Origin of the sequence: Rahnella sp. Larv3_ips, from assembly GCF_003697865.1 — a bacterium.
GTDB lineage: Bacteria > Pseudomonadota > Gammaproteobacteria > Enterobacterales > Enterobacteriaceae > Rahnella > Rahnella rivi.
Genome location: NZ_MJIB01000003.1, coordinates 217,025 through 272,393, shown reverse-complemented (window position 1 = coordinate 272,393; position 55,369 = coordinate 217,025). Strand labels below are relative to the sequence as shown.

Below are 55,369 nucleotides of genomic sequence, written 5' to 3'. Positions count from 1 at the left end.
CGTGACCGGCGGCGCAGCGGGTGCGGCGACCGGCGAACTGGCGGCACAGCTGATTGCGAAAGAGCTGTATCCGGGGGTAAAACCGGAAAACCTGACAAATGAGCAAAAGGCGAATGTGAGCGCCTTGAGCACGCTGGCCGCCGGGTTGGCAGGCGGCGTAGCCGGGGATTCGTCGTTTGCCGCAGGGACAGGTGCGGTTGCCGGGAAGACGGCGGTGGAGAATAACTTCCTCAGCGTGGAAGAAAAGACGAAGCTGGAGCTGGCGAAGCAAAAACTCCAGAACATTAAAGATCCGGTGGAGCGTGAGCAGGCACAGCAACAGATAAACGACCTGCGTGAGAAAGATATCGCCAGCGACAAAAAGGTTATTGATGCGTGCAGTAATGGCAAGGCCGGAAGTGCGGGGTGTGCCAGTGCAAGACTTGAAGTTATAGCGGCTAAGGGCGAGTACGAAACCGGCCAATATAACAATAAAATCAGTGATATGTACGCGGACTCGTACGGGAAAATAGTTAATCTATTGAATATCACGAGCGTTGATGCGCAGAATCAGCAACAGGTAAAGGATGCGCTGACGCAATATGCAATGGATGTTCTGGGGGTAGACCGTAAAACTGCGGAAGGTTACGCCGAAACGAAGCAGGGAATGGATATCATTATTGCTTCGGTAACGCCGATAATGGGTGGCGCGGCAGCAAGTAAACTAGGAAATATAAGTACAGAAGCCAATGTAAAAGCGTCGTTGCTGAAGGAAATGTCTTCTCAGGGGATAAAATACACACCTGAAAATATTGTACAAGTTGCAAAAAATTCTGATGGGAAAATCATTTTCCTCGAATCCGGTAATGGCAAAGCCGGTTTGCAGCACATCATCGACGAACATGCAAAAGACTTTGCGAATATCGGTGTATCTGAAGCACAAATTCCTAACGTTGTGATGAAAGCTGTCTCAGAAGGGAATATTGTTGGGTATCAAGGGAAAGGTACAGGGCGTCCTATATATGAAACTGTCATAAATGGTGAAGTTCACCGCCTCGCAATTACTGTGTCTAGCAATGGTTTTATGGTAGGTGCTAATCCTACCGGGAGAGTAAAATGAAAATAATAAAGTTAATGGCAGATTATTACTCCTTTCCGCTGTGGAATAACTCTCCAGGAGAGGTTGGTAATATTGATCCGGAAAGTTTACCTCTTTCAGATGAATTAAAGGAGAGGCTTAATAACTGGTCGGAAAAATATGACTCAATATTAAATGATGAAGATCCAGCGTCGTCAGATTTTGCGACAAAGGAAGATCAACTAACTTTTATCCATGAAGGTGGTGAACTCGCTAAATGTCTTCAGGTCGAATTAGGGGATGCCTACCAGATTACATATTACTCTGATTATTAATCGATTAATCCCGGCCCCTGAGCTGGGATTTTTGTATCCGTCAGTCAGCCGTGTCGGACGGCACTATCGTTGTGCGTGACACCGCGGCTCAGCAGCAAAATATCAAAGACCTCAGCCGCGACACGGAACATGCCAACGACAGCATCAGCCCGATATTTGATAAGGAAAAAGAGCAGAACCGTTTAAAACAGGCTCAGCTCATCGGGGAAATTGGCGGACAGGTGATGGATATTGCGCGAACGCAGGGCGATATCAACGGGCTGGAAAAGGCTCATGCCGACAACCCTGGGATCAAAAAACCGGGGCCGGAAGCTACGGAGAAAGAGCGTGATGCTTATGTTACTGCACTGAAAAATACCGACAGCTACAAAACTGAAATGGCGAAATACGGTACGGGCAGTGCTATTCAGCAGGGATTACAGGCTGCCACGGCGGTAATGCAGGGGCTGGCCGGTGGGGATTTAGCCAAGGCTATTGCAGGCGGGAGTGCACCGTATCTGGCGGAAGTTATCAAGGAGATTGCACCGGATGAAGCCAGTCGGGTAATGGCCCATGCTGTCGTAGCTGGCGCACTGGCCTCAATACAAGGTAACTCTGCCGCTGCGGGGGCAGTGGGTGCTGCGACTATGGCATTAATGGGCGAAGCGATAAAAACTGCGTTGTATGGTGATACTCCAGTAAGCCAATTAAGTGAAAGCCAGAAACAAACGTTGGTTGCGCTGGGAACCGCAGCGGCAGGGTTGGCTGGCGGGTTGGCAGGCGACAACTCGGCTAATGCGATGGTGGGGGCGCAGGCTGGCCAGAATGAAATCAGTAATAACATGGTCGGTATCGGGTTAGTTCAGCAGATGCTAGCGTATGAAACCCTGAGCTCTGCGGCGATAGCCGAAAGCGGTAAAGGTAATGCGAATGATCAGGCTGCGCTAACGAAAGCCGTGAAACAGGGGCTGGGTGCGAACTGTCTGGCGAATGATGTCTGTGTAATAATGGCGATAGTTGCGGCGCAGAACCAGCAACACACAGACGGTGCAGGAAGCAAAACTCAAACCGTGCCGGTGAATGATGATCTGACGGGAGGGAACCTGTTTAATCCGGTTCCGGACGAGAACAAAGGGACTTCACTGATTACGCCGGATCTGTCTGGTGATAATAAAGGCATGATTACTATTTCACCGGAAAGCCAGCCCGGTAAGAACGATGGTATTTATATTAATCCTAGACCTGCGCTAGCAGATAAGAATGACTCGAACTATATATCAGAGTCACAGGATGGGATTAATGCGGGTAATTTTTTAGATGGTACAACATATACCGATAAAGTACGCCAACAAGCATCTTCGGGAGATTATCATTCTTTCCCTGAATCAGTCGAGGGATATGCTGGACAAGGTACGGTATCCGAGATCACTGGTGGTGATGGTGTCAAGCGTTGGAAGCTCGAAATACCTGGTACTTACAGAGGAAGTGAAGGTGTTTTCGAATATATACGAAATCCAGATGGGACGATTAATCATCGACTTTTTGTTCAGGATAAAAAATAAAGAGGGCTATAAGTTATGATTGGAAAAATTTTAGAGTTATATGCCCGTTGCGGACATAGCTTACTTGAAAATGGTTTAAATGAGGCAGTGTTGCCTATATCTTCATCAAATGATGCTCTTGATATTTTTAAAGAAAATGGCTGGTTAGTTTTAGGTGGTGATGTTTATCAGCGTGGAAGTGATGGGGGTATGAATAACTTTTATGCAGATTGGTTCAGCTCCTCATCTGATCCAATTGAAGCTACTGAATATGCAAAAGAGCATATTAATGGCTTGAAAGGCGATAATTTATTTATCTCTTTTACTATAAAATCATAATACTAAACTCCGGACAATCTGGTCGAGGTAGTGACCGGGTAGCTGCGATATCAACCTTGTCAGCGGGTCTTGCTGGCGTGATTACCGGTGACAGCAGTGCCAATGCGCTAGAAGGTGCACAGGCTGGTAAGAATGCGCTTGAGAATAATGCGCTGAGTCTGCCGGACAACAAAGCGCGTGCTCATGAGATAACTCAGTGCCAGAGCGATTCTGCCTGTGAAGATGCTGGAGAACTCGCCGGGAAACGTTGCTGCTGAGCAGAAATACGGCATCGGCAGCCCGTTCTGGACGGCGGGCACGGCGATATCAGGCGCGCTGGCAGGCTTAACCGGTGGTGACATGAGTCAGGCACTGGCGGGCGGGCTGGCACCTTATTTGTCCCTGGCGGTGAAGGCGGCGACCACAGACGCCAAAGGCAACGTTAATCAGGCTGAGAATATTACGGGGCACGCCCTTGCCGGCGCGGTAGTTGCCTATCTGCAGGGCGGCTCCGTGACCGGCGGCGCAGCGGGTGCGGCGACCGGCGAACTGGCGGCGCAGCTGATTGCGAAAGAGCTGTATCCGGGGGTAAAACCGGAAAACCTGACGAATGAGCAAAAGGCGAATGTGAGTGCCTTAAGCACGCTGGCCGCAGGACTGGCGGGCGGCGTGGCGGGGAATTCATCTGTTGCAGCAGGGACTGGGGGGATTGCAGGGAAGACGGCGGTGGAGAATAACTATTTAAGTGCAAATCAGGCGCTCACTTTCGATAAAGAAATGCAGAGTTGCAAAGCTTCCGGTGGTGACTGTACGGCAGTGATTGATAAGTGGAAGAAAGTCAGTGATGAGCAAAGCAATAATCTCGATGATACATTAGCTAACAATCCTGCAGGGGCAGTCGCGTGGGATAAGGAAGTTGCCGAAGGTGGTACAGAAATGGCGAAGCGCCCGGGCTGGTTGAGCAGCGCTGGTGTTGATGTGATGACCAATGAAGAAGCCAAAGCCTATGTTCAGCAGTGGAATGGACAGGATCTTGCAAAAATCGATGCTAATACGCCAGGCTGGATACAATTTTCTGCATTTGTGTCTGATCCGGAAAATCAGGCTATGCTTGCTTCCGGTGGGCTGTTGGTCAAAGATTTAACCAAAGTTGCAATTTCATTTATGAGCCGTAATACGGCGACGGCGACGGTTAAAGCTTCCGAAATAGGCATGCAATGGGGAGAGGGTAATATAAAACAAGGTATGCCGTGGGAGGATTATGTGGGAACTACGCTGTCTGGTACGGCGGATCGTTTGCCTGTAGGATTTAAAACATTCGATTATTATGATGCTTCTTCCAAAGCAGCTTACAGTGTAAAATCATTGGACACGCAGACCATGTCCCGGCTTAATCGACCAAACCAGCTCTACAGCTCGGTTAAGAAAAATATTGATGATGCTGCTGGATTTAAAGAAGCATCTCGTTCTGGAGTGGAATTAAATAATTCTATGATCTCAACTAGAGAAATCAAACTAGCTATTCCAGATAAGACGAGTTCTGACCAATGGACACAAATAAACCGTGCTATTGTATATGGAGAAAGTCTAGGCATTAAAGTGACTGTGACACAGGTGAAATAATGAAATTTAATCTAAATCAGGACTATTGGGCTAATGTATTTATTACAAATGCCTTTTTGTGTATCGACACCTATTCCGGACTAGGCATGATCGGAAGAGATCCTTTGTATCCATCCCATCTACTCTCTCCCGATGCTGAAGAGGGACTTATTGGTGAGACAATATTACAGGCATTATCAGATAGTAGAAGTTTGACTGATCGCGAAGAGCGTGCAGCATTTTTTGACCCAGAGAAGGGTAAAGAAAAATATAGAATATGGATAGCAATGCTGATGGATAAATATGACTATAAAACTAAAAGTGCATTATTCAAAAACATGCGGAAATGTGGTGTCCATTTGGTCAATAATACAATAACTATTCGCCCTTCATTCCATGAAAAATTGGAAGCTTGGAGTGGTGATAGGTTCAATGAAACCGATTATGTTGTGCTTTGTGCCGATAGCACTACGTTTGAAATAGGCGCAGGTCTGCGGTTAGCCCTCAGTCGCTGCAAAGGTTAATCTAATAAAAAGCCCCCGCCCTTTTGGGCGGGGTTTTATGTTATACGTCAGCTAATTACTCTTCAGTCGCCAGCTGGATGATCAGCTGTCCCGGCTGCGTGATAACCTCTAGCTTCAGCCCGGTGGTAATTGCAATCCTATGCAGATAAGCTTGGTGGTTTAGGAGTAAAAACTGCGTGCGGTAATACCTTAGGTCGTTGTGCCGAATTTAGGGCTGCTAATGAATTACTTCTGAGCAATCCCAACTTAAAAATTAAAGATATTCAGTTCACTCCGGCTCTTCGCCCGAGAACAGGTGAGGTTGTTCCTCGTTGTGAAAACTGTACCAATATGTTTGGAGCAGAATAATGGAAATGGATGAAGAGTTTCTTGAGTCCAATGATTTAGATTGGTTTTCCGCTTATCAGGATGGTTATATTGCTCATTTTGCAACTGGTGGGAAAGGTATAGTTCCTGAATCGGTGAAGAGTTCGACAGAAAATTATGAAGCAATTTATGATTACTTTCATTCTTTTGATAAAGTATCAGAGATTGAGATTGTTGGAGGCAACTTACCCAGTTTTTCCAATGAGGATCAACGCAATAGGTATTTAAAATCGTTTATTGATATGGCTGAGCGAGGGCTTTTTAGTCATGATGCTAAAGATGATGGTAATTATAAGTTGATCGCAAAGCCGAAGATAGGAATCAGCTATAAGGGTATACCTGAAAAAATAAAAGTTATCCTTCATACATTACCAGCCAGCGTTTTATCCTTAGATACACAAATAACTGTGGTTGAATAGTAAATAACCCGGCCATTCGTGAGCCGGGGTATTTTACCTGTTATTTAGCAGCCACAGGCTGGATCACCAGAAGCCCTGGTTCCACGGTCACGGTAATGTAACCACGGCTGAGGGGTTTGAAGGCCAATGCAGATGGCGAACTGGCTGTTGGTGAACTTGGTGAGGCGATGGGCTGGGGACCGAATAGCCCCGAAAAAGCCGCGATCCACGGTGTGATAGGTGCAATCCAGGCGAGTTTCGGCGGCGGCAATGCGCTGGCTGGCGGGTTGGCCGGGATGAGCAGCGAAGCGTTTAGTCAGATGGTCGATACTTATCTGAGTAACAACACACAACTGGACCGCAATGAAAGAGGGGCTATCACCCAGTGGGCCGCCACGTTAAGTGGTAGTGCAATTGGCGGAATTATTGGCGGAACGACCGGTGCACAGTCCGGCGCAGCCGTCTCACTGGCTGCTGAACGCTATAACCGCCAGTTACACCCGGATGAAGTAGCCCGCATCCAGCAACTGTCCGGGGGGGATAAAGATAAAGAAGCGCGTCTGAAAGCGGCGGCCTGTGCGCTGGTGAAATGTTCCGCTGAGTTTGCGGAAGGTTCTGCGGATTATGTGAAAGCGCAGGCGCTGGAGCAGTTAGGTAACAGTGATGCTTATGCCAGTGAGCGTACGCTACTCGCATCACAGAGCGGCAACCAACTGATCTATGCAATGGGTAGCTATGCCAGCGCCAGTTTGCCGATGTTCGGGTATTCGGTTAGTGATCAAACCGGGGATGCGCTATCCCACTACGGTGTGGGGACGCGTTTAGGTGGTTTGGCGCAAACCACCGGAGGAGAGCTGCAGGCGCTGGGCGGCATAGCAATGTGCACGACCGGCGTGGCTTGTCTGGCTGGCAGCTATCTGGCAGCATCAGGTATAGATACGGCTAATGCGGGTGCTAACAGTTTCCTGTCAGGCATCAGTCAGAAAACCAGTGGCGCGTATTTGCTTGAAGGGTTGGGCGTTTCTCCGGAGTACTCGGAAGGGATTTACGGCCTGACTCAAATTGGTGCATCGGGGTTAGACGCTCGAACCGGTGTACTATCGGGCACGACAAAAGTAGATGCTGGAAATTTAATTGATGGGGCTGGAACAGGAGATGTATACCAAGCTAAAATTAAGATAGGATATAATCCTGAGGGATCATATATTAATCAAACATCTCATTTTTCTGGGGGGAGTAATTTATGTGGTCCAACGAGCTGTGCTATGATTATCAGTGATAATAATGGAAATGTGGTCGATTTAGATTCGGTTGTTAAACAGTTCAATAATATCAGACCTACAGGAGTTAATGCTAACGAAATAGGTGCTGTATTATCTAAAAATGGAATTGAAAACACAGCAACAACAAGTTTAACTCCTAATCAATTGAAAGAGTTAGGTTCAAATAATATACCATCGATAGTGGCAATAACTGCTGGCGGTCAAGGGCATTTCATTGTAGTTGATTCTTACAAGCAGATTGACGGAGTTGGGTACTATATGATAAGAGATCCTTATAATGGTTCTGCTGGTATTAGAGCCGATTTTTTATATAGTAAGATGACTGGTAATGGGGTGACACTAAAATGATGAGTATAAATCAGCTAATAAAATCATCCATACAGAATGAGCTGATATCTTTATCTGCTTGGTTAGTAAGTATAGGTGAGGATTTTTATTTAATTGATTATGATGAAAATAGTGAGTACTTAAAGTCTCCTAGGTTGTTAATTGAAAATAAAGGTCTATTAGATATTTTTAAAAGTGATGGGAGGATATTATTTAATGGCGGGGGGCCTCTGCTATTTCATCCGGTAAAAGTTAAGGGGTATATATTGACTGAGCCATTAAGTAAGGATAACGTGCTGTATTTAAAGGAGATCTTTATTAAGAGTGAAAATAACTGGGTGCAAGTTCATCTCGATATGTCAAATAGGAATCTTTTAGATTGGAATGATGTTTTTTAAAAACGATTCTTTGTTATAGACTGTCATTCAGAAATCATTGGTGCGTGGTGACTTGAAGATTTAGGTGTTTCACCTGCTTACTCAGCGGGAATTTATGGTCTAGCGCAGGTGGGAGTTGCGGGGATTGGCGGAGTAGGAAAAGCGACGTCAGTTACTGCCGATGTGGGTGCAAAAGGCGCTGGCAGTGTCACATTCCATGCGGCTGATGATATTCGGTTCTCGCAAAATAGCTTTTCATTCAATAAAAATGACGGAGAAACGGGTGAAAATTACACATACGGCGATTTGCTACTAAATAATGAAGCCTTTTTTGTACGACCTTCCAATTTTACCCAATAGTTTTGAATTCCCTGTTGGTTATTTAGATGTGGTTTTAGCTGATGAGTTTTTAGATATAAAGCCTTGGCGGCTTCTATCGAAAGATATGGCGACCTCTCTTTTTTATTACAGCTCGATGCTTTTGAAGTTTTCAGGGGCTGCCGTGGTTCCCTTTGCAATTATTCAAGATGAGTCAGGGCTGTATAATGATGGCTGGGTTGTTCTTGCTTGTTTTGATGGGGGAGGCAAGGAAGGCACTACGGGTGTCCGGATTTATGATTATTCAAAACCGAAGTTAAGTCCTTGGGATAATTTGTCTTATTCTGGTTTCTCTGAATGGTTCAGTGCTGCCAAAGAAGAGTCTTCCCGCTATAAAGCCGAGCAAGTCGAAGACAAAGACAAAGGCTATTCCTGATATATGAAAAAATTGGGGACATGGTTCGTTAACCATACGCCATTCTCAGCCTGAAAAAAGTTGAATCCCTGTTGGTGCATCCGCAGGGCTTCAACTTTTAGCACCGCAGGCTTTCCATATCGCTGTCCGACAGCTACGGCTGTGGTTATGTCTTGCGATAAATGCACATGATGACGTGAACCTGCAATCAATCCTTGCTGAAGAATAGATTCAAGAAAGCGTGTTGCAGTGCCATGATAGAGGAGTTCTGGCGGTTTTTTCTCTATATGTTGAAGGTTCACGTCTGGTGTTGAATGTCCCTGAACTGCACGAATACACTGGCCGTCTTCGGAGAGAGTAAAACGTTGCTTATCACTGCTATTTACTACTGTCTGAATTATTGTCTGATCAAGTACGCGGCCTTCTTTCGCCGCGCCGATAATCAAAGAATTGATGTCTGCCCAGCCTTCTATATCAAGTTGCAATCCGATGGTGTCAGGTTTATGACGTAAAATATAACTTAGAAATTTACTTGTTTCGTTGAGTGTCTTGCTGTCCATGATTGCCCTAATTATGTTTGCCATGGGTGCGATGCCTGAGATATTAGCACACCCAAAACACATCTCTGCCACGTTTGTAATGCGCACTAAATAGACGTCCGGAGATGGTTATCGAATCAATTTCGACGGTTGATTCAGCGAAAGTGAAAACCATTACTACGGTGATAGTGAAATGAGTTCTGTTACGAAAGCCTTTGTTTCCGAAGGCGCTTTATCGGAAATAGTAGTAAAAGTCCTAGATGATAGTGTGATTGAACTTCTTGAAGAGTTAGGATTCGTCGCTGTGTCCGGCAAGGAACAAAAAACACTATCATTAATGGCTCCCGATCAAGTCATTAAGGCAAAGCTATTCGAAAAATTACGAGATGCAGGGATTTTTTTTCGGCTGGACCAGATTGGTGTCCCGCCGACGTGTTTGAGTTATTAAGGGATCAAAAAATGCTGGCTGGGGTTTATCGAAAAATAATTTGGTGTGGACCTGAAAAGCCAAAAATAATCGAAAACTGTTAGCAATAGAATATTTAAAAATTCAGTTTGTGCAAGGCGCAGTTCTGAACCGGAAACCAACATCCCAATTTCTGTGAGTGATAGCAGGTCTACCGATATCGAATAGAAGATGATCCATTTGTTATTTCCGATGGCCGTTCGAACCCTCTGTCAAATTGTAAAATAGAGTTTTCTTGATCATTACTAATCCTCAACACCGGCCTTGCGCCGGTACTGTTTTATCTGCGGTAGCCTTTCTTATTTGCTGTTAGCTTGGTTGTTACTGCTGGTTCCCATAATTCTGCGATGCCTGACAATCTGTCGTTAAGCAGCGGGCGTGACACCGTACTCTCCAGAGCGCAGGCGCTGGGCGATAAAATCACGGCAAATATCGGGCGTGATTTGACACTCATCAGTCAGCAGGATACCGACGACTACCAGAGTAAACAGCAGAGCATCAGCGGTGGATTCAGCTTCACCTTTGGGTCGATGACCGGCTCCGCTTCCCTGAGTATGAGCAAGTCTAAAACCCAAAGTGAATACGCCAGCGTGGGCGACCAGAGCGGGCTGTTTGCCGGTAATCAGGGCTATGACATCTACGTCGGTGACCATACGCAACTGAACGGTGCCGCGATTGCCTCGACCGCTGATGCGGCCAATAACAGCCTGAATACCGAGACGTTGGGCTGGGACGATATCCAGAACAAGGCGAGCTACAGTGCCAGCAGCGTTGGGGTCAGCGCCGGTTTCTCGAATGATAATGCTAAAGCGAAGAATGTCGGCGGCGTTCTGCCTGTGATGACCAACGCTAGCGGCAGCGCATCGGGTACTACCCGCTCTGCGGTTGCCGCTGGCAGTATTACGGTGCGTGATACCGGCCAGCAAACACAGGAAGTGAGTACGCTGAGCCGTGATACGGAGAACGCCAACGGGCATATCGACAAGATTTTTGACAAACAAAAAATAGAAGAAAATCAGGCAGTCGCTCAGGCCATCAGCGAGATTGGCGCGCAGACGATGCAGAACATGGTGCTGCAGGCGCAGGTCAACGCCAAAAGTGATGCGCTTGCACGTTTGTCGGGTACCGATGCGTATAGTCATGCTTCGGAGGCAGACCAGCAGAAGATGCTGGAGAACTCACCGGAATATATCGCTGCAGAGCAAAAATACGGTATTGGCAGCCCGTTCTGGACGGCGGGCACGGCTATCTCCGGCGCGCTGGCCGGCTCACGGCGGGCAGTGACCTGCAACTGGTGGCGCTGAACGACGTTAACATCACCGGCAATGCGCTCAGCACCAGCAAAACCACGGCGAAAAGCAGTACACAGACCACCGACAGCCAGGCCAGCACGGTCAGCGCGGGCGGTAATTTATCGGCCAGCGCGGGACACGACCTGACCGTGGCGGGCAGCTCCGTTGTCGCCTATGAAGTGGCTGTTATTGGCGGCAAGCCTACAGCTATTGAGGCCAAGTTTGTCGACGACTGGGCTAGCTCTATTCGGAATCCAGAAAGCATGTCTGGCTCGAAGCCATGGGCAGTAGCTGAACAGACGAAAATGGTAGATCAGGCGAAGAAATACTCTTCTGGTTTTGATGGTGGTGCCATTTATCATACGAACAGTCCGGAACTAGCTACTTACTATTCGAAGGTATTTACTAATGCGGGTGTCACAAACTTTAAGTTTGTAATCACTCCAGTAATAAAGTGAGGTGTAAAATGACTAGTGAACGAGAGGCTTTAGAAAAAATTCTGGGCGGAAAAATTGAGCAATCGGACTCTCGAAGTGTACCTGGTGTTACGGTTGTTGATGGGCAGCAAGTTGTTTATTTTTCGGATGATGGGAAAAACAAATTCCGAAAACAATTTAATAACGTAACGTGCTTTTCTGAACCTCCGAATGCCGTTCGAGGTGGGGTAAATGATCGAGGATGCAAAGTCACCCCGCCCTCGGGTCCTCTTTTTCACGCGATTTCCTATCATGGTGATCTTAACGGTTGGAAAAAAGATATTGAGATAGGTGCAAATGGCCTTGCTCTATTACTCGCTCAAATCGAAGGTGAACAATTTGTTATTTCTGATGGGCGCTCGTTCCCTCTATCAGATTGTAAAATAGAGTTTTCTTGATGGTTAGGCCCCTCAATCGATTTTTTGCCATGTCTCCTGACCAAGGTTTTTAGGGCTAATCAGCCTTATGTGAAGGGGAATGGTTTCGGAGGCGCTAAAAAATCAACCAATTGCCTATTTTCTGACTCGGAATCCGGATTTGAGGCGCACAGTTCCTGAGTTTGTCCCCGCAACCATTCTTTTGCATCACAGATGCAGCCTGTCTGACGGCAATTTTGTTGCCCACGTATCCCCGCTAGGGCGCCGAAAAACGTAGTCGTTCACCACAAAGAATGGCAGATACGGATTAAAGAATAGTATACAACTTAATGAATATTAACGAAAATACCCTTATTTATCATATTTATTAAGGTTCTACCTTAACCAAGATTTTGAGGTGCTGTTTGGTAATGCGAATGAAACATTGGCAGCTTATAAGGCTACTGAGACTGCGGAAGAGCGGCAGCCGATGAAAGCAGAGATAGATTATTTGCTGGCACTTTCTCTATCAGAAGATGAATTACAGGACATACTGCTTAACAAAATTGATTGTAACTATTATTACCCATAACGAATGGCGTTCTTCGGAAAAATGGCTGAAACACATATATAAACAAATGAACTGAAAAGATCCCGGCCAAGTTGCCGGGATCTTTTTATCAATTACTCAGCAGGCCTGATCACCAGTTGCACCTGCTCCATAGCGACGATAACACGCGTATCAGTCGCAAACCCTGCCTCTTTTAACCATTCACCCTTCAGATGCAGTCTGTCAGTGCGGCTGTAATGCGTGTTCATTTTAGTGACGCGTTGCTCATGAAGAACGCTGGCATAACGTACCCTTACGCAACTCAACGGCGCTGTGATTGCCTCGATCGAAACAGTCTCAATATCGGCACGCTGGGCTGGACGGATAACGCCACGCTTTATTTTCTTAAATTGCATAGATGCGCCTCTTGCCGCGCCCGGCGGTAGTCATTGGGCGGTTTTGACGGGATACTTACAGGTGCACCTCGTGCCCTGGATGACCCTGAGAATGCTGTTCAAGAAATAGTTCCGCCGGGGTTGGGCATTGGTGTTGGGATTGGAGTTGGAAGGGGTGCAAAAGGCATTGATAACATTTTTGAAGCCGGTCGCACGCCAAAAGCAAGTGAGTTAAAAGAGTACGCGGAGGCTCAAGGCTGGAAGCCCTCTCAGACAGATGGTGGCCCCCTCAAATACGTTGACGAGAATGGCATTCCTCGTGTGACAATCAAACAAGGGAGCTCGCGCGCGCCAGGCAGTTCTGATCCACATGTTGAGTTCAAGGATGCCACAGGCCAAAGAACCGATGCCTTTGGTAATCCGGTAACTAGGAAAAGCCCAGACAATCACACCTCAATTGACTTCGACCTGTGAGAACCGACATGAACTATTCTGAAATTTTATCGCTCTCAAATTTTTATCTCGAAGACAGCTACGTTTTGTCAATTGATGAGTTGGCAAGATCACTGATTTTTGAACTGGAGGCTGTTCTTACTAAGAATCACCCACAATATGAAGAACCAAAAAACGGAGAGCAGTATTGCTATCGCAAGGTTTTGTTGCGTTTTTTTAGCGCGGACTCTATCGAATGGCTTGATAGGAGCTTCATAGGGTTTATAGATAGTACAGGTGATTTGGACTATGGAAATATAGACAGTTTTGTTAGCGATGATGGTGCTTATATTCTATCTGGCGATTGGGGGCGAGTCATAATTCGGGGCGGAGAGGTAGAAGCGGTTATCACTGATTAGTTGGTACAAAAGCAACTGGCGGTGCGGTAGACCGTGCTACTACCGGGATTGAGTGGGGGCAACGGTATTCAAGGCCAAGGAATGCCTTGGGAGGATTATCTTAGGACTCAACTACCAGCAGGCTCTCGACTACCGCCGAACTTCAAGACATTTTATTTTTTTGACCAGACCACTGGTATAGCGACCAGCGCCAAAACACTTGATACGACGACTGCTGCCAAACTTGCTAAACCGAGCCAAGTATATTCGTCGCTCAAAGGAAATATTGATGCTGTGGCTAAAGATACCGAGTTGCTGAATCGAGGAATGGTCAATGGTGTAACATGGAACCTTTTCACGAGCCCTGTCACAGGTCTTGTTGGCCCGACTCCGGCTCTGCTCAAGGCACTTTCCGACGCGGGTATTAAAGTAGAGGTGCATTCGTAAGTAACCCAGCTTTAGTTCCACACACTTTTTGAGATTTCCGGTTTCTCAGCCATCAGCCGGTATTCTTCCGGTGTCAGGTTATTAAGGGATTCATGGGGCCGCTCACTGTTATATTCATTCAGCCAGCGCTCCGTTATTTCCCGTGCTTCATTCAGTGTTCTGAACAGATAAAAATCCAGTATTTCGGTCCGGTATGTTCGGTTAAACCGTTCTATAAACGCATTCTGTGTTGGCTTACCCGGCTTGATAAATTCCAGCATCACGCCATGCTCTTCGGCCCATTGCGCCAGAGCCAGTGATATCAGTTCCGGTCCGTTATCCATCCGCATCTTCAGCGGATATCCACGGTTTGCCACTATCCTCTCCAGCACCCGCACGACCCGCTGCGCCGGGATATTCAGGTCAATTTCTATCGCCAAAGCCTCACGGTTAACATCATCAACGACATTGAAAGTCCGAAAACGTCGGCCACATGTCAGCGCGTCGTGCATAAAATCAATCGACCAACTTTGGTTGAGTGCTTCCGGCGTTGCCAGCGGAGCCGGATTGCGCACCGGCAAGCGTTGCTTACCCTTACGACGAAAATTCAGTTTCAACAGACAGTAAATCCGGTGTATGCGCTTGTGGTTCCAGACGTGCCCCTGCCTGCGAAGCACCTGAAAAAGCTTCTTAAATCCGTAGCGGGGATAGCGTTCAGCCGCCTCGGTCAGCCTCTGGATCACCGCTTCATCACGTCGTGTATTCGGTTGATAACGAAACACCGTCCTGCTCAGCGATAACGTCCTGCATGCCTGGCGTATGCTCATCGTAAACTGCGTCGTTAGATAGCTAACGAGCTCACGCTTTATCGCTGGTTTTAAAGCTTTTTTCGATGATGTCTTTCAGCGCCCGACCTTCCAGACTCAGATCGGCAAACATCTGCTTCAGACGACGATTCTCGTCCTCAAGATCTTTGATTTTTCTGATATCAGCGGCTTCCATCCCGCCATATTTTGCTTTCCAGTTGTAGTAGCTGGCTTCGGAAATAGCGGCTTCGCGACAGACATTTTTAACGGTCCTGCCAGCCTCGACTGATTTCAGGACGGCGATGATCTGGTGCTCGGTGAATCGGATCTTACGCATAGCGATCTCCTCAGGGGACATAATCAGTATGTCGGAAGATCTCTAAAAGTGAATGGGCCGTTTTGGTGGGGTACTTACACTCCCTACGATACTTCAATACAGGTTCGAACATTTACCACGGCAAAAGATCTTGAATTCGTCAGGGTTTCGACTAAAGATAATCCAATTGGTAGTTGGCTAGTTCGCGCAGATGAAATTTCAGGAATTACACCAGAACAAATTCAGCAATACTTAGCATTGCCTAAAGTTCCAACACAGATGGCTGAAGTTATTGTGCCAGCAGGAACCAAAATGCAAGTTGGGAAAGTTGCACCTCAGCCGCAGTTTGGAGCATCAAGTTCTGGTGGGGTTCAGTATGAGCTTTTAGATCGTATATCAACGGCATCATTTGGTAAGCCAATACCTTTAAAATGAGATTATTGAAATGACTGACCATATTTTGAACGAGTTAAGTGTAAAAGATGGAAATAAAGTAGTGTTATATGATCGGCTCGATATGGAAAGCATCTATGGCAGAGAGCAATGCGCCAGAAATGTTTACTTGATTGATGCGAGTGCTCAAGTAATTTGGCAGGTTTATAGTGAGTATGATTCTGAGGGGAATCCTTTCACAAACATCAGTGTAGATGATCTAGGTAATATTACGGCCTATCGTTGGGATGGCGGACTATATTTTATAAACGAAAATACTGGTTTTGCAAAACCTCAAAAACTAATTAAGTAGGTATGTTTCAAGTTATTTTCAGTCTCTGAGAGTATAATGGCGATTTCACGAGCCCGAACATTAATTTATGTAATTGCCTGATTTTGATATGTTCAATTTAACATCAAAAGCAGGTTACTTTAAAAGCCAATAGGAGCATTCTTCTAAACGGTTACTGTCGCTATTTTCAAGGTCGTGTTCGAAAAACCGACCTTCCGCATGCGTGATTCGAAAATGCAGGGGGGTTAAGCAGCCCTCGCAGTAACAACGCAGCGATGCTGGGAGAGGATATAACTCTGCTTTGACCCACCTGCCATCATGGATAACGCCACGCTTTATTTTCTTAAATTGCATAGATAAGCCTCTTGCCGCGCCCTGCTGTAGTCATAGGGCGGTTTTTCCGATGAATAAGAAGATTGCAATACGATTGGAAGTGTTAGGGCTCAGCCTGTAAGTGTTCATCCACCGCCGTTTCGGCAGTTTTCAATTCATCTTTTTTATTCTGCCAGGTGGTTTTATTCGCCTGGCATACGGTAAATGCCTGCTGTAATGGTGTGTCACTCATGGATTCATCCCCGGCTGGCTGGTGGACTGGTGCAGCCAGTTATCCGAAGACTGGGCAATGCAATAAGGGCATCGTCATGATTGCAGGCTATTCAAAACTCAAGAGTAAGGGTCAATGGCTTACGTTGGTCTGCTTACAGCTTTCCAGCCAGCCTGCCGTATCAATCTTGCCGTTTTCCAAATATTTATGCTGATTCTGCCAGTGTGCGGCCAGGAAAGGCTTGAGGCCTGTGAGTCGTTTGTTAAGTGTCAGCATTTGCTCAAACACGGAGACTTCACGTTTAAGTCCATCTTGCCCATACAGCGTCGCCGAATCGACCAGGCTGCTCGCGTAGTAGCCCGTTAGTTGCTGGAGTCTGTCAGATTGCTCGCCCAGCTTGGCTTTCCGGCTGGCGCAATTGACATCACTTGCGTCTTTGTCCTTACACAGCAGTTCGTAGTTATGATTTAAGAAATCGAGGAAACGGCCGTCATCTTGTAACTTGGTGCACAGGAAGGAGCCTAAATTCAAGCTGGCACGGATTGACTGATCGCGCTCTTCCTGCTGCTTCTGGTTGCTGGCACGGAGTTGATTTTCCAAATCTTTTAATTTTTGTTTCAGGACAGCATCATCGATATTAGATGCGAGACTGCTTAGCGCTTTGGCTGTGTCTTTTGCTTCATCAGTTTTCTTTTCGTTAGTTTGGTTTTCCGCACCTAAGGTTTCCCAGCTTTTTTCAAGTTGTTTAACTTTATCGGTTGAGGTGATGGTCGGCGCAACCAGCACCAGGCGCATGCCCGTCGTTTTACTGGTGAAAGGGGTCGCTTGGTTGTAATAGTTCTCTTCTTTACGCGCTGCGCTGCGGATTTCTGCAGAGCCAGAAAGGATGTTACCGCCACGAACAACGAAGCCCCCGGCCTGACCATGCAAGCGGTTTAACTTATTGAGATAAAAAGGGGTGAATATCATCTCTGAAACATTACCCAGCATGTCGTACAGGCCAAGAGGGTTAGGGTTCAACAGTCCAATAAGTTGTACTTTTCCATTGGAAGACTGAGCACCTGAAAACCATTCATAGTTCTTAATATCATCCATGGGATAATGCAGATCCCGGAACTCGGCGCTGTTAACTTTCAGGCCGCCACGCGCGGCAAACTCCCACTCTACCTCGGTTGGCAGGCGCAAAAAGCCAGCATTACCATCTTCTTTTGGCAGCTTATCCATAGCATTGGTGCGCAGCCACTGGTTGTATTTATCGGCGGCAGTCACCGCATCAAACCAGCTCATCTCAGTTACGGGTAAACTGAGCTTACGCGAAGGCGTGGGGCAGGTGCCTTCCGTTAATGCCTGATATTGCAAGGTGGTAAGTTCATATTTAGCCATAAGGTAATAACGGCCCTTACCTTTTTTTGCCTCAGTGAAGCTTCCTGCGATAAAAGCGGGATAGCTATGTTCGATGACACCCCAGTCTCCTCCATCCTGGCCCAGCGTAATGGGCATATCATCGAGAGGACCCGCCATGGGGATCTCGACCCGACGGAACGCCATCGAGCCTTCGCAGGGCATAGGTAAGACGATATCTTCGTCATCCGGCTTAGGATTCCAGGTATTCGCAGCCCAGGGTTCCGCCAGCGCAGAGGATGCATTGGCGAGCAGGCCGAGAGCTAACCAGTAGGGCAGTGTGGAAGGTGTTAAGGTCACAAACAATCTCCGCTAATCATCAGTTGACTGAAAAATGAGGTGGGCAGGGTCACACCTCGCGCAGGCTCTGCGCAGGTTCAATATTAATAGCCCGATAAGCCCCAATACTGGCAACCAGTAGTGCTACCACCACCGTGATTGCCATTGCCAGAAGGCTATGCTCTAAGGTTATTTTGCAAAGCATCTGCCCGGTCGCCTGGCTAGCTGCCAACGCCCGGTTAAAAATCTGACTGGCGATAAGATAGATGCTGTAACCACCCCCATAAGCCAGCAGGCTGAGCAGGCAACCTTGCAACATCACATAGATCCCCACAGCCGGGCCGGTGAAGCCCAGAAGACGCAGTACGGCAATATGTTTACGTTTGCGATCGACGTTGGCGATAAATGAACCGATAAGAGAGGCTATACAGCCAATAAATGCGGTGGCGGCAATGGTATTAAAAATGACTCCCAGCACCCGGTTGATGCTTTTTACATTTTGAATATCCGCCAGCCGGCTGGTGGTTTCGATGCGTTGCGCCCTCAGGTCGCGCTCAAGGCTGGCAACGTGGTCGATGCTTTTGGCATACAATCTGGCGCGGGCATAAAGCGGTGGTTTGTCATTTATCGGCTGGCCGCTATTCACGCCAAGGGCTGAGATAGCGTAGCCGTCTCTGAAATGCTCAAGCATCAGCAGTAACGAGGGCTGGGTAAATAGGGCCGCCCGGTTGAAATACGTCGGCGGTAATATGCCTATGACTGTCAGAATTTTACGCCCCCATTCCCGGCGATCTTCAAGCTGACGACTCACGCGCAGGGTGAGGGTATCGCCGACGTTAACCGCAAGTCTTCGTGCGGCTTCCTGAGTTAAAACGACCTCATTCTCATGGTGGATCTCAAGTTTACCTAATAGCGGATCAGCGAGATCGGTTGGAATCACTTCTGCATTTTCGATGAAATGGCTGCTGTCCACCTGCAGGTCGGCGAGGGTATTGAGTGAACGTGTCTGCCCAATCGCAAAGCCCACGTCGGAACGTTGGCGCAACTGTTCTATCCAGCCTTGATCATAACTGCCACTGCTCAGCATCCTGATTTCCAGATTACGGGGATCATTGGCCAGGTCATCCTGCAACTGGCTGACAATGCCAAACCGTAAACCGAACAGCAGCAAGAGTGGGGCGATAACCGCGACCAAGGAGGACGCAATACAAAAAGAGATAATGCGATCATGCCACAGATCTTGCAGTGCCAGGCGACACAGCAGCAGGGTTCGGTTAAACGACAAAGTGGGTTCCCCTCTTGGCTTGTGCTCCAGGCTGGTCAGATGCATCTGAGTCAAGACGGGCAACTAAACATGGTAAATTGAAACGTTGCACCAGCGGCCAGTCGTGACTGACAACCAGCGCCATCATGCCTTCCTGAGCCACCAGTTCGATAAACAGGCTAAACAGTTGCTGCGCACTGTAGGGATCAAGTGCGGCGGTGGGTTCGTCGGCCAGTACCAACCCGGGGCGGTGCATAATGGCACGGGCAAACGCGGTTCTCTGTCTTTCACCAAATGACAGTTGCGCCGGGTGTTTGCTCAGCAGTGGGCCAAGCTTAAGGGCATCGATGATACGGCTCAGCATGGCTTTATCCGGCACCCTGCCTAGCAACTGGCATGGAAGCCTTATGTTGTCCTGCACGCTCAGAAAGGGGAGCAGCCCCCCATTTTGCAGTACAAATCCCAGACTCCTGGCGCGAATGTCGGCCAATTCCGCTTGCTGATTGCTATTGAGGAGTGCCGCAATATCCCATTTTTTATCATCATGCAACTCGAAACGCCCGACGCTGGCAGGGCGCAGCAATAAGCCGATCGCTTCGAGTAGCGTACTTTTTCCACAGCCGCTTTCACCGGTCACTGCCACTACCTGACCTGGTCGCAGCGTAAGCTGCGGCAGGTAGACATGATGAGCCTGAGCACCGTGCCCCCGTGCGACACACAAATCTTCTATGCATAGCATCAGGGCATCATTTCCAGCGGTACAGGGTATACACGATCGCGGGGATCGCTGCCTTTGGCGAGCTCAACCCAGCGATCAACATCGGCATTATATTTTTGGTAATGGCGCAGTTTGGCCGCAAGAGTGCGGATAAATTTCTCCTGCGACAAGCCATCCCAGCTTTTCCATGTCTCTTCATCAAGATTCAGGACGTCGCTACGATAAGGTAAATCAGCAAGATACTCGCCTAAAACACCGAGATCGTTGATTTTGGTGTTTTCCTGCTGCTTCAGCTGGTTAGGATCGGCACCCATGGTGGCGGCGACGGTACGTAAGCGCTCAAACATTTTATCCGGCGAGATCATGCCTTCATTAGCTGCTTGCAGGATTTGACTCACCACATCGCTCAGATCGCTCAATTGCCCTTTGGTAAGTAGTACGCGGACTTCAGTGGTCGGGATGTTTTGTTTTATAAGGTCGCGATCGCTGATCCAGGCCTTAAACACCAGCGGCGCCTGAGTGTCGTTCTTTTTACCCAGCCAGGCCAACTGCATGGCATGGCCAATCAAGGCGGTATCCCCCAGTAATTTCTCCTCTGAAGTCGCTTTTTTTCCCTCATCTTTAGAATAGATTGCACTGCCGATCGCCGGATCGCCCATATAGGCCGACTTGACCTGTTCCGTGATAGCGGTCGCCAGAGTATCAACCTGCTGACCAAAGGTTTTTAGGTCGCCGGCATCGACCGATTGGTAAAGGTTGGACTGCGTACTGTCAAAGTGGGAGAGATCCTGGTACTGGCCTTCCGCTTTTGCATGGTCGTCTTTGCCTGAAGGCGTTTTCAGGTGGAGGGTATAAATAGCAATACCTTTGTTACCTGCTTCCAGGCGCAGTTGTTTGGCATCAAGACCCGTGGCGGAAAGTTTATTACTGCCCTCAATGGCGCCAGCGTCGGTGATTAAGACGATGTAACGCGCACCGAAAGGACTCCAGTCAATGTTATCGATAGCAGAAAGTACACCTGCATAAGCATCCTCATCATACAAAGAGCTGGATACTTTGGCTTCTTTAAGGCCCGCGACTTTTTTCAGGAAATCCTCACCATCTTTCACCTGATTGGGGTCGGCGAAGATCTTCGAGGTATATTCCAGACCAGGCACGGCTTTGGTGTTCGAGCGGAATGAAACCAGACCAAATTTAACCTGTTCTTGCAGGTGTTCCTGTTTGATCTTGTCGTAAATTTTGTTGACCGCTTCCTTTGTTCGCTCAATGTATGGCCCCATCGAAAAGGTCGAGTCGATAACGAAAACCACCGTGGCATTAAAGCCTTTAAGCTGGTTGATATCATCGCCCTGTTTGGCGTTAGGATCCGCCTTACTGACGGAGGCAACGTTGAGTAAACGGGTGTAGAACCCGCTTTCCGTCATCACCTCTTCACCGCTGAGGATCGGTAAAAGGTAGAACTGCTTTTGCAGGTCAACAAAGTATTCCGGCTCCTGGGCGACGACGCCATCGGCACTCCCGTCGCGTTTCAGATGGGCACGCAAGGGTGCAACTACCGAGACGGGATCAGGAGCAGAGAGAATATCATCCAGGCTCTTTTTATCTTTGAAAAATACTAACCGGTCACGGTTGGCAGGGTTGGTAAAGGACAGGGTTAGTTGCATTTTCCAGTCAACGGTGCATGACTGCGGTAACCAGCCAATGGTCTTGCCATAACTGTCAGGCCCAACCTCGACCCAGCTTTGCCCTTTTACATCCGCTTTTTGATAAACATAAAAGCTGCTAAATGCAGGTTGTAACGTACCCTTATTTTCGCCTGCCGTGGTGCCCAGTTTGCAACCAGGCGTGGTCAGAACCCTTTGAAATAAGGTTTTCTTTCCTTCCTGCAGCAGAGGTTTATTACCCTCTGCTGCCAACGTCTGGCTTGCGAGAAGCAGGCCACATAAGGGCAGAGCCAGTCGAAGAAAATGCGGTTTCATCATTTTCTAAGCTCCCCAAGGCGTTGCTTCGCTTTTTGGTTGTCCGGCTCGTTTTGCAGCACGGTGTCATACCAGTAAGCAGCGGTATCCGAATCGGCGGTTTTGAAACACTCGCTTGGCTTATGATCTTGCGGATCGTATTCACCGGCATAAGCGAGAGCGACCTTTATATCGCCCCCCTGAGCACGGTTGGCGTACAGGCGCTGGGCCACACCGCATTTCTTGGCGTCTTTCGCTGCCTGAATAACGGTCAACAACTTGTCGCTGTCGAGCTTTTGTTGCACACAGTTTTGCACAAAATCGAGTTCACTCAGGCTTGCCAGGTTAGCTGGCGTACACGCACTGGCATCGGGTTTGACTTGCGCTGTTGCCGGGGCTGCGGCAGAGACTTCGGATTGTTTGTCCGCGGTGGCAGGTTGAGTAGGATCGCTGCCACGCCCCATAAACCACCATAGTGCCCCGGCGGCAATCAACAGTACCAGCAGGCCGGCAGCGATCATCGCAACCAGGGCGACATTGCGTTTGGGCTGGGATGGAGCAGGCGTCGGTTCTGCGGGTGTAGGCACGGGTTCTGCGACCGGAACAGGCTCTGGTGTTGGGGCCGCAACGGGGGGAGTCAACACGCTACTGCCGCTGTAGTTGCCTGTTTCTCCACGTGCATCAGATGAGAACAACTCATCGCGCACCAGCTGTAGTGTTGTATTACGGGTTTCACCCGACGGTCGCCTGACCTGAATTTGTACCTGACTTGCGCTCGCCAGCAATGGGTCAAGCAAGCTCGGGCCAATACTAAAACCACTACCCTTGTTAAATGGATAGCCACCCTCGATGGTAAACCAGTGCGGCGCCGGGCTCCAGTTGCTGTCGGGTTGCAGATAGTTTTGCTCATTGTTGCAAAGACTAAAGGTCAGATTTGACAGCACTTCCTCTTCGCCACGCAGGCGAATCATCATTTGCGCAGTACCCGGCTCTGCGGGTTGGCAGGGAAAGATTTTAGCTAGCATGGCAGGTTCTCTTGTTTCATTTGGCCAATGATCTGGCCAAGTTGCCGGTTATGTTCAACGGATATGTCACGGGTGGCGCTATGGTTCGCATTGTCCAGGATGATTTTCATTAATGCCGACAACCAGTCACCCATATAGGCGACACCCGGCTGCGGGGCGACAGAGGCCAGTTGAGGTAGCTCATCGCTGTCAAGTGGTACCTGACGGGCAAAGACTTTCTTCTTCTCACCCACATAGCTATGGGGAATTTGCTCTTCTGGCAAAGAGAGGTAGCCAAACCAGGCAATAAAGTCACGGATTGCCAGTTGGGCACGCAGCACCTGACGCGCCAGCAAATGCTCACGACGTGTACCCGCCTGCTCCTGGCCTGCCAGAGCGCGTTTTAACATGCCCTCCAGATCAAGACGCGTGGCCGCCGTAATCAGCTCTTCGCATAACAGACTGATCATCTCACTGTTCATCCCCAGTTGTTGCCAGTGAGTAATTTGCAGCGGCAGCTCTCTCAGGTGCGCTACCCAGGCTTTGAATGTCTGATGGGCAAACTCGTCATCCCGACCTACGCGTTCCGGCACAGGGCCGGATCCAACCACGTCGGGCTGCACATCAAAAGGCGCATTGCCGAACGGATTGTTGGCAAAGGGGTTATTGCCAAATGGATTAGCAGCAAAGGCATTCTGCGGACGCTGCTCAATGCCTGCTTGCGGCTCTTGATCCTGATTGCGAATACTAAGATAGATATTGTGGAGTTCATGAGAGGGCAAATCCAGGCTGCTGATCATCTCACCCAGACTGTGCGGACAGGCGGAAAAACCGTTCCATAATTCTTTAGCAATGGATTGTTTTTTAACGCTTTGTTCGTCACCATCCTGTTCGTACCAGCGGCCGAGGCGTTGATCTCCTATTTCATTGCGACATTGGAGTAACTGCTCACGCAGGCGCTTTAATTTGAATTCAAGATGGGCGACACCGCGCAAAGCTTCGGTCAGGCGGGAGATCCCCCCATCGTTGAGCTTAAGCATCGCCTGCCACGCCTCATTCGGCCCGGCAACGTGACGGCGTACGTTATTGCAGGTGATAAAAACTCGGCCCATGGTATCGAGCACATCGCGATAGCGTTCAGCGAGAGCCACTTCTTTAAGACTCTCCTGGCCGGGTTCATTTTCAAGTGTCAGGAAGGGGTTATCCATTCCAGGTTTACGTACCAGGAAGCAGTTATCAAACGGCTTGCCGGGTGACCATTCTTTTAACCAGTCGTAAGAGGCAAAACGTTCCAGCAGCGTCATATGCAGCATGCCTTCCCAGGCCTCTTTTAACTGACTTTCTGTTTTTTTCAGATTGTCACTGATGCGCATGTCGCACATGGTAATGGCCCAGAACAAACCGGCTTTACTGTTCCCGCGCTCTTCTGCGGTTTTACCTTGAGTCTTCTCTACCCAGCGTGTAAGTACCGGGCCAACGTCGGAAACGTCGCTTTGCTTAAATGAGCTGGCGCACACCACCAGGGCATTCATTTCCTGGTTATCTGTGTAGCGTTCAAAAAGGTAGGCAACCTTGCCGCGCAGCAACAGTTGCGATACCGGATTCAGGCCATCCTGAGCGGCATCTTTTAGGGCGAGGAGCTTGAGTCGCCCGCGATAGCCGGGGAAGTCGAGTAAATCGACCTGCTCCATCACACTATTATTGGTGACTTCCGCCAGCGGAAAAATGAGTTCAGAGGTCAACGCGGCCAGCTCAGATTGTGACAATACTGCGCTACCGGTTTGCTGATTCTCTTTCCAGAAGCGTATTTCGACGGTGAGATCCTGATGCGAGCCGAGACGATTCAGGCTGTCGACATTCATGATGCTGCCGCTGCTGTGATCGATTAACGTTTCTAAGGGAGCAAATACCATTTTTGCGTGGTTGAGTTTCGCCAGCACATTGGCCAGTGAACGATAGGTCTCGGTCAGTTCAGGCTGTTCACCCCACAGCAGAGAGAAGAGGTCCGCACGTTCGTGCGGGTTGAGCGCTGGTGCGATTTTAAGCACTAGTGGCCACCAGGCGTGCTCAAGCTTCTCCACTGACTTTTTGAATGACGCGTTGAGATAGTCCCAAAGCGCCACCACGTCCTCACTGCTGACACCATTATTGGCGACAGGCTGGCCTGCACGTTGCAGGAAAGGACGCAGGCGTTCTTCAATGCGATTCTCGTCAATTTTGTAATTCAGATGCTCGTGGTTGAAGTCGTTAAACCAGGTGTTGGCGAGGATTTTTGCCAGGTCAATTTCACTGAACAGACGCAAAGGGATCGGGTAACCCACTGGGGCATCGGGCGCGTGTCGGGTAAAACGGGTGACCAGGCCGGTCGCCTCTTTGCCGCCACCTACCGGGTTGACCTCTTTAATAAAGTCCACCACTTTGGTGCCATATCGTGCTTCCAGCTCGCCATTGCTGCCCGCTGCTAATGCCGAAATAAGATAGGACTTACCCGCTTGCGAAATACCGAAGAAACCTACGGTCATCGGGGTAGCTGAGACCTCAGTGAGGCTGTTCGCCAGATTGCGGGTGCGCAGTAAATTCAGGTTGAGCGGGTCTGCTTCGTTGTCCAGGCGGCGAGAGCTTGTTCGCGCGCTGTCAACCCAACTCAGTGCATCCTGACAACCCTGAGCGATAGCAGCCCAACCTTGTTGCAGAGTATTTTGATCGTTGTTCATTACTTTTTCACACTCCCGCTATCGAGCCAGTGTCGACTGTCAATCAGACCCGTATCGGGCATGGTATTGAGTTCCAGCTCTAAATCATTTTTGCTGAAAGTTTTGTCGGTATTGCTACTTACATCAGCGATGGTCAGGCGATCGCTGATAAGCCCCAATTTTCGAGCAGCCTTGCCTTTATCAATGGTCAGTCTGACTTTGAGGTACGGGGAACCGCTGTCCATGGATGTCGCTTTGGAGAATTTTTCACGTCCCGACTCGCTAAAACGCAGTGTGTATAAAGGTGCTGCAGACCAGCGTTCTGCGTCCAGTTGGCGATAACCTAAGCGCAGGTCGCCACGCATGACGATGCTTTGCGTCGTGGCCTCCCCCTCCTGACTCATAATCACCGGCAATTTAATCTGTCCGTTTTCTGATGCGATATGACGATAGACAACGTCGGCATCGTGGATCAGGTTATCCATATCGATGATGCCGATATGGCGAATGGTCGAATAGGGTTTCAGCGCCGAGATGCGGAAATGGAAGTTGGGAATGCTGTGGTTAGCACACAGCTGCGAGAGCATTGCGCCGACTGAGGCGGTGCTCTTCGGGTCGTCAATATGGCCGTTTTTATGGAACGGATACCAGGTACCTGTCCGATAGCTATGCAGCGCTAAAATGCGTCCCGGAGGTAATGGCAAATTGCGACGGACGATGGCCTGAATACCTGGCAGTTGTGACGGGCGACCGGTAAGCAGCAGCAGGTCGCAGTGGTAACAGGATAAAACCTCGCACAGCGTGGTAAGGACTTTATCGATGTTGAACTTACCTGAGCACAAATCATTGTGCATCTTCGCAAGCGTCAGATTGAGGCTGATGTCAGCCAGTTTGAAATCATTAGGACCACCCGCTTTTTGCACTTCTCTGCGTACAAAGGCCTCAACCTCTTCACTGATACTGCCAGCAGGCAGTAATTCACTGACACGTTGGTTGATGAGCAAATGTGTCTGTTCATTCTGCGGGTCATATTGCTCATAAAGGGTCAATATGTGCAGAGCCAGTGGCACAAACAACTGTAAGCTCAGTTGCTGACGCAGCACCGCTTCGGCGGCACTGATGTTTTGTGAACCGCAAAGCTGGGACATCAGAGTTTCGACTGTGCGTACGCCCACTTCACGCAGTGATAACTCGAAAGCGGGAAGTACGTAAGACTGAATCACATCTAACAGAATGTCATCGCCTGCGATTTTAAAGCTGTCACGAAAACGCTGGTGGGGGATGATATGCACGTTTGCGCCGCCACCGGAAACCCCATTACGATCCAGTCGATAGTCAGTGATGACCAGGTCCGTGGTGCCACCGCCGATATCAATTGACGCAATGGTAATGGTTTCCCGATCCTGACGATCCGGGCGACCCAGAGTATCGAAAAACACCTCAGGGTGACCGGCGAAGTTCTGGTTTATCTCAGTATAGAGATACACCAGCTGAGCACAGGAGGCCTCGTCCCATTCCACGCGGATTTTAGGCAGTGGGATCTTGATATTCCCCTTGCTGTGGTCTTCGAGTTCGTCGGCATAAGGATCATTCTCACCGGTATGCCACCGCAGAGATTTCCACACTAAACCCACAGCCTGACGCATTCTTTCATCAAAAATACAGCGTTCAGCCATCGGCAGACCAGGGGGAACAGTCAGAATAATATGGCGAAGTTGACGAGGCAGACCGGCGTGGCCTTCGCGAATACGCTGTTCCGGGCTATTGATTTGGCTGATTGCCTGGGTCAATACCTCCGATAACATAAAGGTCATCAGGGAACTGCGTGAGTAGCGTGGTGTGAAGACCGGAATGCGATCCATCTCGTCTTCAATGGTGTGCAGCGCCTCGCCTTTTTCATCAATTAAATTGGCAAAGGGGGCGGCAGTCGCCAGAGGGTTGGTATCCTGCACATAGCTGCCGTTAAAGCGCCAGCCCTGACTGTAAAATTTCTCATCCCACAAATAACGTTTGGGGCTGGATAACCCTGTCGAGCCTTCGCTCCCCCGACGGCGTGAGGCTAAACGGCTGGCTTCACCACCAATGCGGGCTATTGTCGGCCACTGGAATGCGTCGTGGCGGCCGCTGCGCACCGAGCAATGATCTTTGCCAAAAAATGCCTGTGAGAACTCGACCTTGCTTTCAAAGGGTTCGGTATAGACATGTTCGGGAGCGCTAAGATCGCGCAGTTTCAGCACATAATTATGCATTAACCCGGATCCTGACTGTCCGTGATCTTCAATTAAAATGCCGCAGGTACGAGAGTTACCCACATCAAGGATCAGATCGACCGGGATCGGTTTGATGGCGTTAACTTCCCGATTGGCGATCATCTTAAATTGTGGCAGTTCGACAGAGGACTCTGTCTGGGTTTGCAGCCCTTCTAGCGGAAGAGCCATTAACGCCAGCAGATTAAGATAGTGCGCCAGCGGATATTGCTGAGCTATCTCATCCTCGCGTTCGTCGATGTCCCGGCCTTTGCTGGCTTCTTTAAAGACTTCGATCAGCCAGTCTTTTACCCAGTCCTGAGTCAGATACCAGTTGAGCGCGTAGGTGGCGGTAGCCACTGCAAAGGTCGCACCGGCATTCACGTCCTCATTATTTGGACTGAGATCGGCTGCTGATTGCTGTTTTGCCATGATGCGGGTATCGATAGCCAGCGTCATACGGTGGCTATGACCATCCATATCAGGTTCAGGCAGTTTCACTATACGAAAGCGTGCCCAGTTCAATGGTCCTTCCTGGTAAATATTCGGCAGGCTAAAACGAAACAGAGGAAGAGGCAGCCAGACGCTATCAAGCAATTTAAGGCTCTGCTCGACAGGAACATCGTATTGGCTTTTAGCCTTCTCGATGTTGTCAGGTGTCGGCTGATAAAAATAGTAATCACGCTGCTCGTTGTAAATGAGACGAGTGAGTACGCCGTTTGCGAGTTTGACAAATTCACCCGCAGGCTGGCGTTTGAGGTTTAAGCCGAAATCCATAAACTGAATTCCGGAGTCACCGACCAGTGTGATCTGACGATCAAAAGAAACAATCTCAGGCAACATAATGTAATTCGTCCCTGTTTAAGTATTGGGTTGAAGCATACGAATGGGGAAAGTTTTGTCCCCATCATTGTTGCCGACACAATCGGCGTGACCAGAAGCTGGCGATTTGCACTCTATTTGGGGGCCAATAAAGTTTGATCCATCGCTGCATTTCATCTGCCCGGGATTGGTAATGTTGAGTGCACCTTGTTGCACACTCCCTCGGGCCGCGCCGATACAGGTGACGCCATTTGACTGACGTACGCTGACCGAGCCATTACCCTTGTCAAAGTTGTATTGCAATTGCAAAGGGCGCCCAGTGAGTTTGTCCTGAATACCGCCATTGACCCGCCATTGCCCGTTAAGAAACTGAGCCGGGCCATTAGGTAAGTTGGCGGGAAGCGTCAGTGGTTTACCCTGAACGGGTATCACTGGCGGCACGGTATTGGGAACCACAGCGGGCTTCTGAGACGCGTTATTTTGTGTCTCAGTAGGGGCTGGCGGAACCATATCAGGCGCAGGTTCAGTATCAGGGGCTTCGCTATTGCTCAACGGTTCATGCCCCTCGCTGGCAGTATCAGTTGCTTCCAGGGCAGGGGTGCCAGCTCCCGCAGCAGGAGCGTGAGCACCCTGCGGAGACTGATTTGCATTGGCTGAACCATCTACCGGTGCGCGCATGGCTGCGTTGGTTTCAACGGTTTTCACCGGGACATTCACGTTGGGGATTACAGGGATATTTCCCTCTAAGGTTTTGCTATTCCCGGCATCGCTGACTGGCTGATTGAGGTTTTTCTCACCGTTGAATCCTGTCAGACCTGGGAGTGAGAGGGATGGAACACACCCACGGAGTAATCCCAGCAACAGTGCAAGTAAAAGCAGGGCTACAAGTAACCAGAGCAACCAGCGCCAGTTCCAGCGTCGGGTGCGTTTCTCTGTCTCGGTAATGTGAATAGCGGGGGATGCTGGTTGCGACATCGGCGGAGCCAATGGGGGTACGGGTGTTTGCACTGGTACTGAGGAAGGTTGTAACCAGTGCATGGGATTATGCTGCTCGCCAGTGGGGTGAATAAAGCCCCAAAAAGTAATGACCAGCACCCCGTTAACCAGATACAGAAATTCATTATCGGGGAAGTGGACAACCGATTTTAATAATTGCGCAAACACTCGCCGATCGCCGCCTGCGCCACTTTTTTCTGCATTAAACATCTGCTCGCTTAATGCCTGTACTGCCATCTGGAAATCGTTGAATTGCTGACGTGCGGAGGCTCGCTCGCTTTCAGTTGCACCGCTCCACGGAATGACATCACCGGAAAAACTGCTGTACCAGTCGGTCCGATCACCGCCCTGATCATTTTGCGGGACGGCAAGATGTCTGGCCAGGTCGCGCCCGGCATCCAGACGGTAAATGGCTTCACGTAGCTGAAATGCCATCTTAAACACCGGATAGCCGGTTTCACCCAGAGCCTTAAACGAAGAGTTATTCCCGGTACGTAACAGGGGTCCCTGAATCGAATTTCGCATTGTCTAAACCTTTTAAGGCTGTTAATTCACGCAAGTCATATGAATGTGGTTAATTTTTGCTTGCACCAGGTGTCCATTCGAAGCCCCAGCCATAATGTTTATCCAGTGACTGCCGGTCGCGGAAGAAGCTGTTGAGGCGCTCAACTTTGATGTCGCCATCAACATTCTTTAATCGGGCGATTGCCGCGACATTATTGAGTTCACTTCCATTAACCAGCGTGGAAGTGATAGGTTGCTGATCCGGGACATAAATAGTGATAGTGGCACCAGTGCCCTGCCAGTTATCCGAACCGCCGTAGATGAAGCTGTAAATCAGCACTTCATCAATTTCCTGCCATTGACTGCCGTTGATAAAGAGCCATTCCCCATCCTGGTCGCCGCCGCCACGCAGATCTTTTTGCAACAACATATAGGGAGATTTGTCGTAATTGCCGAGGAATTTACTGAGCGCCTCAACCCCACCTTTCTTACCATTTTTAAAACGAACAAATGCCGCAATATCCAGATCCACCGGCTCCTTATGCTGGCCCTGTTGCCAGGTCAGATTAACCTTGATGCGCCCGAAGTCTTTTCTTTTTTCGAGATTGATGCTCGGGTTATTCTCCGTTAACTGGGTATTTTTCGGGGATGAGTCGGTTACCGCTGTCGGCGTTTCGACCGGCACGGGAACGGCGGCATCTGGACGCTTATGACAGATAAACCACCACCAGGCGAGTGCCAGCAAAAGCAAAAGCAATAGCAGCAGCAACAGCCAGGGCAGGAATCGTCGCCACCATGGCACCGGAGCCAGCGCAGCAGGTACAGGGGCTTCCTGTACCGGGATTGCCCAGTTGATTAATACGGGTTCGCCACCGACGCCATAACAGGTCAGTTCCTGTGAATGAGCGAGCAACGTTTGTAACGCCTGAGCCGGTTTGGCTTCCCCACGGGCTTTTAGCTGTTCAATCAAGCCAGCAATCGTATTCTGATACTGCTGGCGCTTGTCCTGGACCTTGAGTTGTTCGGCGTCGCTCAGTGCTGACTGCGGGGTTGCAAGCCCTTGCCGCTCTGTCCACCACTCCAGATTCCCTTCGGCACTTCGGCGTGCCGTCGCATAAAGTAGCGCAAGGGAAGGGGGAAGATAACGGTGTATAACAGCGACCGTTTCCTCATAGGTAGTGAGAGTAGAATCATCAATTGGCACTGATCTTATTAATCGTTGCATAGCCCGGATTCATTGTTGTTGTCATTGGCATCAGACACTGGCCAGCAATGTGACGGCCATAAAAGGGCGCCACGCTAACGGCGCTTTTACTGAAGCGTGTTGGCTTGCTCAAGCGCGGCAACTCTTTTTTTGGCGTCAGCAATTTTCTTTTCAATAGCCGTAATTTCACTGGCGCTACTGGCTTGTTGAGATTGGCGTTGCAGTTCTTGCAACTGCTTAATCTCTTGCTGGCGCTGCTTATTATTCACTTTGCCCGACTGGAGTTTTTTGAGCGTCTGCGCCAGATCGGATTGCGCCGCCTTTAACCTGGTTTGTTCATCGGTCAGTTTTTGGCTCGAGGTTTGTTCCCGTTTTTGGGTATCCGCAAGGTCTTGTCGCGCAATTTTATTGTCTCGCTGGCTTTGCAATATTTGGTGCTCTTGCTCGTCGACTTTTTGTCTATATCCACCGGAGGTCGCGCAGCTCAGTTTGGTAATAAAACTGGGATCCTGAGCATGTAAATCGCACTCCTGAGGAGATGTGGTACATCCGGCAAGTAACAGCGAAGCAAGTAATACGTATTTTCTCATGAAGTAACCCATGAATTGAGAATGCTGAATAAAATGCCGCATACGGCAATAGGCATAAATAAGGCCGATAATAATATCGGCCCGTCATTATCAACCCAGTGAAATAGCCTGGCGTTGGCTGTATAAACCATTCGCTTCTGATTCCAGAGCGGTAATCTGACCATTGAGTTGGCTATACTCGGTATTCAGAGTTTTCAACTTGCCTTTATCTGCTGCGTTGTCCGTTTTTTGATCCTGCAGCGCCACTTTATAGCCAGCGGTTTTTTCTTTCATGACCTTGATTTTGTCTTTCATGACTTTGATATTGGTATCAACCTGTGCCAGTTCTTTATTAGCACTGGCTTTATCAAAGCCAGCATTGTCTTTCTGAAGGCTAATTTTGGTCAGTGCGGCATGGTTATCACTGATAACCTCTTTCATGGCGGCGCTTGTTTTCGCTACGTCAGCGGTATCTTTGCTGATGTCTTTATCCATCGCCTGCAGGCGATCTGCGGTGGTGGCGTAATCTTTCTTCAAACTGTCCAGGTAGTAGTTTGTAGCGATACCTGCAGCACATCCGGCGGCGCCACCTGCTGCGGCACCGATCAAGACCTTCTTGCTATCGCCAGCCAATGCACCAGCCAGTGCACCAAGACCAGCACCCGTTAACGCGCCCACGCCACAGCCTTGGGCTGCTGAGCTACTAAATAACTTGGATTGTTCGCCACTGGTTAGTCGCGGATCGGGTTTGGTGCCAGATAAGAGAGAGCTACCTGTATTGGCACAGCCGCCAAGAAGAAGGGTCATAGAAACAAGAAGACAGGTTGCGCTACGCTTAAACTTATTCGCCATCGTTTTATCCTTAAATTATCGAATGGAGCAGCGTCAAGAAAGTGTGCTGTCCATAGACACTATTGCTGTAATAAATTTTTTAAAATTCTGAGTCGTTCATTATTCTTGCAGCATAAAGCTCAATTTATCATCGCTTCAGAGAATGACGATTTTCAGACCATCGTATTTGTTCTCGCCTCTTAAAATGGCTGAATAAAGGCATGATGGTCATGAGTTCTGAAAGCGCTAAACAAATATCGGCAAACAAACTCAAATCTTTAGTGCTGAAGAGGAAAATAGTCGCATTTTTTTAAGGGAGTGTGTTCAGCTTGCTGATGGAGTATTTGATGGGGGTTCTGCGGTTTCTGTATCGGTCATCAGTCCTTGCTGTTCAGACCTTGAAGGGGGCTTATGGTGGGCAGTCCGCAAACCGGGCAGTTGTTATGCGTAGGAACCGGTTGCGGCAGCGCGTTTTTTACAGTGGCTGCCGGGTCTTTGCAGTGCTCAGCGCGTCAGTTCATCGGATAAGCCGTAAGCTGGCGTGTTTTAGTCATATTGTTGTTGGCTTTTTCACACAACTCGAACAGCGCAGGGATAAGGTGGGCCGAGGCTTTCAGGTAACCACTGACCTGCGCAATCCCTTCAGGGGGGAGTGTCTCGCAATTCTCCAGACCTTCGCTCAGGCACAGTAAACCCTGGCACAACCCTTCGGCTGATTCGGACGCCAGCGCGCTGAGATCGTAGAGTTGTGCCTCGGCAAAGTGTCCTACGTCCAGCTCGGAAATCAGTGAACGAAATACGGTGATGGAATTAGCGGTGAATGCGGTGTTGTCGGTATCAGTCATGATGATCATTCCATTGTCAGTGAGTTGAAATCCCTTTTCCGGCCGGGAAGTTGCCGCTGCGAGGTCACTCTATCTTTGTTGAAGATTCAAAGAAATAGCCTGTATGTATTTACAGTGTTTTGTTGCGAGAGTTGGAAGGCAACTCGCAATTTTTGGCGCAGCGAAGAGAGCCTAATTCGTGGGATTTATACCGTAATAGGAATTTTTAGGCAGTTTTGGTTTTTGCGAGATGTTTTGGAAAAGGGGATGAATTTAAACGTGTAAACGGGGGGTTATCGCGCCTAACTTTGGTAAAAGTGGTCAAACTATTCAAAAAATAAATGCATGAGTTGTATGGAGTCAAGAACGCCTTATACTTCCAACCTATTGATTCAACTAACAGGTGTCGATAGATGGCGGATGAAGAGGTTTGCGTAGTTCTCTCTGAGAATGACGTATCAAAGTGGGATGATAAAACTGGTGAGCGATATCATTTTCCTAAGCAGTATCAAAAATCACTCCGCCCTGGCATGCGTTTTGTGTATTACAAGGGCAGATTAAAGCCCGAGAATAAACAGTATTCCTCACAGCGTTTATCAAGTGAACCACACTATTTTGGCATTGGCCGCATAAGTGAAATCAAACCCGATGAAGCAGGGCATCTTTATGCTGTTTTGACAGACTTTCAGCAGTTTGAGCAAGCTGTGCTGGCTAAAAATGCTGGCGCTTATTACGAAGAAATCCCTGAGCAGCAGAAATCCAATTACTGGCGTTTCAGTGTTCGTCCTATTTCAGCAGATGTCTTTGCTGACATCGCCGTAGCCGCCGCGCTAACTGAACCTCGCCACATCATCGGCGATATTAAAAATGAAGCGGTGCATGTTGAAAATGAAGCTGACGAAGAATCGCTGGTTTCTTACCAAGAAGGTAAAAAATCTTCCAAGTTTGTCACCATTTATGAAAGAGATCAGAGGCTAAAAAAACTCGCTAAAAGTTATCACGGCACTACTTGCTATGCCTGTGGCTTTAATTTCGAAAATTTCTACGGAGAATATGCAAAAGACTTTATCCATATTCATCACGTGGTGCCGGTTTCAGAGTTTGGCCAATCAAAAGCAGTGGATTATAAAACGGAACTCGTTCCCGTTTGTGCTAACTGCCATGGGATCATTCATCGCAAAAAAGACCGCACGCTTTCAATTGATGAATTAAAAAGCATGATCGCTGCAAGTCAAAAAACGCCCTAACAAGGGCGTTTTAACGTCTTGCTAATCCCCTCCTAAAAAATCCTCCCCATCTCCAGCTGCCCCATCAGTAACGCGTTATCACTGTAATCCACCGGCACGGCGACGACGGCGGGGCCTTGTACGTCCATGGCGGCGCGGAGTGTGCTTTCCAGCGTTTTGGCGGAGGTGACGGCAAAACCTTTGGCGCCGAAGGCGTCGGCGTAGGCTTTGAAATCTATCGGGCCGAACTGGATACCGGAGGTGCGGTGGTATTTTTTCTCTTCCTGGATGGCCACCATGTTGTACGCCTCATCAACCCAGATGATGTGCAGCAGGTTGACGCCCAGGCGGACGGCGGTTTCCAGTTCCATGCTTGATTGCATAAAGCCACCGTCGCCGGAAACGGACACCACTTTGCGGCCCGGATCGACCAGCGCGGCACCGATAGCCCACGGCAATGCGACGCCCATGGTTTGCTGGCCGTTGGAAATCAGCACCTGACGGGCGCGGAAACTGTAGAGGTAGCGGGCGATCCAGATATGGAAACTGCCCATGTCGACGCACAGTGTGACGTCGCTGTTGACGATGTCCTGCATCGCGCGCACCAGGCGCAGCGGGTGGATTGCAAACTGATTCAGGCTGCGGCCTTTCTGAGCCAGCAGCTCACGTTGCTGGCGGCGATCTTCGAGGATCTCGACAGATGACGCGCTCAGATCGATGCGCTGATGGATCTGTTCGGTCAGCAGATCCAGCGTGTCGGCGATGTCGCCCACCAGCTCGACGTCCGGCAGATAATCGCTGTCCGTTTCGGCGGGCATGACGTCGATATGCACCAGTTCGGCGTTGTCGTTACTCCACTGCGCCGGTTCGTACTCGACCGGGCTGTAACCGATGGTGATCACCAGATCGGCATTACGCAGCAGGCGGTCACCGGCCTGATTGTTGAACAAACCGACGCGCCCGGCGAAGCGGTGGAAGGAAGCCTGATCAATAACGCCCGCCGCCTGATAAGTGCTGGTCACCGGCAGATCGCTTTTATGCAGCAGACGGCGGATCGCTTCGGCGTTACGCGGCTGGCTGGCCATCAGGCCGAGCAGCAGCACCGGATTTTTGGCCTGTCGCAGCAGGCGCGCCACTTGCATGATCGCATCGTGCGGCGCGCTGCCGAGCACCGGTGCCTGCGAGGTCAGCAATTTGCCGCTGGCCGGTTCGTTGACGATATCCATCGGCAGGCTGATAAATGCCGCGCCGGGGCGGCCAAACTCGGCGGCGCGAAAGCCGTTCGCCAGCACTTCGGCCAGCGCGGAAGGGGAGGTGACTTCAGCGGAATACTTCGTCACCGGGCGAAACATTGCGACGGTGTCCATGGTCTGGTGCACCTGTTTGACGTGGTCGGCGCGTTTTACCGCACCGCCCAGCGCAACCAGCGGATCGCCTTCGGAGGTCGCGGTGGCGACGCCGGTGATAAGGTTCGAGCAGCCGGGACCGGAGGTGACCAGCGCGACGCCCGCTTTACCGGTCAGGCGGCCAACCGCGCCGGCCATAAAGGCGGCGTTGGCTTCGTGACGGACCGGGATCAGCGTAATGCTGGAATCGAGCAGAGAGTCAAAGACGCGATCGATTTTTGCGCCGGGAATGCCGAATACGTGTTTTACACCCTGGGCTTCAAGCTGCGCGACCACCAGATCCGCACCGCATTTCCACTCGGTTTTACTGTCTGAATTTTTCATGGTGTCACTCCTTCGATGTGGCGGTGATTAACTTTCAACGGACTGGATGGCGTCGTTCAAATCATCCGGGCATAAATTGGCGTGCAGGAAATCGCTGTCATGCGGGAAGTCGATCAGCAATTTTTCAACGGTGCCGAAGGTCAGCGTGCCGCTCTCCACCTGATAATCCAGCACGTGGCCGCCGCTGCTGCGTTCCTGATTAATAAAGTGTTCGTGGTATCCGGCGACGTTGATGCCCTGCATATAAGCAGGGGTCAGAAACCCAATCAGCACGCCCTGGCTGTGTTCGATATGGTATGTCGGCTGGGCTTCGATGGCTTCGAGCATCGGTTTATAAGGCCGGTGCTGTTCCGGCACGGTGCGCGTCTCGACCCGGCTGAATCTCCCGTCAATGCGCAGCGCGCAGAAGGTGTTCTGGCTGGCGACAACCTCGTCGATCACGTGATGGATCTGCTCGCGGCTGTGCGGACGTTCGATGTGGTATTCATGGGTGGGATTAAAGAATGTCATGACGGCGAACGGCGTTTTTTGTTCCGGGCTGGCACGTCGTGCGCTGCCGTCGCCGCGCAACTGGAAGATGTTGCTGTTAAAGGCGATCAGCTCACCGTCGAGATGGTTGAAGGTGCCGAGGCCAAAATCGCCATGCCGGAGCAGGTCGGCCATCGTCGTCTCGCCCTCATAAACGCCGCTGAGCAGGGCGCTCATCAGTGATGACTGATACAACACGCGGTCAGGATGTTGTTGCTTAAACGCCGTGGCCGTGCGGGCGATATCGGCGACGCAGGAACAGGAATCGGAATGGTTTTTCATGCAGAGCTCCGGATGGAATGATTAACTTAGCTAACTAAAGGTTGACGCCATTCCGCCCTGAGTTCCAATATGAGGAGGTGTTCACTTTGAGACGTTTTTGATATGGAACTGCGTCATCTGCGCTATTTTGTGGCGGTGGCAGAGACGGGGCACTTCACCCGTGCTGCTGAACAACTGGGCATCTCCCAGCCTCCTCTGAGCCAGCAAATCCAGCGGCTCGAACATGAAATCGGTACCCCTTTACTGAAACGCCTGACCCGTGGCGTTGAGCTGACTGAAGCCGGAAAAGTGCTGTACGACGAGGCGCTCAATATCATCAAACTGACCGATGCCGCCCTTGAGCGCACGCGCTCGGTGGCCCGTGGCATGAGCGGCACGCTGCGCATCGGTTTTGCGACTTCGACCGCGTTTAATCCGCAGGTTTTTTCGCTCTTACATCGCTTTCGGGATAAATATCCGGGCATGGTGATGGAGCCGCAGGAAAAAGACATGGCAGGGCTGATGACCGCGCTGGGCGAGGGCGCGCTCGATGTGGCTTTTATTCGTCTGCCCTGCGAACGCAGCAAAGCGTTCAGTTTTAAGGTTCTGGATATTGAAGAGATGATGGTGGCGCTGCCGAAAACGCATCCGCTCAGCCAGGGGAAGGACGTCCGGCTGGCGGCATTGCGTCACGACGCGCTGATCACTTTTCCACGGGATTTATCGCCGGGGTTGTACGATGCGGTGACGACGGCCTGCGAAGAAGCGGGTTTTTCGCCGCGCTATGGTCAGCAGTGTCCGCAAATCACGTCATCGCTGAGTATGGTGGCGACAGGATTTGGTTACGCGCTGGTGCCGGCGTCGCTCGGTAAAATTGATGAGAATAATGTGCGCTGTCTGCCCATTGCCGGGCAGACATTGACGACGCAGATAGCGCTGGCGTGGCGCAGAACGGATAACTGCAAGGCCGCGCTGCATCTGGTGGGGTTGTTATAGCTACACCACAATAATCACAGACACCCGACGGTTCTGCGCGCGTCCTTCCTGCGTTTTATTGCTGGCGACCGGCTGGCTCTGGCCTAATCCGCGCGTGTGAATATTGGCGCGTGGCATGCCGGCCTGAGCAAAGGCCGCGGCGACGGTGTTGGCGCGGCGCAGTGACAGATCGTTGTTGTAGCCGACATCACCGTAGTTGTCGGTGTGGCCGTCGAGATTCACTTTCATCAGGCCAACATGCAGCAAATCGCTGGCAAGTTTTTCGACCGTTTTTTCACTTTCCGGTGAAAGCGTCGCCTGATTGTTACCAAACAGCACTTTCGCATCCAGACCCAGTTCCCAGCCTGCGGCCGTCTGCGTGAAGCCATTTTTTTGCAAAACAGCGATCTGTTCCGCAGTGAGCCCAGCGGGTTTGGTCTGGCAGGCGGCCAGCAGCAAAATGCACAGTCCCATCGCGGCGAACTGATACCAGGTTTTCAATGTGTTATACGCGTGCATGGTGGTGTTAACTCCTTTTAGTCTTTCGTCACGACGGTCAGCGGCATGCCTGTTGAAACATGCCAGCAGCTGCCTGATATTTTTTTCGAGCGGTACATCGCTTCATCGGCTTTTTCCAGTAACTCTTTAGCGCTGTGTGCCTGTGAAGGTGACAGCGCGATACCAATACTCAGCGAAACATCCAGCGTCTTGTTGTTGAGCAATATCACCGGCGTTTTCATGGTATCGACAATGCGTTCGGCAAAGGCCACCGATTCGGCGGTAGAGTTCATCGGGTCAAGCAGAATGGCAAACTCATCGCCACCCAGGCGCGCCAGCACATCGCCTTCACGCAGGGTCTTCGACAGACGTTCGCCAATCACCATCAGCACCCGATCCCCTGCCGCATGGCCGAGTGAATCGTTGATCTCTTTGAAGTTATCGACATCAATAAACAGCAGTGCCAGAGACAGCGGCGGGCGCATCGGATTGAAGCACTGATTGAGGGTATCAATAAAGAACGCGCGATTATGCAGACCGGTCAGGCCGTCGTGCAACGCTTTTTTGGTCAGGGATACGTTCTCGTTTTTCATGTGATTTTCCCAGGCTTCCAGCTCCGTCAGCAGGCTGTTGAAGTCCTGACTCAGCGTATGCAGTTCGGCAACCGGCGCGGAAGGGACGCGCAGATTAAAGGAGCGGTTAGCGCTCACTTCGTGGGTAACCCGCGTGATATGGCCGAGTGCGTCCACGATGCCTTTTTGCATCCGCCGCGAGAAATAGAGCGCAACCAGCGCCGTCAGAACCAGGCAGCCAATCAGGCTGAGCACTGTCTCCAGAAGGAAGCCGAGCAGGCTGGTGCCGTTGCCGGTAAGCCAGACGGTGCCGATCACCGAACCGGAATGAATGACCGGCAGCGTCACCGGATCCGGGAAAGCAAGATGTCCGATGAACTGCCCCAGTTTGTCCCAGTTCCCTTCCGTCGGGCGTTGCCATTCGGCGAAGGTATTGCCCGCCGGGGTCAGGATTTTCGCCTGCGAGAAATCTCCCCGGTCGGCAATGAAAATCAGCGAATCATGGGCGGCAGAGGCATCGTTAAACACCAGCGCGGCTTCTGTGGTGTAGCTGATCGCACGCGCGGTCAGCTGCAGATTACTTTCCGCATGTGAGCGCAGGGCAATCAGCGCCAGTAAAGTCAGTAAAAAGCCCGCCAGGCCGATCGCCGTCAAAATCACAATAACGTGGATGCGGTTGAGCGCAGCGCCCAGGGTTTTACGCGGGCGCGGCTGTTCAACCTCAGGAACAGGAATAGTTTTATTCTTCATCGTTACTCCTTTTCCCTGGCAAGTTGTAATACGGCGGGATTTACCCGCACGCCGCTGCGTGACAGCGTATCCAGGTTCAATTTAAACCCGGTATGTTGAGGGGTGATCACCAGACAAAAGGCATTGAGTAATGCACAGCCGTCATCCTGCTCACTGATGGTCAGTACCGCGTGGCCTGTGAGTCGCTGGTTTAAATCTGCCTGCTGTTCCGGCGAGGTGTAGCCTGAGTAAATGGCGTCACACTGCGTCGCCAGCATCGGGCTGTCGAAAGGGTAAGTCATCACGTTGAGCGGTCTGCCGGAGAAAGCACTGCCATCGGGCGTTAACTGCGCCGCAAATTTTACCGGGGGAATGATGCAAAGCCGCAACGCAGTGGAAGAAGCCTCCCCCGCGGGCCAGCGCGAATAGCTGAGGATCCCGTTAACGGTCTGGGCGACGCTCGCCTCCTGCGCCACGTCATCACGTGTTTCTGCCACGCTTTGCGTCAGCGGGGCGATAGTGAGAAAAATGAGCATGGCAAAGCCGTACATCGCCTTTAATAACCGGCGGTTATGCGTCTTCACTGACAGGCAAAAAGAATGTCGGGCTTTGTCCATGGGCTCGCTCTGCGATTCATCCGGTTAAAATTGTTTCACCGGCGTAAGAATAACTTTATCGGCAATACTTCTGAAAGCGTCAGTAAAAAATTTATCTGCCCGTAAACCGGCACAATTGTGCTGATTTGTTGACATGGAGGCAGACACATCAGGGAATACTGAAGAAGTCTTAATGTAATTCGTTTTCGCATTGTTTATTTATTGAACATATATTTTGCCTGGCTGAGCCGTTAAATAATCCAACTTGTTTGTATTTCAACCGTTAATTAAATAATAGTCACGGCGATAACAAATAATTCGTTAAGAATAATGTTATCAGCCTCTCCTTTTGATGAAATTAAATTGGAGAAAATGTTAATGGTTTGGAATTTAAAGGAATATTAGGCGGCTATTTTAGGATATTCGTGACCATGATCTCAAAGCCACGCGGTTACCCAGATTTTTATGCTACGGATAGGTATCATGCCCGCATTAATGGTATGTTTTATCCGTCAGGATGGTTTTTTTGATGACGGGTGCAGTGAAAAAAACATCAACCATTCTGGGGAAAACGAATTACTTTATAAATAAGCATTGAGGGATTATGGATAACACAACTATTGGAACGCTGTCTAAAGAGTCAGTCAGTTCCTGGCGTAAAACCGATACCATGTGGATGTTGGGTCTGTACGGAACAGCAATTGGGGCAGGTGTTCTTTTCTTACCGATTAATGCCGGTATTGGCGGATTAATACCGTTAATTATTATGGCTATCCTGGCATTTCCAATGACGTTTTTCGCTCACCGCGGATTAACCCGATTTGTTTTATCAGGGAAGAATGCCGGTGAAGATATTACCGAAGTGGTAGAAGAGCATTTTGGTATTTCCGCCGGTAAGTTAATTACGCTGCTTTATTTCTTCGCGATTTACCCGATCCTTTTGGTTTATAGCGTTGCTATCACCAATACCGTTGAGAGCTTTATTACTCATCAGATGCATCTGACAGCACCTCCGCGCGCATTATTGTCGCTGGTATTGTTGTTAGGCTTAATGACGCTGGTGCATTTCGGTCAGGATCTGATCGTCAAAGCGATGAGCATTTTAGTCTTCCCGTTCGTGGCGGTATTAATGGCGCTGGCGCTGTACCTCATCCCAAACTGGAACACCACAGTCTTTGAGAATGTCTCCCTGTCCGGTAACGGCGTAGGGCACGGCATGCTGATGACCCTGTGGCTGGTTATTCCGGTGATGGTGTTCTCCTTCAACCACTCGCCAATTATCTCTTCTTTTGCGGTCGCAAAACGTAAAGAGTACGGCGACGACGCTGAGAAAAAATGCTCACGCATTCTGGCATTTAGCCACATCATGATGGTGCTGACGGTGATGTTCTTCGTCTTCAGCTGCGTCCTGAGCCTCTCTCCGGCAGACCTGATGGAAGCCAAAGCGCAGAACGTTTCTATTCTGTCGTATTTAGCCAACCATTTCTCTAACCCGGTGATTGAATATATCGCTCCATTTATTGCCTTTATTGCAATTACCAAATCTTTCCTCGGGCATTATCTGGGTGCACGTGAAGGTTTTAACGGCATGGTGATTAAATCACTGCGCAGCAAAGGGAAAACAATTCCATTACCTAAGCTCAACCGTTATACCGGCATCTTCATGTTAGTCACGGCCTGGGCGGTTGCCACGCTGAACCCAAGTATTCTGGGTATGATTGAAACCCTCGGCGGCCCGATTATTGCGATGCTATTATTCCTGATGCCTATGTATGCCATTCGTAAAGTCCCGGCAATGAGAAAATACAGCGGCCACATCAGTAATGTTTTCGTGGTAATTATGGGTCTGATTGCCATGTCAGCCATTGTATTTAGCCTGATTGGTTAATCATTAAAACAGAAATAAAGTGAGCGGGAATATTCCCGCTCGCTGTTTCCTGCACCTCTTTTCCTGTTATTTCCCGTAATCCTATTCAGACATGGAGTCCACCGTGATCAGCGTCTTCGATATTTTCAAAATTGGTATTGGTCCTTCCAGTTCGCATACTGTTGGCCCGATGAAAGCCGGGAAAATATTCACTGATGAACTTATTTCTTTAGGTCATCTCGCACAGACCACCCGCGTGGTGGTAGATGTTTACGGGTCTTTATCTTTGACCGGTAAAGGTCACCACACCGATCTGGCCATCATTATGGGGCTGGCCGGAAATATGCCGGATGACGTTGATATTGATGCGATTCCTGGGTTTATTCGTCAGGTTGAAGCCACCGGACGTCTGATGCTCGGCAAGGGCGCCAAAGAGGTCGATTTCCCGGCGAATTCAGGCATGAATTTCCACACCGGTAATCTGCCGCTGCATGAAAACGGCATGTCCATCAGCGCCTTTAACGGCGATGATCTGCTGTATACACAAACGTATTACTCCATTGGCGGCGGCTTTATCGTCGAAGCCAGCAAATTTGGGCTTCAGGATGAAAACCCTGTCGTGCGTCCGTATCCGTTCCGCTCGGCCAGTGATTTGCAAAAACACTGCACCGACACCGGTCTGTCGCTCTCCGCGCTGATGCTGCAAAACGAACTGGCGGGCCATTCGCGCGTGGAAATCAGCGAACATTTTGCGGCGATCTGGAATGTCATGAGCGAAGGCATTACCCGCGGAATTCACACCGAAGGGTTGCTGCCGGGGCCGATGAAAATCAACCGCCGCGCCGCCGCGCTGCGGCGCATACTGGTGACGCAGGACAAAAATAATGTCGATCCGATGGGCGTGGTGGACTGGATCAATATGTACGCGATGGCGGTGAACGAAGAAAATGCCGCCGGTGGCCGCGTGGTCACTGCACCCACTAACGGCGCGTGCGGTATCATTCCTGCGGTGCTGACCTATTACGATCAGTTTATCCGCCCGATTAGCCCTGATTCGTACAGCCGTTTCTTCCTCGCATCAGGCGCGGTCGGCATTCTGTTTAAGATGAATGCGTCGATTTCCGGTGCAGAAGTCGGTTGTCAGGGCGAGGTCGGCGTGGCCTGTTCCATGGCGGCAGCGGGTCTGACCGAGTTGCTGGGCGGCAGCACCGCGCAGGTATTTATGGCGGCAGAAATCGCGATGGAGCACCACCTCGGGCTGACCTGCGATCCGCTGGCCGGACAGGTTCAGGTGCCGTGCATCGAACGTAATGCCATCTCTGCGGTGAAAGCGGTCAACGCATCGCGTATGGCACTGCGCCGCACCAGCGAGCCGCGCGTGTGTCTCGATAAAGTCATCGAAACCATGTACGAAACCGGTAAGGACATGAACTCAAAATACCGTGAAACGTCTACCGGTGGTCTGGCGATAAAAGTCCTGGCTTGTAACTGATCTCTTTCCTTCATATTTCCTAAAAGGCGGGAAACCGCCTTTCTCGTCTCCTTCCCGATTTTCCTCCTGTGCTATGTTTTGGTTATCAAAAAATTTATGTAGTCCCTCAAAACACCTGGAAAACAGTTAAAAGGAAACGTCCGGCATGTCTAAATTTTTCATGAATGACCGCAAGACTCTGATTAACGATGTTATCGAAGGGGTGATCCTGACCTCTCCCTACAAAAATCTGGCAAAACTGGACATCGATCCGGCCATTCGCGTCGTTGTGCGGCGCGACTGGGATAAGAAAAAAGTTGCGCTGATCTCCGGCGGTGGCTCGGGCCACGAACCGGCGCACGTCGGGTTTATCGGCAAAGGGATGCTGACCGCGGCGGTATGCGGCGAAGTGTTCGCCTCGCCGAGCGTCGATGCGGTGCTGAACGCGATCGTGGCGGTCACCGGCAAAGCGGGCTGTCTGCTGATCGTCAAAAACTACACCGGCGACCGTCTGAATTTCGGTCTGGCCGCCGAGAAAGCCAAAGGCATGGGCTATAACGTCGAGCTGGTGATGGTGTCTGACGACATTTCCCTGCCGGACAACAAGCAGCCACGCGGCATCGCCGGTACCGCACTGGTGCACAAAATTGCCGGTTACGCGGCAGAGCAGGGAAAATCTCTGAAAGATGTCACTAAAATCGCCCAGCAGGCGATTGATGCCACCGCCAGTATCGGTGTGGCGGCGGCCGGTTGCAGCCTGCCGGGTGGCGGAGAAGATGAAGAAGAACAACGTATCGAATCAGGCCACGTTGAGCTGGGTTTAGGCATTCACGGCGAGCCGGGTGTGTCGAAGATGAAGACCCAGAACAGCAAAAAAATCGTCGATACGCTGGTCGAAAAGCTCCAGCCGCATGTGAAGAAAAGCGACAAGCTGGCGGTACTGATCAACAACCTCGGCGGCGTTTCTCCGCTGGAGATGAGTCAGATCACCAAAGAAGTGGTGCATTCCGCGCTCGGCGGGTCGATCCGTTATCTGATTGGCCCGGCTTCGCTGGTCAGTGCGCTGGATATGAAAGGCTTCTCGCTCTCGGTGATTGCGCTCAAAGGCGGCATTGAAGAAGCCCTGCTGGCAGAAGTGGAAGCGTCCGGCTGGCAGCCGCTGGTGAAGCTGGAAAAACTGGCGACCAAAAAAGGCAAGAAAATCAGCGATAAGAAAACGGTAAAAGCGTCTTCTAATGCGCAGGTCAGTAAGATCGTGGAAACCATTACCCAGACGCTTTCCGATCTCGAAGATGAGCTGAACAAACTCGACGCCAAAGTCGGTGACGGCGATACCGGTTCGACGTTTGCTACCGGTGCCCGCGATATCCAGAAACAGAACAAAGCGAAAAAACTGCCGCTGAACAATGTGGCGGATCTGCTCGGTGTAGTGGGCGATCGTCTTGCCGTCGTGATGGGCGGATCCAGCGGCGTGCTGATGTCGATCTTCTTTACCGCTGCCGGTAAAAAGGTGGAAGAGGGCGAAAAATTGCCGAAAGCCTTACTGTTCGGGCTGGAGCGTATGAAGCATTACGGCGGTGCCGATCTCGGCGATCGCACCATGATCGACGCCCTGCAACCGGCGCTGGAAGCACTGGGCAAGAAAGATGCCCTGAAAGGCGCGGCCAAAGCGGCGGCCAAAGGCGCGAAAGATACCGCCAGCATGAAGAAGGCCAACGCCGGCCGTTCTTCTTATCTGAGCAGTGACAGCCTGAAAGGGGTGAAAGATCCGGGCGCGGTGGCTGTCGAGAAAGTGTTTGAGGCGCTGGCGAAGAAATAAGTTTGCCGTAGTCATCTAAAAAGCCTGCCGGGAAACTGGTGGGCTTTTTTAATGACCTTTATGGCTAAATTTAGCATTTAAGGGGCTTTTTTATGGCCTTTAATTTATTTTTATTTTAAGGGGTATTATTCTGTCCTTTAGATGCTATATATTGGTTTAAGGGTCATTAAAAAGATCTATAAATTGGGTGAGTGAGCGATGCCGAAAGTTAATTATTATGCGATGACCGATGCTGCCATCGCTCAGGAAATTGGTCAGCGTCTCGAACAGATCCGTCTTGAGGCCAATATTCCGCAGCGCGTGATCCTGGAAGAACTGGGGATTTCGAAAGGGAGCTATCGTAATGCACTGAAAGGAAAAGCGAAATTTGAAGTCATCATCGGTATCCTGAGAATATTAGGCAAACTGGAAAATTTGGATAGCTTCCTGCCTCCCGCCCCCTTTAGTCCTATCGAGCTGCTGAAGTTAGAAGGTAAAAAGAGGCAACGTGCGGGATCGAAAAAAACGAATAAAACATCTGAAAATGGAGATTTAGGATGGTGAATCATTCTGTTGCGCGCGTCGAAATGTGGGGGCATTGGGTTGGAGCGCTGTCATATGATTCCAACACCGGCTTGTGTGCTTTTCAGTATGAAGACAGCTGGATCCGTCGTGGTATTGAAATTAGCCCGATAAAAATGCCCTTATCTTCGCAGGTTTATCAGTTCCCTGCGCTTGCCCGAGATACTTACAAAGGGTTGCCGGGGGCTTTTGCGGATACCTTGCCCGATGATTTCGGTAATGCGGTCATTGACGACTGGCTGGCACGAACGGGGCAGGACAAAGCGCGGTTTTCAGCGCTTGAACGTCTTCTCTACACCGGCATCCGTGGAATGGGGGCGCTGGAATACCTGCCTGTCATTGACCGTGGACTCAATGCCGCAGACCAGTTAGACCTCAATAGTCTGGTTAAGATGGCACAATCCGTTGTGAATCAGAGGGCTGGTCTGGAAGAGCATCTTGAAGAACCCGATGCTCAGAGTGCTTTCATGCATATTTTACAGGTCGGGACCTCAGCGGGTGGGGCCCGCCCTAAAGCCGTCATTGGGATCAATCGGGAGCGTACAGAAATTCGTAGTGGTCAGGTCGATCTTCCCGCCGGATTTGAACATTACTTACTGAAGTTTGATGGTGTCGTCGAATCATCAAAGTCTAAAGAAACCTTCGGTGATCCGCAGGGGTTTGGACGAATGGAATTTGCTTATTACCTGATGGCTAAAGAAGCGGGGATCGCTATCTCGCATTGCGAATTGTTACCAGACGGGGATCGCGCACATTTTATGACCCAACGCTTCGATCGTGAAGGCAACCGAAAAATTCACTATCAGTCTCTATGCGCAATGGACCATGCAGACTATAAGCAGCCAGGACACTACAGTTATGAGCAATTATTTACTCTGATGCGTGTGTTACGTCAAAGCCGAAGCGAAGCATTAGAACTGTATCGTCGAATGGTGTTTAACATCGTTGCCCGAAATCATGATGATCACACTAAAAATTTTGGATTTCTCCTTAACGAGCAGGTTCAGTGGAAGCTGGCTCCGGCGTTTGATATTGCTTACAGCTATAAACCCGGTTCGCCGTGGGTTAACTCTCATCAGATGTCGCTGAATGGCAAACGCGATAATTTTACACGGCAGGATCTGCTGGTGCCTGCGGCTTCTTTTCAAAAAGAAGCGAATCAAATCATCGACGAAGTGATCGATATTGTCAGCCAGTGGCCCCGGTTTGCTAAAGAAGCTGGAGTATTTCCTGCATTTGCTGATGAAATTCAAAAAAATCTGCGCCTTAAACTGTAGATTCACACGCTCAATGTCAGGCCTGCCGGGAAACCGGTGGGCTTTTTTAGTGCGAAGAGCAAAATTGATCTAAAACAAGTTACCGTCATTTGCCCGCCCGTGCCCCAGGCCACACCTGTATAATTTGCGGCCAATTATTTGCCGCCGACGAAGAACCTGTTTATGCCAATCAGCCTGATCCAACCCGATCGCACCCTGTTTTCTTATCAGCGTTACTGGGCCGAATGCTACGGCACTGCGCCGTTTTTCCCGATGACCCGTGAGGAAATGGATCAGCTCGGCTGGGACAGTTGTGATGTGATCGTGGTGACGGGCGATGCGTATGTCGATCATCCGAGTTTCGGTATGGCGATCGTGGGCCGTATGCTGGAGGCGCAGGGGTTCCGCGTGGGGATCATCGCGCAGCCGGACTGGAGTAACAAAGACGATTTCATGCGTCTTGGCAAACCGAATCTGTTTTATGGGGTGACCGCCGGCAACATGGATTCGATGATCAACCGCTACACCGCTGACCGAAAACTGCGTCATGACGATGCCTATACGCCTGATAACGTCGGCGGCAAGCGGCCTGATCGTGCCACGCTGGTCTACTCCCAGCGCTGCAAAGAAGCCTACAGCGACGTGCCGGTTTTGCTCGGCGGTATCGAAGCCAGCCTGCGGCGCATTGCGCATTACGATTACTGGTCCGATACCGTACGCCGTTCGGTGCTGGTGGATTCCAAGGCCGACATGCTGATTTATGGCAACGGCGAACGCCCCCTGGTGGAAGTGGCGCACCGTCTGGCGGCGGGCGAGGCGATCACTGACATTCATGACGTGCGCAATACCGCCGTGATGCGTAAAACCGCACTGATTGGCTGGAGCGGGGTGGATTCCACCCGCCTCGATAAACCGGGTCGTATTGAGCCGATCATGAACCCGTACGGCGAAGATTTGCCCTGTTCAGAAGGCGAACTGCCCGCACCCGACGCGGCGCAGCCGGTCACCGTTCGCGCGCCAAAACCGAAGCCGTGGGAGAAAACCTACGTGCTGCTGCCGTCATTTGAAAAAGTGAAGGGCGATAAAGTGCTGTACGCGCACACCTCGCGCATTTTGCATCACGAAACTAACCCTGGCTGCGCGCGTGCGCTGATGCAAAAACATGGCGATCGCTATGTGTGGATCAATCCACCGGCGATCCCGCTGTCTACTGAGGAAATGGATGCAGTGTTTGCGCTGCCGTTCCAGCGCGTGCCGCATCCGTCTTACGGCAAGGCCACCATTCCGGCGTACGACATGATCCGTTTCTCGATCAATATTATGCGTGGCTGCTACGGCGGCTGTTCGTTCTGTTCGATCACCGAGCATGAAGGGCGGATCATTCAGAGCCGTTCGGAAGAGTCGATCGTCCGCGAAATCGAAGAGATCCGCGACAATGTGCCCGGTTTTACCGGTGTGATCTCCGATCTCGGTGGCCCGACGGCCAACATGTATATGCTGCGCTGCCAGTCGCCAAAAGCCGAACAAAGCTGCCGTCGCGCCTCCTGCGTGTATCCTGAAATTTGTACGCACATGGACACCAACCATGAGCCGACCATCAACCTTTACCGCCGCACCCGCAGCCTGAAAGGCATCAAGAAAATCCTGATCGCTTCTGGCGTGCGTTACGATCTGGCGGTGGAAGATCCGCGTTATATCAAAGAGCTGGCTGAACACCACGTAGGCGGGTATCTGAAGATCGCGCCGGAGCATACCGAAACCGGGCCGCTGTCGAAAATGATGAAACCGGGTATGGGCAGTTATTACCGGTTCAAAGAGCTGTTCGACAGCTATTCGAAACAGGCCGGGAAAGAGCAGTACCTGATCCCTTATTTCATCTCGGCGCATCCGGGCACGCGCACTGAAGATATGATCAATCTGGCGTTGTGGCTGAAGAAAAACCGCTTCCGGTTGGATCAGGTGCAAAACTTTTATCCGTCGCCGCTCGCCAGCGCCACCACCATGTATTACAGCGGCAAGAATCCGCTCAATAAAGTCGATTACAAAAGTGAAGACGTGGTGGTGCCGAAGGGCGATCGTCAGCGCCGGTTGCATAAAGCGTTGCTGCGCTATCACGATCCGGTGAACTGGCCGGTGATCCGCGAAGCGCTGACCGCAATGGGTATGCGCCGTCTGATTGGCGTGCGCCCGGATTGTCTGGTGCCGCCGGACGGGTTTGATCCTCGTTTCGCTCCGCCTCGCTCGGGGATCGCACGGCCTGCGGCGACCCGCTTTACCGCATCGAAGGCACAGGATCCGGCAAGAGGATCAGGGAAAGCACGCGCGGGGAAAAAACCGGTCGCCGCAGGGCCGGCAACAGGAAAAGCCGGAAAACCGGCAGCACAGGGGAAAGGTGAAAACCGGGGAGTCAGTCGAGGTAAAAGACCGGTTTAAGATCGTCACTTATCGGGCTGTTATCGGCATTGGCAGGCATCACGTCTGCCATATGCTTCCACCACTGCTGGCAGATGTCCGTTTTCGCCACCGCGTTCCATCTCTCTTCTGATTCAATTTCCACATAACCAAACAGCAGATTGCGTTTTTCATCCAGAAAAATGCTGTAGTGATGCGCGCCGTGGGCTTTCAGCGTTTCTGCCAGTTCCGGCCAGATTGGTGAATGACGACGCTGATATTCGTCGTGCGCATTGGCGTTAACCTGCATCACGAAAGATTTACGGATCATGTTTTCTCCTGCCTGGTTTGCCTCCTCCCTCTGTGAAGAGGGAGGAGTAAAGAAATCGCCCCTGCTTTTTCACTCTTCACAGAGGAAAAAGCGAAAAACTACATTGCCTTCAGATACAACTCGCGCACTTCTTCGCGCGTCGGCGTCCTCGGATTGCATGGCGCGCAGGGGTCTGCCAGCGCTTTGTCCAGCCAGCCTTCAATGTCGGCCTCCTGAATCCCCAGCGCTTTGAAACCGGACGGGATCCCCACACGTGCCGACAATTGACGGATCGCATCAATGGCCGCGATGCTCGCCTGTGTTTCACTGATGCTTTGCGTATGTACGCCCATCGCGCGGGCGATATCGGCAAAGCGGTGCGGGGCAGAAGCGCGGTTAAATTCTTCGACGACCGGCAACAAAATCGCATTACAGACGCCGTGCGGCAAATTGTGCGTCGCGCCCGGCTGATGCGCCATGGCATGAACCAGGCCCAGACCGGCGCTGTTAAACGCCATGCCTGCCAGATATTGCCCCTGCGCCATTTTCTCACGCGCTTCCAGATTATCGCCGTGATCCACCGCTTTTGGCAGCCATTGGGTAATGGTTGAAATCGCGGCCAGCGCGGTCGGGTCCGTCAGCGGATGCGCGCCGAGTGACACATAGGCTTCAATGGCGTGGGTCAGCGCGTCCATGCCGGTGGCTGCGGTCACATCCGCCGGGATCTTCAGCATTACCGAAGGATCGTCTACGGCGATATCCGGGATCAGGTTGGCATCGATGATCACTTCTTTCACCTGACGCTGGCTGTCGATGATCACCGCATTGCTGGTGAGTTCTGCCGCTGTGCCCGCTGTGGTGTTGATGGCCACCAGAAAAACGCCCGGTTTAGTGACCTTGCCTACACCGGAATACATCGTGGCGGGCCCCGGATTGGCGGTCAGAATTTTAATGCCTTTGGCGGTATCAATCGGGCTGCCACCGCCGAAAGCGATGAGGTAATCGCAATGATTGTCCTGAAACAGACGCAAGCCTTGATCAACATGGGCGGAGGTGGGATTGGGCACGACGCCACCGTACAGGGCGTAGGGCAATTCTGCTTTTTTGAGTGCGTGGAATAAACTATCAAGCAGGCCGAGTTCGACTAACTGGCCGTCGGTAACGATCAGCGCTTTGCCGGGTTGTCGGGTTGCCAGCATCGCCACCATATCTTCGATTGCGCCCTGGCCGTGAAGGCTGATTTTAGGAAGTGCCAACATAAAACTCATAAAAAATCCCTCTAAGAGTAAATAGAACTGATGTTCTGTGTGGCGATGCTCCCGGGTCTTTGCCCGTTCTTGCTACGGGGAACATCCTCTGTTCCCCGTGCAGGATTTATCGTGTCCGGAGCAGCAACCGCCGGATCAGGCTTTCAGTGCCGCCTCGAAAGGCGTGACCTCAAAACGTTTGCCGAGGGCAATCAGTTCGTCGGTCTGAATGGTCTGTTTCATGCCCCCCATGGAAATCACTTTGACCAGAATCTCTGCCGATTTTTCAGCGGTGTCGATCAGGCCAAAGGCGTCATCCAGCGTCGGACCGCAGCCGAAGATACCGTGGAACGCCCACAGCACCAGGCTGTGATGTTGCATCTGATCGGAAGTGGCGGCGCCAATGCCGTCGGTGCCCGGCACCATCCAAGGCACAATGCCCACGCCGTCGGGGAACACCACCAGACATTCGGTGCTGCATTCCCACAGCTTGCGGGTGATTTTGGCGCTGTCGAGTTCCAGCACATAAGTCAGTGCGATCAGGTTGGTGGCGTGGCAATGCATGATCACCCGGTCCTGCCCGTTCGTGACACGTTTACGTACGGCGTGAGATTGCAGGTGTGACGCCAGTTCTGAGGTCGGCAGGCCGCCTGCGGTCAGGCCCCACAGAATTTTGTAGCTGGCGCCTTTGTCATCGAGCTGAATCACCGTCAGCGCTTCCGAAGGGGCGAGCTGCACGTTACGGAAGAACTTCCCGGAACCGGTGACGATGAAGTATTCATTCGCCAGATCCGGCGCATGTTGAGTCAGTTCCACCGTGCGGGGCTGGGCGTAAAAATCATTTTTGTAGGGGGCAATATCTTCCGGTAACAAACGCATGCTGACGTTGCCGCCGTTACGCTCATCCCAGCCTTTCAGCCACATATCTGTGGTTGCTTTAACCATGCCCTGTACAAACCACGCGCTAAATAATGTTTTCATCAGTTCTTTCCTGCGAATAAGGTGAATGCGTTCTGTTGTGATAAGCGATTGTTAACGTTTTGCCAGCACGCTGGTTTCGTAGTGGCGGACGGCATCCAGCCACTGGCCGCCAACCGGCACGTCGTGACGCTGGCAATACATGTCCCAGACCGCCTGCCACGGCAGCGATTTCTGTTCTTCCAGCAGGGCCAGGCGCGCAGTGTAATCGCCTTCGGTTTCCAGCTTTTTCAGTAATTCGGTCGGCTCCAGCAGGGCTTTCAGCAGTGCTTTTTTCATGTTGCGCGTGCCGATAACCCAGGCGGCGATGCGGTTGATGGAAGCATCGAAGAAATCCAGCCCGATATGCACGCGGTTGAACAGATTGTGACGAACGATTTCGCTGGCAATGGCCTGCGTTTCGTCGTCGAGCAGCACCACGTGGTCGCTGTCCCAGCGCACAGGGCGGCTGACGTGCAGCAGCAGGCGCGGCACATACAGCATGGCGGCGGAAATTTTGTCGGAAATCACTTCGGTCGGGTGGAAGTGTCCGGCATCGAGGCACAGCGCAGTGCCGCGGCTGGCGGCGTACCCGAGATAGAATTCGTTGGAGCCGACGGTGTAGCTTTCAGAACCGATGCCGAACAATTTGCTTTCGACCGCGTCGATGTGTTCGGTGAGCGCAAACTTCTCAGAAATCACTTCATCAAGCGCACTCATCAGGCGCTGGCGCGGTGCCAGACGATCGACGGTGACGTCTTTCATGCCGTCCGGCACCCAGATATTCATCACTGACGGCGTGCCGAGCGCACGGCCAAACGAGGCGGATACGCGGCGGCTGGCCTGACAATGTTCGATCCAGAACTGACGGACTTCAGGGTTGGCGCTGGAAAGGGTAAACCCGTCGGCGCTCATCGGGTGTGAGAAACATGACGGGTTGAAATCCAGACCCAGTTTGTTTTTCTTCGCCCAGTCTACCCAGCCGGTAAAATGCTTCGGCTCGATTTCGTTACGCGGCACCGGCGTGTCGGATTCCAGGTAAATAGCGTGCAGGTTCAGACGATTAGGGCCGGGGATCATGGAGATCGCCAGTTCTAAATCTGCCCGCAGTTGCTGCGCATTTCGCGCTTTGCCGGGATAGTTGCCGGTCGCCTGGATCCCCCCGGTCAGGCCGCCTTCCGGGTTCTCAAAGCCCGCGACGTCATCCCCCTGCCAGCAATGGATGGAAACCGGCAGAGTATCGAGTTGGGTGATTGCGGCTTCGGCATCAATGCCCAGCTGCGCAAAGCGTTCTTTAGCAAGCGTCCATGCGTGATCGATAGATGAAGTCATACTGCGAGCTCCTCATTGACGTGACAGAGCGCCTCAAAACGGCGCCAGTGAATAGCGAAATCCGCGTGAACACGGGGAATGTAATGGTGCTGTTCGAAGTTCGAGGCCACGATACGACGAAATTCAGCGGTGTCTTTAACGGCGTTGAGCGCCATCAGCTGGCAGCCGATATTGCCGAGCGTAGAGGCTTCAACCGGCCCGGCACTGACGTTGACCTGACAGACGTCGGCACACAGCTGGTTAAGGAACTGGTTCTGGCTGCCGCCGCCAACAATATGGATATCTTCCAGCGGCGCGCCCTGTAAATCAGCCAGTTGCAGCGCGATTTTGCGATACAGCATGGCCAGACTGTCGAAAATACAACGCGCCAGTTCGGCCGGTGATTCCGGCACCGGTTCGCCAGCCTGCTGGCAGGCTTCGCGGATGGCATTGACCATCGACGGCGGATTGATAAAGCGGTCTTCGTTCGGATTGATCAGGTAAGTGAACGGGGGAATGTTTTTTGCCAGTGTGATCAGTGAAGGCAAATCCTGAATCCCCAGTTCCCGGCAAACCCGCTGGAACAGCCACAGCCCCATAATGTTGCGCAGCACCCGATAACTGTCGTTGATGCCGCCTTCATTGGTGATGTTGTCGTGCAGCGCCTTCGTCTGATTGAACGCTTTCGGACTTTCGATGCCCATCAGCGACCAGGTGCCGGAGCTGAGATAAGCGCTGTGCGGGCCGGTCAGCGGTGCGGCGACCACGGCGCTGGCGGTATCATGCGAAGCGACGCTGATAACCGGCACGCTGCGCCCGCGCGGGCTGTGCCAGACTCCCTTTGAGTTTCCCGGTTGCGTCGGTTTTTGCAGCCAGCGGCGTGGAACACCCGCCAGTTTCAGCAGATCCTCGTCCCAGTCACCGGTGGCGATATTCAGCATTTGCGTGGTGCTGGCGTTGGTATATTCCCAGTTCAGCGCGCCCGTCAGGCGGTAATGGAAATAGTCGGGGATCATCAGCAGATGTGCGGCTGTGTTCACGACCTCGGGCTGTTGTTCGGTCAGCGCCCGCAGCTGATAAAGCGTGTTGAACGGCATAAACTGGATGCCGGTTTTCTGATAAATGGTGTGGCGGCCTGCCTGCTTTTCCATCCGCGCCATGACGCCGTCGGTGCGGCTGTCGCGATAGGCC

56 protein-coding genes (1 of these 56 only partly in view) are annotated in these 55,369 nt (G+C 50.9%); 30 read left to right on the top strand and 26 right to left on the bottom strand.

What is annotated here, in order from left to right:
• The 12 genes from ED901_RS01245 to ED901_RS01195 form a co-directional block, all read left to right on the top strand.
• Positions 1-1,099 (top strand): VENN motif pre-toxin domain-containing protein (locus ED901_RS01245; protein ID WP_162997800.1); only part of this gene is annotated, 1,099 nt, incomplete at its 5' end.
• Entirely contained in the window at positions 1,096-1,392 is a 297-nt protein-coding gene (locus ED901_RS01240; RefSeq protein ID WP_112151912.1) for a hypothetical protein, read from the top strand. The genes ED901_RS01245 and ED901_RS01240, both read left to right, overlap by 4 nt.
• Before the next feature lie 71 nt (positions 1,393-1,463).
• On the top strand, positions 1,464-2,933 hold the full coding sequence (locus tag ED901_RS01235) for a VENN motif pre-toxin domain-containing protein (RefSeq protein ID WP_162997799.1): 1,470 nt from the start codon (positions 1,464-1,466) through the stop codon (positions 2,931-2,933).
• A 15-nt stretch (positions 2,934-2,948) separates the two neighbouring features.
• Complete coding sequence (locus tag ED901_RS01230; RefSeq protein ID WP_122094344.1) at positions 2,949-3,251, top strand: hypothetical protein; 303 nt, start codon at positions 2,949-2,951, stop codon at positions 3,249-3,251.
• Positions 3,224-3,508 (top strand): VENN motif pre-toxin domain-containing protein, encoded by a 285-nt coding sequence (locus tag ED901_RS25275; RefSeq protein WP_122094343.1) that lies wholly within the window; start codon positions 3,224-3,226, stop codon positions 3,506-3,508. Before ED901_RS01230 ends, ED901_RS25275 begins: the two co-directional genes overlap by 28 nt.
• Positions 3,474-4,853 (top strand): VENN motif pre-toxin domain-containing protein, encoded by a 1,380-nt coding sequence (locus ED901_RS01220; RefSeq protein ID WP_122094341.1) that lies wholly within the window; start codon positions 3,474-3,476, stop codon positions 4,851-4,853. Before ED901_RS25275 ends, ED901_RS01220 begins: the two co-directional genes overlap by 35 nt.
• Positions 4,853-5,356, top strand: a complete 504-nt coding sequence (locus tag ED901_RS01215) for a contact-dependent growth inhibition system immunity protein (protein WP_122094339.1) — start codon at positions 4,853-4,855, stop codon at positions 5,354-5,356. Before ED901_RS01220 ends, ED901_RS01215 begins: the two co-directional genes overlap by 1 nt.
• Positions 5,357-5,485: 129 nt before the next feature.
• Positions 5,486-5,704 carry a hypothetical protein gene (locus ED901_RS25010; protein WP_162997798.1) on the top strand — a complete coding sequence of 73 codons (219 nt, stop codon included), beginning with the start codon at positions 5,486-5,488 and terminating at the stop codon, positions 5,702-5,704.
• Positions 5,704-6,141: a hypothetical protein gene (locus ED901_RS01210; protein WP_122094337.1), complete on the top strand. Its 438-nt coding sequence runs from the start codon at positions 5,704-5,706 to the stop codon at positions 6,139-6,141. Before ED901_RS25010 ends, ED901_RS01210 begins: the two co-directional genes overlap by 1 nt.
• 116 nt (positions 6,142-6,257) lie before the next feature.
• Positions 6,258-7,751 (top strand): C39 family peptidase, encoded by a 1,494-nt coding sequence (locus ED901_RS01205; protein ID WP_122094335.1) that lies wholly within the window; start codon positions 6,258-6,260, stop codon positions 7,749-7,751.
• Positions 7,748-8,128 (top strand): hypothetical protein, encoded by a 381-nt coding sequence (locus ED901_RS01200; protein ID WP_122094333.1) that lies wholly within the window; start codon positions 7,748-7,750, stop codon positions 8,126-8,128. The genes ED901_RS01205 and ED901_RS01200 overlap by 4 nt, the downstream gene beginning before the upstream one ends.
• A gap of 310 nt (positions 8,129-8,438) precedes the next feature.
• Positions 8,439-8,861, top strand: a complete 423-nt coding sequence (locus tag ED901_RS01195; RefSeq protein WP_240993855.1) for a hypothetical protein — start codon at positions 8,439-8,441, stop codon at positions 8,859-8,861.
• Here the strand turns inward: ED901_RS01195 and ED901_RS01190 are convergent.
• On the bottom strand, positions 8,852-9,424 hold the full coding sequence (locus ED901_RS01190; RefSeq protein ID WP_371414271.1) for an RNA 2'-phosphotransferase: 573 nt from the start codon (positions 9,422-9,424) through the stop codon (positions 8,852-8,854). The genes ED901_RS01195 and ED901_RS01190 overlap by 10 nt on opposite strands.
• 148 nt (positions 9,425-9,572) lie before the next feature.
• On the opposite strand from ED901_RS01190, the gene ED901_RS01185 reads away from it, so the two are divergent.
• The 5 genes from ED901_RS01185 (at position 9,573) to ED901_RS25005 (ending at position 12,561) form a co-directional block, all read left to right on the top strand.
• Positions 9,573-9,827 (top strand): hypothetical protein, encoded by a 255-nt coding sequence (locus ED901_RS01185; protein ID WP_122094329.1) that lies wholly within the window; start codon positions 9,573-9,575, stop codon positions 9,825-9,827.
• 365 nt (positions 9,828-10,192) lie between these two features.
• Positions 10,193-11,149 (top strand): hemagglutinin repeat-containing protein, encoded by a 957-nt coding sequence (locus tag ED901_RS01180; protein WP_240993854.1) that lies wholly within the window; start codon positions 10,193-10,195, stop codon positions 11,147-11,149.
• On the top strand, positions 11,140-11,595 hold the full coding sequence (locus ED901_RS01175) for a hemagglutinin repeat-containing protein (RefSeq protein WP_162997797.1): 456 nt from the start codon (positions 11,140-11,142) through the stop codon (positions 11,593-11,595). Before ED901_RS01180 ends, ED901_RS01175 begins: the two co-directional genes overlap by 10 nt.
• A gap of 8 nt (positions 11,596-11,603) precedes the next feature.
• Positions 11,604-12,011, top strand: a complete 408-nt coding sequence (locus ED901_RS01170) for a hypothetical protein (RefSeq protein WP_013575352.1) — start codon at positions 11,604-11,606, stop codon at positions 12,009-12,011.
• Positions 12,012-12,387: 376 nt separating this feature from the next.
• Positions 12,388-12,561, top strand: coding sequence for a hypothetical protein (locus ED901_RS25005; protein ID WP_162997796.1), 174 nt, complete (start codon positions 12,388-12,390; stop codon positions 12,559-12,561).
• 92 nt (positions 12,562-12,653) lie between these two features.
• Here ED901_RS25005 and ED901_RS01165 read toward each other — a convergent pair whose 3' ends face one another.
• Positions 12,654-12,935 carry a SymE family type I addiction module toxin gene (locus tag ED901_RS01165; protein ID WP_122094325.1) on the bottom strand — a complete coding sequence of 94 codons (282 nt, stop codon included), beginning with the start codon at positions 12,933-12,935 and terminating at the stop codon, positions 12,654-12,656.
• Positions 12,936-12,968: 33 nt separating this feature from the next.
• Here ED901_RS01165 and ED901_RS01160 point away from each other — a divergent pair, with 33 nt between their 5' ends.
• The 3 genes from ED901_RS01160 (at position 12,969) to ED901_RS25185 (ending at position 14,191) form a co-directional block, all read left to right on the top strand.
• A complete protein-coding gene (locus ED901_RS01160; protein ID WP_122094323.1) occupies positions 12,969-13,388 on the top strand; it encodes a hypothetical protein in 420 nt (139 codons plus the stop codon).
• 8 nt (positions 13,389-13,396) lie between these two features.
• Entirely contained in the window at positions 13,397-13,765 is a 369-nt protein-coding gene (locus ED901_RS01155; protein WP_122094321.1) for a hypothetical protein, read from the top strand.
• An 81-nt stretch (positions 13,766-13,846) separates the two neighbouring features.
• On the top strand, positions 13,847-14,191 hold the full coding sequence (locus ED901_RS25185) for a hypothetical protein (RefSeq protein ID WP_205965058.1): 345 nt from the start codon (positions 13,847-13,849) through the stop codon (positions 14,189-14,191).
• Positions 14,192-14,202: 11 nt separating this feature from the next.
• On the opposite strand, the gene ED901_RS01145 is transcribed toward ED901_RS25185, so the two are convergent.
• A protein-coding gene (locus ED901_RS01145; protein ID WP_122094319.1) for an IS3 family transposase occupies positions 14,203-15,313 on the bottom strand; the annotation gives its coding sequence in 2 pieces (ribosomal slippage) (positions 14,203-15,061 and positions 15,060-15,313; 1,113 coding nt in all).
• Between the two features lie 48 nt (positions 15,314-15,361).
• On the opposite strand from ED901_RS01145, the gene ED901_RS25000 reads away from it, so the two are divergent.
• Positions 15,362-15,727, top strand: coding sequence for a hypothetical protein (locus ED901_RS25000; protein ID WP_162997795.1), 366 nt, complete (start codon positions 15,362-15,364; stop codon positions 15,725-15,727).
• 10 nt (positions 15,728-15,737) lie between these two features.
• The gene (locus tag ED901_RS01140; RefSeq protein WP_122094317.1) at positions 15,738-16,037 is read left to right on the top strand and encodes a hypothetical protein; all 300 of its coding nucleotides are present in this window, start codon (positions 15,738-15,740) and stop codon (positions 16,035-16,037) included.
• A gap of 415 nt (positions 16,038-16,452) precedes the next feature.
• On the opposite strand, the gene ED901_RS25270 is transcribed toward ED901_RS01140, so the two are convergent.
• The 13 genes from ED901_RS25270 to ED901_RS01080 form a co-directional block, all read right to left on the bottom strand.
• Positions 16,453-16,581, bottom strand: coding sequence for a phage polarity suppression protein (locus tag ED901_RS25270; protein ID WP_240993853.1), 129 nt, complete (start codon positions 16,579-16,581; stop codon positions 16,453-16,455).
• 111 nt (positions 16,582-16,692) lie between these two features.
• Positions 16,693-18,261: an SUMF1/EgtB/PvdO family nonheme iron enzyme gene (locus tag ED901_RS01135; protein WP_122094315.1), complete on the bottom strand. Its 1,569-nt coding sequence runs from the start codon at positions 18,259-18,261 to the stop codon at positions 16,693-16,695.
• 49 nt (positions 18,262-18,310) lie between these two features.
• Entirely contained in the window at positions 18,311-19,525 is a 1,215-nt protein-coding gene (locus ED901_RS01130) for an ABC transporter permease (RefSeq protein WP_122094313.1), read from the bottom strand.
• Positions 19,515-20,243, bottom strand: coding sequence for an ABC transporter ATP-binding protein (locus ED901_RS01125; protein ID WP_122094311.1), 729 nt, complete (start codon positions 20,241-20,243; stop codon positions 19,515-19,517). The genes ED901_RS01130 and ED901_RS01125 overlap by 11 nt, the downstream gene beginning before the upstream one ends.
• A complete protein-coding gene (locus ED901_RS01120) occupies positions 20,243-22,204 on the bottom strand; it encodes a vWA domain-containing protein (protein WP_122094309.1) in 1,962 nt (653 codons plus the stop codon). Before ED901_RS01120 ends, ED901_RS01125 begins: the two co-directional genes overlap by 1 nt.
• Positions 22,201-23,205, bottom strand: coding sequence for a hypothetical protein (locus tag ED901_RS01115; RefSeq protein WP_122094307.1), 1,005 nt, complete (start codon positions 23,203-23,205; stop codon positions 22,201-22,203). Before ED901_RS01115 ends, ED901_RS01120 begins: the two co-directional genes overlap by 4 nt.
• Complete coding sequence (locus ED901_RS01110) at positions 23,199-25,898, bottom strand: putative virulence factor (RefSeq protein ID WP_122094305.1); 2,700 nt, start codon at positions 25,896-25,898, stop codon at positions 23,199-23,201. The genes ED901_RS01115 and ED901_RS01110 overlap by 7 nt, the downstream gene beginning before the upstream one ends.
• Positions 25,898-28,966: a virulence factor SrfB gene (locus ED901_RS01105; RefSeq protein ID WP_122094303.1), complete on the bottom strand. Its 3,069-nt coding sequence runs from the start codon at positions 28,964-28,966 to the stop codon at positions 25,898-25,900. Before ED901_RS01105 ends, ED901_RS01110 begins: the two co-directional genes overlap by 1 nt.
• Before the next feature lie 18 nt (positions 28,967-28,984).
• Positions 28,985-30,466: an SrfA family protein gene (locus ED901_RS01100; protein ID WP_122094300.1), complete on the bottom strand. Its 1,482-nt coding sequence runs from the start codon at positions 30,464-30,466 to the stop codon at positions 28,985-28,987.
• 49 nt (positions 30,467-30,515) lie between these two features.
• A complete protein-coding gene (locus tag ED901_RS01095; RefSeq protein ID WP_122094298.1) occupies positions 30,516-31,670 on the bottom strand; it encodes a tellurite resistance domain protein in 1,155 nt (384 codons plus the stop codon).
• Positions 31,671-31,756: 86 nt separating this feature from the next.
• Positions 31,757-32,239, bottom strand: a complete 483-nt coding sequence (locus tag ED901_RS01090; protein WP_122094602.1) for a hypothetical protein — start codon at positions 32,237-32,239, stop codon at positions 31,757-31,759.
• A gap of 90 nt (positions 32,240-32,329) precedes the next feature.
• Complete coding sequence (locus tag ED901_RS01085; protein WP_122094296.1) at positions 32,330-33,070, bottom strand: hypothetical protein; 741 nt, start codon at positions 33,068-33,070, stop codon at positions 32,330-32,332.
• Positions 33,071-33,561: 491 nt separating this feature from the next.
• The gene (locus ED901_RS01080) at positions 33,562-33,894 is read right to left on the bottom strand and encodes a hypothetical protein (protein WP_122094600.1); all 333 of its coding nucleotides are present in this window, start codon (positions 33,892-33,894) and stop codon (positions 33,562-33,564) included.
• A gap of 392 nt (positions 33,895-34,286) precedes the next feature.
• Here ED901_RS01080 and ED901_RS01075 point away from each other — a divergent pair, with 392 nt between their 5' ends.
• Positions 34,287-35,120, top strand: a complete 834-nt coding sequence (locus ED901_RS01075; RefSeq protein WP_122094294.1) for an HNH endonuclease — start codon at positions 34,287-34,289, stop codon at positions 35,118-35,120.
• A gap of 32 nt (positions 35,121-35,152) precedes the next feature.
• Here the strand turns inward: ED901_RS01075 and alsS are convergent, their stop codons facing one another.
• Both alsS and budA read right to left on the bottom strand, forming a co-directional pair.
• Entirely contained in the window at positions 35,153-36,829 is a 1,677-nt protein-coding gene (gene alsS, locus ED901_RS01070; protein WP_122094292.1) for an acetolactate synthase AlsS, read from the bottom strand.
• Positions 36,830-36,856: 27 nt separating this feature from the next.
• Positions 36,857-37,639 carry an acetolactate decarboxylase gene (budA, locus tag ED901_RS01065; RefSeq protein ID WP_122094290.1) on the bottom strand — a complete coding sequence of 261 codons (783 nt, stop codon included), beginning with the start codon at positions 37,637-37,639 and terminating at the stop codon, positions 36,857-36,859.
• Positions 37,640-37,741: 102 nt separating this feature from the next.
• Here budA and ED901_RS01060 point away from each other — a divergent pair, with 102 nt between their 5' ends.
• Positions 37,742-38,614 (top strand): LysR family transcriptional regulator, encoded by an 873-nt coding sequence (locus ED901_RS01060; protein WP_122094288.1) that lies wholly within the window; start codon positions 37,742-37,744, stop codon positions 38,612-38,614.
• On the opposite strand, the gene ED901_RS01055 is transcribed toward ED901_RS01060, so the two are convergent.
• The 3 genes from ED901_RS01055 to ED901_RS01045 are packed head-to-tail and all read right to left on the bottom strand — an operon-like array spanning position 38,615 to position 41,009.
• Positions 38,615-39,112 (bottom strand): OmpA family protein, encoded by a 498-nt coding sequence (locus ED901_RS01055; protein WP_122094286.1) that lies wholly within the window; start codon positions 39,110-39,112, stop codon positions 38,615-38,617.
• Positions 39,113-39,129: 17 nt separating this feature from the next.
• Positions 39,130-40,413: a diguanylate cyclase domain-containing protein gene (locus ED901_RS01050; RefSeq protein WP_056776596.1), complete on the bottom strand. Its 1,284-nt coding sequence runs from the start codon at positions 40,411-40,413 to the stop codon at positions 39,130-39,132.
• Between the two features lie 2 nt (positions 40,414-40,415).
• A complete protein-coding gene (locus tag ED901_RS01045; RefSeq protein ID WP_240993851.1) occupies positions 40,416-41,009 on the bottom strand; it encodes a YfiR family protein in 594 nt (197 codons plus the stop codon).
• A gap of 583 nt (positions 41,010-41,592) precedes the next feature.
• On the opposite strand from ED901_RS01045, the gene ED901_RS01040 reads away from it, so the two are divergent.
• The 6 genes from ED901_RS01040 (at position 41,593) to ED901_RS01015 (ending at position 50,395) form a co-directional block, all read left to right on the top strand.
• Complete coding sequence (locus ED901_RS01040; RefSeq protein WP_056776603.1) at positions 41,593-42,876, top strand: HAAAP family serine/threonine permease; 1,284 nt, start codon at positions 41,593-41,595, stop codon at positions 42,874-42,876.
• A 103-nt stretch (positions 42,877-42,979) separates the two neighbouring features.
• A complete protein-coding gene (locus ED901_RS01035) occupies positions 42,980-44,347 on the top strand; it encodes an L-serine ammonia-lyase (RefSeq protein WP_122094284.1) in 1,368 nt (455 codons plus the stop codon).
• Positions 44,348-44,492: 145 nt separating this feature from the next.
• Complete coding sequence (locus ED901_RS01030) at positions 44,493-46,145, top strand: dihydroxyacetone kinase subunit DhaK (RefSeq protein ID WP_122094282.1); 1,653 nt, start codon at positions 44,493-44,495, stop codon at positions 46,143-46,145.
• A 198-nt stretch (positions 46,146-46,343) separates the two neighbouring features.
• The gene (locus ED901_RS01025) at positions 46,344-46,688 is read left to right on the top strand and encodes an XRE family transcriptional regulator (RefSeq protein WP_122094280.1); all 345 of its coding nucleotides are present in this window, start codon (positions 46,344-46,346) and stop codon (positions 46,686-46,688) included.
• The gene (locus tag ED901_RS01020) at positions 46,682-47,983 is read left to right on the top strand and encodes a type II toxin-antitoxin system HipA family toxin (protein WP_122094278.1); all 1,302 of its coding nucleotides are present in this window, start codon (positions 46,682-46,684) and stop codon (positions 47,981-47,983) included. Before ED901_RS01025 ends, ED901_RS01020 begins: the two co-directional genes overlap by 7 nt.
• Positions 47,984-48,145: 162 nt before the next feature.
• A complete protein-coding gene (locus tag ED901_RS01015) occupies positions 48,146-50,395 on the top strand; it encodes a YgiQ family radical SAM protein (protein WP_122094276.1) in 2,250 nt (749 codons plus the stop codon).
• Here ED901_RS01015 and rhaM read toward each other — a convergent pair.
• The 5 genes from rhaM to rhaB form a co-directional block, all read right to left on the bottom strand.
• Complete coding sequence (gene rhaM / locus ED901_RS01010) at positions 50,370-50,684, bottom strand: L-rhamnose mutarotase (protein ID WP_056776618.1); 315 nt, start codon at positions 50,682-50,684, stop codon at positions 50,370-50,372. The two genes, ED901_RS01015 and rhaM, sit on opposite strands and share 26 nt — an antisense overlap.
• 98 nt (positions 50,685-50,782) lie before the next feature.
• Entirely contained in the window at positions 50,783-51,931 is a 1,149-nt protein-coding gene (gene fucO, locus ED901_RS01005) for a lactaldehyde reductase (protein WP_122094274.1), read from the bottom strand.
• Between the two features lie 135 nt (positions 51,932-52,066).
• Entirely contained in the window at positions 52,067-52,891 is an 825-nt protein-coding gene (gene rhaD, locus ED901_RS01000; protein ID WP_056776624.1) for a rhamnulose-1-phosphate aldolase, read from the bottom strand.
• A 51-nt stretch (positions 52,892-52,942) separates the two neighbouring features.
• Complete coding sequence (locus ED901_RS00995) at positions 52,943-54,199, bottom strand: L-rhamnose isomerase (protein WP_122094272.1); 1,257 nt, start codon at positions 54,197-54,199, stop codon at positions 52,943-52,945.
• Positions 54,196-55,369 carry the 3' portion of a rhamnulokinase gene (gene rhaB / locus ED901_RS00990; RefSeq protein ID WP_122094270.1) on the bottom strand. It continues 311 nt past the right edge of the window, so 1,174 of the gene's 1,485 nt are visible here — the last part of the coding sequence; its start codon lies off the right edge, out of view; the stop codon is at positions 54,196-54,198. Before rhaB ends, ED901_RS00995 begins: the two co-directional genes overlap by 4 nt.

Excerpts from the sequence above, each read along its gene's own strand:
- ED901_RS01240 (WP_112151912.1), top strand. The coding sequence starts at position 1,096 with ATGAAAATAATAAAGTTAATGGCAGATTATTACTCCTTTCCGCTGTGG.
- ED901_RS01230 (WP_122094344.1), top strand. The coding sequence starts at position 2,949 with ATGATTGGAAAAATTTTAGAGTTATATGCCCGTTGCGGACATAGCTTA.
- ED901_RS01220 (WP_122094341.1), top strand. The coding sequence starts at position 3,474 with ATGCTGGAGAACTCGCCGGGAAACGTTGCTGCTGAGCAGAAATACGGC.
- ED901_RS01215 (WP_122094339.1), top strand. The coding sequence starts at position 4,853 with ATGAAATTTAATCTAAATCAGGACTATTGGGCTAATGTATTTATTACA.
- ED901_RS01210 (WP_122094337.1), top strand. The coding sequence starts at position 5,704 with ATGGAAATGGATGAAGAGTTTCTTGAGTCCAATGATTTAGATTGGTTT.
- ED901_RS01200 (WP_122094333.1), top strand. The coding sequence starts at position 7,748 with ATGATGAGTATAAATCAGCTAATAAAATCATCCATACAGAATGAGCTG.
- ED901_RS01190 (WP_371414271.1), bottom strand. The coding sequence starts at position 9,424 with ATGGCAAACATAATTAGGGCAATCATGGACAGCAAGACACTCAACGAA.
- ED901_RS01185 (WP_122094329.1), top strand. The coding sequence starts at position 9,573 with ATGAGTTCTGTTACGAAAGCCTTTGTTTCCGAAGGCGCTTTATCGGAA.
- ED901_RS01180 (WP_240993854.1), top strand. The coding sequence starts at position 10,193 with ATGCCTGACAATCTGTCGTTAAGCAGCGGGCGTGACACCGTACTCTCC.
- ED901_RS01170 (WP_013575352.1), top strand. The coding sequence starts at position 11,604 with ATGACTAGTGAACGAGAGGCTTTAGAAAAAATTCTGGGCGGAAAAATT.
- ED901_RS01165 (WP_122094325.1), bottom strand. The coding sequence starts at position 12,935 with ATGCAATTTAAGAAAATAAAGCGTGGCGTTATCCGTCCAGCCCAGCGT.
- ED901_RS01155 (WP_122094321.1), top strand. The coding sequence starts at position 13,397 with ATGAACTATTCTGAAATTTTATCGCTCTCAAATTTTTATCTCGAAGAC.
- ED901_RS25185 (WP_205965058.1), top strand. The coding sequence starts at position 13,847 with ATGCCTTGGGAGGATTATCTTAGGACTCAACTACCAGCAGGCTCTCGA.
- ED901_RS01140 (WP_122094317.1), top strand. The coding sequence starts at position 15,738 with ATGACTGACCATATTTTGAACGAGTTAAGTGTAAAAGATGGAAATAAA.
- ED901_RS25270 (WP_240993853.1), bottom strand. The coding sequence starts at position 16,581 with ATGAGTGACACACCATTACAGCAGGCATTTACCGTATGCCAGGCGAAT.
- ED901_RS01125 (WP_122094311.1), bottom strand. The coding sequence starts at position 20,243 with ATGCTATGCATAGAAGATTTGTGTGTCGCACGGGGGCACGGTGCTCAG.
- ED901_RS01120 (WP_122094309.1), bottom strand. The coding sequence starts at position 22,204 with ATGATGAAACCGCATTTTCTTCGACTGGCTCTGCCCTTATGTGGCCTG.
- ED901_RS01115 (WP_122094307.1), bottom strand. The coding sequence starts at position 23,205 with ATGCTAGCTAAAATCTTTCCCTGCCAACCCGCAGAGCCGGGTACTGCG.
- ED901_RS01110 (WP_122094305.1), bottom strand. The coding sequence starts at position 25,898 with ATGAACAACGATCAAAATACTCTGCAACAAGGTTGGGCTGCTATCGCT.
- ED901_RS01105 (WP_122094303.1), bottom strand. The coding sequence starts at position 28,966 with ATGTTGCCTGAGATTGTTTCTTTTGATCGTCAGATCACACTGGTCGGT.
- ED901_RS01100 (WP_122094300.1), bottom strand. The coding sequence starts at position 30,466 with ATGCGAAATTCGATTCAGGGACCCCTGTTACGTACCGGGAATAACTCT.
- ED901_RS01095 (WP_122094298.1), bottom strand. The coding sequence starts at position 31,670 with ATGCAACGATTAATAAGATCAGTGCCAATTGATGATTCTACTCTCACT.
- ED901_RS01090 (WP_122094602.1), bottom strand. The coding sequence starts at position 32,239 with ATGAGAAAATACGTATTACTTGCTTCGCTGTTACTTGCCGGATGTACC.
- ED901_RS01085 (WP_122094296.1), bottom strand. The coding sequence starts at position 33,070 with ATGGCGAATAAGTTTAAGCGTAGCGCAACCTGTCTTCTTGTTTCTATG.
- ED901_RS01080 (WP_122094600.1), bottom strand. The coding sequence starts at position 33,894 with ATGACTGATACCGACAACACCGCATTCACCGCTAATTCCATCACCGTA.
- ED901_RS01075 (WP_122094294.1), top strand. The coding sequence starts at position 34,287 with ATGGCGGATGAAGAGGTTTGCGTAGTTCTCTCTGAGAATGACGTATCA.
- alsS (WP_122094292.1), bottom strand. The coding sequence starts at position 36,829 with ATGAAAAATTCAGACAGTAAAACCGAGTGGAAATGCGGTGCGGATCTG.
- budA (WP_122094290.1), bottom strand. The coding sequence starts at position 37,639 with ATGAAAAACCATTCCGATTCCTGTTCCTGCGTCGCCGATATCGCCCGC.
- ED901_RS01060 (WP_122094288.1), top strand. The coding sequence starts at position 37,742 with ATGGAACTGCGTCATCTGCGCTATTTTGTGGCGGTGGCAGAGACGGGG.
- ED901_RS01055 (WP_122094286.1), bottom strand. The coding sequence starts at position 39,112 with ATGCACGCGTATAACACATTGAAAACCTGGTATCAGTTCGCCGCGATG.
- ED901_RS01050 (WP_056776596.1), bottom strand. The coding sequence starts at position 40,413 with ATGAAGAATAAAACTATTCCTGTTCCTGAGGTTGAACAGCCGCGCCCG.
- ED901_RS01045 (WP_240993851.1), bottom strand. The coding sequence starts at position 41,009 with ATGGACAAAGCCCGACATTCTTTTTGCCTGTCAGTGAAGACGCATAAC.
- ED901_RS01040 (WP_056776603.1), top strand. The coding sequence starts at position 41,593 with ATGGATAACACAACTATTGGAACGCTGTCTAAAGAGTCAGTCAGTTCC.
- ED901_RS01030 (WP_122094282.1), top strand. The coding sequence starts at position 44,493 with ATGTCTAAATTTTTCATGAATGACCGCAAGACTCTGATTAACGATGTT.
- ED901_RS01025 (WP_122094280.1), top strand. The coding sequence starts at position 46,344 with ATGCCGAAAGTTAATTATTATGCGATGACCGATGCTGCCATCGCTCAG.
- ED901_RS01020 (WP_122094278.1), top strand. The coding sequence starts at position 46,682 with ATGGTGAATCATTCTGTTGCGCGCGTCGAAATGTGGGGGCATTGGGTT.
- ED901_RS01015 (WP_122094276.1), top strand. The coding sequence starts at position 48,146 with ATGCCAATCAGCCTGATCCAACCCGATCGCACCCTGTTTTCTTATCAG.
- rhaM (WP_056776618.1), bottom strand. The coding sequence starts at position 50,684 with ATGATCCGTAAATCTTTCGTGATGCAGGTTAACGCCAATGCGCACGAC.
- fucO (WP_122094274.1), bottom strand. The coding sequence starts at position 51,931 with ATGAGTTTTATGTTGGCACTTCCTAAAATCAGCCTTCACGGCCAGGGC.
- rhaD (WP_056776624.1), bottom strand. The coding sequence starts at position 52,891 with ATGAAAACATTATTTAGCGCGTGGTTTGTACAGGGCATGGTTAAAGCA.
- ED901_RS00995 (WP_122094272.1), bottom strand. The coding sequence starts at position 54,199 with ATGACTTCATCTATCGATCACGCATGGACGCTTGCTAAAGAACGCTTT.